This window comes from Agrococcus sp. AC640b (genome assembly GCF_979255995.1).
In genome coordinates, this window is the sequence record NZ_CEEDMM010000044.1 from 168,722 (window position 1) to 213,890 (window position 45,169).

At 72.8% G+C, this 45,169-nt stretch carries 44 protein-coding genes and 1 pseudogene (1 of these 45 only partly in view); 32 read left to right on the top strand and 13 right to left on the bottom strand.

The features are described from left to right. The 4 genes from ACZ6H8_RS15945 to ACZ6H8_RS15960 all read right to left on the bottom strand — a co-directional run. On the bottom strand, positions 1-1,939 hold the 5' portion of the coding sequence (locus ACZ6H8_RS15945) for a prolyl oligopeptidase family serine peptidase (RefSeq protein ID WP_464147927.1). Its footprint begins 128 nt before the window's first position; 1,939 of the gene's 2,067 nt are visible here — the first part of the coding sequence; the start codon lies at positions 1,937-1,939; its stop codon lies off the left edge, out of view. 87 nt (positions 1,940-2,026) lie between these two features. After that, complete coding sequence (locus tag ACZ6H8_RS15950; RefSeq protein WP_464147929.1) at positions 2,027-3,430, bottom strand: class II fumarate hydratase; 1,404 nt, start codon at positions 3,428-3,430, stop codon at positions 2,027-2,029. Positions 3,431-3,497: 67 nt separating this feature from the next. Continuing rightward, positions 3,498-4,127, bottom strand: coding sequence for a DUF4245 domain-containing protein (locus tag ACZ6H8_RS15955; RefSeq protein ID WP_464147930.1), 630 nt, complete (start codon positions 4,125-4,127; stop codon positions 3,498-3,500). Beyond that, a complete protein-coding gene (locus ACZ6H8_RS15960) occupies positions 4,124-4,360 on the bottom strand; it encodes an exodeoxyribonuclease VII small subunit (protein ID WP_464147931.1) in 237 nt (78 codons plus the stop codon). The genes ACZ6H8_RS15955 and ACZ6H8_RS15960 overlap by 4 nt, the downstream gene beginning before the upstream one ends. Before the next feature lie 113 nt (positions 4,361-4,473). Here ACZ6H8_RS15960 and argE point away from each other — a divergent pair, with 113 nt between their 5' ends. Together argE and ACZ6H8_RS15970 are read left to right on the top strand one after the other, a co-directional pair. Then, positions 4,474-5,646, top strand: a complete 1,173-nt coding sequence (argE, locus tag ACZ6H8_RS15965; RefSeq protein WP_464147932.1) for an acetylornithine deacetylase — start codon at positions 4,474-4,476, stop codon at positions 5,644-5,646. Between the two features lie 32 nt (positions 5,647-5,678). Next, the gene (locus ACZ6H8_RS15970) at positions 5,679-6,968 is read left to right on the top strand and encodes an MFS transporter (protein ID WP_464147934.1); all 1,290 of its coding nucleotides are present in this window, start codon (positions 5,679-5,681) and stop codon (positions 6,966-6,968) included. A gap of 100 nt (positions 6,969-7,068) precedes the next feature. Here the strand turns inward: ACZ6H8_RS15970 and xseA are convergent. After that, positions 7,069-8,332 (bottom strand): annotated as a pseudogene (xseA, locus tag ACZ6H8_RS15975) (exodeoxyribonuclease VII large subunit); the annotation flags it as partial. 53 nt (positions 8,333-8,385) lie between these two features. Between xseA and ACZ6H8_RS15980 the strand changes: the two are divergent. The 3 genes from ACZ6H8_RS15980 to ACZ6H8_RS15990 all read left to right on the top strand — a co-directional run bounded on the left by ACZ6H8_RS15980 (position 8,386) and on the right by ACZ6H8_RS15990 (position 10,410). Continuing rightward, on the top strand, positions 8,386-9,384 hold the full coding sequence (locus ACZ6H8_RS15980; protein WP_464147979.1) for a 4-hydroxy-3-methylbut-2-enyl diphosphate reductase: 999 nt from the start codon (positions 8,386-8,388) through the stop codon (positions 9,382-9,384). Between the two features lie 117 nt (positions 9,385-9,501). Continuing rightward, positions 9,502-9,837 (top strand): hypothetical protein, encoded by a 336-nt coding sequence (locus tag ACZ6H8_RS15985; RefSeq protein WP_464147935.1) that lies wholly within the window; start codon positions 9,502-9,504, stop codon positions 9,835-9,837. Between the two features lie 48 nt (positions 9,838-9,885). Beyond that, entirely contained in the window at positions 9,886-10,410 is a 525-nt protein-coding gene (locus ACZ6H8_RS15990; protein WP_464147936.1) for a hypothetical protein, read from the top strand. A gap of 76 nt (positions 10,411-10,486) precedes the next feature. Here ACZ6H8_RS15990 and fbaA read toward each other — a convergent pair whose 3' ends face one another. After that, entirely contained in the window at positions 10,487-11,515 is a 1,029-nt protein-coding gene (gene fbaA, locus ACZ6H8_RS15995; protein ID WP_464147937.1) for a class II fructose-bisphosphate aldolase, read from the bottom strand. 127 nt (positions 11,516-11,642) lie between these two features. Here fbaA and ACZ6H8_RS16000 point away from each other — a divergent pair, with 127 nt between their 5' ends. From ACZ6H8_RS16000 to ACZ6H8_RS16075, 16 genes are all read left to right on the top strand, one after another. Continuing rightward, a complete protein-coding gene (locus tag ACZ6H8_RS16000; protein WP_464147938.1) occupies positions 11,643-13,376 on the top strand; it encodes a dihydroxyacetone kinase family protein in 1,734 nt (577 codons plus the stop codon). Further along, positions 13,373-13,831: a ribose-5-phosphate isomerase gene (locus ACZ6H8_RS16005; RefSeq protein WP_464147939.1), complete on the top strand. Its 459-nt coding sequence runs from the start codon at positions 13,373-13,375 to the stop codon at positions 13,829-13,831. Before ACZ6H8_RS16000 ends, ACZ6H8_RS16005 begins: the two co-directional genes overlap by 4 nt. 2 nt (positions 13,832-13,833) lie before the next feature. After that, the gene (locus ACZ6H8_RS16010) at positions 13,834-14,595 is read left to right on the top strand and encodes a triose-phosphate isomerase family protein (RefSeq protein WP_464147940.1); all 762 of its coding nucleotides are present in this window, start codon (positions 13,834-13,836) and stop codon (positions 14,593-14,595) included. Continuing rightward, on the top strand, positions 14,592-15,287 hold the full coding sequence (locus ACZ6H8_RS16015) for a GntR family transcriptional regulator (protein WP_464147941.1): 696 nt from the start codon (positions 14,592-14,594) through the stop codon (positions 15,285-15,287). The genes ACZ6H8_RS16010 and ACZ6H8_RS16015 overlap by 4 nt, the downstream gene beginning before the upstream one ends. A 146-nt stretch (positions 15,288-15,433) precedes the next feature. After that, the gene (locus ACZ6H8_RS16020; protein ID WP_464147943.1) at positions 15,434-16,378 is read left to right on the top strand and encodes a sugar phosphate isomerase/epimerase family protein; all 945 of its coding nucleotides are present in this window, start codon (positions 15,434-15,436) and stop codon (positions 16,376-16,378) included. Then, entirely contained in the window at positions 16,375-17,352 is a 978-nt protein-coding gene (locus ACZ6H8_RS16025; protein ID WP_464147944.1) for a 3-hydroxyacyl-CoA dehydrogenase family protein, read from the top strand. The genes ACZ6H8_RS16020 and ACZ6H8_RS16025 overlap by 4 nt, the downstream gene beginning before the upstream one ends. A 202-nt stretch (positions 17,353-17,554) precedes the next feature. Continuing rightward, a complete protein-coding gene (locus tag ACZ6H8_RS16030) occupies positions 17,555-18,919 on the top strand; it encodes an MFS transporter (protein WP_464147945.1) in 1,365 nt (454 codons plus the stop codon). A gap of 128 nt (positions 18,920-19,047) precedes the next feature. Next, complete coding sequence (gene glpX / locus ACZ6H8_RS16035; protein ID WP_464147946.1) at positions 19,048-20,046, top strand: class II fructose-bisphosphatase; 999 nt, start codon at positions 19,048-19,050, stop codon at positions 20,044-20,046. A 252-nt stretch (positions 20,047-20,298) separates the two neighbouring features. Next, positions 20,299-20,967, top strand: coding sequence for a SipW-dependent-type signal peptide-containing protein (locus ACZ6H8_RS16040; protein WP_464147947.1), 669 nt, complete (start codon positions 20,299-20,301; stop codon positions 20,965-20,967). 4 nt (positions 20,968-20,971) lie between these two features. After that, positions 20,972-21,634 (top strand): SipW-dependent-type signal peptide-containing protein, encoded by a 663-nt coding sequence (locus ACZ6H8_RS16045; protein WP_464147948.1) that lies wholly within the window; start codon positions 20,972-20,974, stop codon positions 21,632-21,634. Further along, on the top strand, positions 21,631-22,284 hold the full coding sequence (locus ACZ6H8_RS16050) for a hypothetical protein (protein WP_464147949.1): 654 nt from the start codon (positions 21,631-21,633) through the stop codon (positions 22,282-22,284). The genes ACZ6H8_RS16045 and ACZ6H8_RS16050 overlap by 4 nt, the downstream gene beginning before the upstream one ends. Before the next feature lie 40 nt (positions 22,285-22,324). Next, entirely contained in the window at positions 22,325-22,876 is a 552-nt protein-coding gene (locus ACZ6H8_RS16055) for a signal peptidase I (protein WP_464147950.1), read from the top strand. Next, on the top strand, positions 22,863-23,345 hold the full coding sequence (locus ACZ6H8_RS16060; RefSeq protein ID WP_464147951.1) for a hypothetical protein: 483 nt from the start codon (positions 22,863-22,865) through the stop codon (positions 23,343-23,345). Before ACZ6H8_RS16055 ends, ACZ6H8_RS16060 begins: the two co-directional genes overlap by 14 nt. 240 nt (positions 23,346-23,585) lie before the next feature. Further along, a complete protein-coding gene (locus ACZ6H8_RS16065; RefSeq protein WP_464147952.1) occupies positions 23,586-24,332 on the top strand; it encodes a 3-hydroxybutyrate dehydrogenase in 747 nt (248 codons plus the stop codon). A 91-nt stretch (positions 24,333-24,423) separates the two neighbouring features. Further along, positions 24,424-25,194 carry a CoA transferase subunit A gene (locus ACZ6H8_RS16070; protein WP_464147953.1) on the top strand — a complete coding sequence of 257 codons (771 nt, stop codon included), beginning with the start codon at positions 24,424-24,426 and terminating at the stop codon, positions 25,192-25,194. A 1-nt stretch (position 25,195) separates the two neighbouring features. Next, positions 25,196-25,825 (top strand): CoA transferase subunit B, encoded by a 630-nt coding sequence (locus ACZ6H8_RS16075; protein WP_464147954.1) that lies wholly within the window; start codon positions 25,196-25,198, stop codon positions 25,823-25,825. Between the two features lie 60 nt (positions 25,826-25,885). Here the strand turns inward: ACZ6H8_RS16075 and ACZ6H8_RS16080 are convergent, their stop codons facing one another. The 3 genes from ACZ6H8_RS16080 to ACZ6H8_RS16090 form a co-directional block, all read right to left on the bottom strand. Then, a complete protein-coding gene (locus tag ACZ6H8_RS16080; protein WP_464147955.1) occupies positions 25,886-27,394 on the bottom strand; it encodes a DNA recombination protein RmuC in 1,509 nt (502 codons plus the stop codon). A 166-nt stretch (positions 27,395-27,560) separates the two neighbouring features. Then, complete coding sequence (locus ACZ6H8_RS16085) at positions 27,561-28,184, bottom strand: exonuclease domain-containing protein (RefSeq protein WP_464147957.1); 624 nt, start codon at positions 28,182-28,184, stop codon at positions 27,561-27,563. A gap of 81 nt (positions 28,185-28,265) precedes the next feature. Continuing rightward, positions 28,266-28,751: a DUF3515 family protein gene (locus tag ACZ6H8_RS16090; RefSeq protein ID WP_464147958.1), complete on the bottom strand. Its 486-nt coding sequence runs from the start codon at positions 28,749-28,751 to the stop codon at positions 28,266-28,268. Positions 28,752-28,774: 23 nt separating this feature from the next. Between ACZ6H8_RS16090 and thiL the strand changes: the two genes are divergently transcribed. Beyond that, positions 28,775-29,803, top strand: a complete 1,029-nt coding sequence (thiL, locus tag ACZ6H8_RS16095; protein WP_464147959.1) for a thiamine-phosphate kinase — start codon at positions 28,775-28,777, stop codon at positions 29,801-29,803. A 159-nt stretch (positions 29,804-29,962) separates the two neighbouring features. Beyond that, on the top strand, positions 29,963-30,667 hold the full coding sequence (locus ACZ6H8_RS16100) for a hypothetical protein (protein ID WP_464147960.1): 705 nt from the start codon (positions 29,963-29,965) through the stop codon (positions 30,665-30,667). Here ACZ6H8_RS16100 and rsmD read toward each other — a convergent pair. Beyond that, complete coding sequence (gene rsmD / locus ACZ6H8_RS16105) at positions 30,664-31,272, bottom strand: 16S rRNA (guanine(966)-N(2))-methyltransferase RsmD (protein ID WP_464147961.1); 609 nt, start codon at positions 31,270-31,272, stop codon at positions 30,664-30,666. The genes ACZ6H8_RS16100 and rsmD overlap by 4 nt on opposite strands. A gap of 65 nt (positions 31,273-31,337) precedes the next feature. Between rsmD and ACZ6H8_RS16110 the strand changes: the two genes are divergently transcribed. The 6 genes from ACZ6H8_RS16110 to ACZ6H8_RS16135 all read left to right on the top strand — a co-directional run bounded on the left by ACZ6H8_RS16110 (position 31,338) and on the right by ACZ6H8_RS16135 (position 39,309). Beyond that, positions 31,338-33,530: an ATP-dependent DNA helicase RecG gene (locus tag ACZ6H8_RS16110; protein WP_464147962.1), complete on the top strand. Its 2,193-nt coding sequence runs from the start codon at positions 31,338-31,340 to the stop codon at positions 33,528-33,530. A gap of 129 nt (positions 33,531-33,659) precedes the next feature. Further along, on the top strand, positions 33,660-34,142 hold the full coding sequence (coaD, locus tag ACZ6H8_RS16115; protein ID WP_464147963.1) for a pantetheine-phosphate adenylyltransferase: 483 nt from the start codon (positions 33,660-33,662) through the stop codon (positions 34,140-34,142). 31 nt (positions 34,143-34,173) lie between these two features. Next, on the top strand, positions 34,174-34,998 hold the full coding sequence (cofE, locus tag ACZ6H8_RS16120; RefSeq protein ID WP_464147964.1) for a coenzyme F420-0:L-glutamate ligase: 825 nt from the start codon (positions 34,174-34,176) through the stop codon (positions 34,996-34,998). A 17-nt stretch (positions 34,999-35,015) separates the two neighbouring features. Beyond that, a complete protein-coding gene (locus tag ACZ6H8_RS16125; protein WP_464147965.1) occupies positions 35,016-35,945 on the top strand; it encodes an AAA family ATPase in 930 nt (309 codons plus the stop codon). Next, positions 35,945-37,018 carry a DUF58 domain-containing protein gene (locus ACZ6H8_RS16130; RefSeq protein ID WP_464147966.1) on the top strand — a complete coding sequence of 358 codons (1,074 nt, stop codon included), beginning with the start codon at positions 35,945-35,947 and terminating at the stop codon, positions 37,016-37,018. Before ACZ6H8_RS16125 ends, ACZ6H8_RS16130 begins: the two co-directional genes overlap by 1 nt. After that, entirely contained in the window at positions 37,015-39,309 is a 2,295-nt protein-coding gene (locus ACZ6H8_RS16135; RefSeq protein WP_464147967.1) for a DUF4129 domain-containing transglutaminase family protein, read from the top strand. Before ACZ6H8_RS16130 ends, ACZ6H8_RS16135 begins: the two co-directional genes overlap by 4 nt. 109 nt (positions 39,310-39,418) lie before the next feature. On the opposite strand, the gene ACZ6H8_RS16140 is transcribed toward ACZ6H8_RS16135, so the two are convergent. The 3 genes from ACZ6H8_RS16140 to ACZ6H8_RS16150 are packed head-to-tail and all read right to left on the bottom strand — an operon-like array spanning position 39,419 to position 42,215. Further along, a complete protein-coding gene (locus tag ACZ6H8_RS16140; RefSeq protein WP_464147968.1) occupies positions 39,419-40,189 on the bottom strand; it encodes an ABC transporter ATP-binding protein in 771 nt (256 codons plus the stop codon). Next, positions 40,186-41,211 carry a putative F420-0 ABC transporter permease subunit gene (locus ACZ6H8_RS16145; RefSeq protein ID WP_464147969.1) on the bottom strand — a complete coding sequence of 342 codons (1,026 nt, stop codon included), beginning with the start codon at positions 41,209-41,211 and terminating at the stop codon, positions 40,186-40,188. The genes ACZ6H8_RS16140 and ACZ6H8_RS16145 overlap by 4 nt, the downstream gene beginning before the upstream one ends. A 32-nt stretch (positions 41,212-41,243) precedes the next feature. Beyond that, complete coding sequence (locus ACZ6H8_RS16150; RefSeq protein ID WP_464147970.1) at positions 41,244-42,215, bottom strand: ABC transporter substrate-binding protein; 972 nt, start codon at positions 42,213-42,215, stop codon at positions 41,244-41,246. Between the two features lie 197 nt (positions 42,216-42,412). Between ACZ6H8_RS16150 and ACZ6H8_RS16155 the strand changes: the two genes are divergently transcribed. The 3 genes from ACZ6H8_RS16155 to ACZ6H8_RS16165 form a co-directional block, all read left to right on the top strand. Beyond that, positions 42,413-43,315, top strand: a complete 903-nt coding sequence (locus tag ACZ6H8_RS16155) for an ABC transporter ATP-binding protein (protein WP_464147971.1) — start codon at positions 42,413-42,415, stop codon at positions 43,313-43,315. Between the two features lie 51 nt (positions 43,316-43,366). After that, complete coding sequence (locus tag ACZ6H8_RS16160) at positions 43,367-44,167, top strand: ABC transporter permease (protein ID WP_464147973.1); 801 nt, start codon at positions 43,367-43,369, stop codon at positions 44,165-44,167. A gap of 5 nt (positions 44,168-44,172) precedes the next feature. Continuing rightward, positions 44,173-45,169: sensor histidine kinase (locus tag ACZ6H8_RS16165; protein WP_464147974.1), on the top strand; the 997-nt coding region annotated here is incomplete at its 3' end.

The following is a 45,169-nucleotide window of genomic DNA, read 5'->3' on the forward strand; positions in this document are numbered from 1 at the left end:
CGAGCACGATCGGCGCATCCGAGCCGTTCGCCGCCTGCGCCCGCTGCAGCTCGGCGGCGAACTTGAACGAGTGCGCGGGCACGACGCGGTCGTCGTGGTCGCCGGTCGTGACGAGCGTGGGCGGATAGGCGACGTCGTCGCGGATCGCGTGCAGCGGCGAGTAGGCGTGCAGGGCCGCGAAGTCCTCGGGCTCGTCGGGGTCGCCGTAGTCGCTCGTCCACGCCCAGCCGATCGTGAAGCGATGGAAGCGCAGCATGTCGAGCACGCCGACGCCCGGCAGCACCGCCGCCCACAGGTCGGGGCGCTGCGTCAGCGCAGCGCCGGCCAGCAGCCCGCCGTTGGAGCGGCCGTGCAGCGCGAGCCGGTCGCGCGTCGTCACGCCCGACGCGACGAGGTGCTCGGCGACGGCGAACAGGTCGTCGAACACCTGCTGCTTCGTGGCCTTCGTGCCCTGCTTGTGCCAGTCGGAGCCGAACTCGCCACCGCCGCGCAGGTTCGGCACCACGAGCACGCCCCCTGCATCGACCCACGCGGCGAGCACGGCGCGGAAGCCGGGGTTCATCGGGATGTTGAAGCCGCCGTAGGCCCAGATGAGCGTCGGGCGCGGCTGGGAGCCGTCGTCGCCCTCGGGGCGCACGAGGAACGCGGGCACCTCGGCGCCGTCGGTGCTCGTCGTGCGGATGCGGCTCGTCGTCGCAGCGGGGGCTGCGGGCCCGGGCGTCGGGAGCGTGCGGTGCGTGACGAGGCTCGCGCCGTGCGTCTCGACCACGTGGCGCGTGCCACGGTCGACGAACGACGACGTCGTGACGAAGACGGTCGACGACGTCGCACGCGCCGACAGCCCCGTGAGGCTCACGCCGTCGCCGATCGGCACGGCGTCGCCGAGATCGCCGGCGTCGGTGGCGAGCTGCAGGCGGTGCGATGCGTCGTGCGAGTACTCGAGCACGAGGCCGTGCTCGGTGAGCGATGCGCCCAGGAGCACGTCGGCGTCGTGCTCGGGCACGATCTCGCGCTCGAGCCCCGTCTCGAGGTCGAACGCCGCCAGCCGGTACCGCGGTGCCCCCTCGTCGGTGACGACGAAGAGCGTGTCGTCGCGGATGCCGACGGCACCCCACTCGTGCTCGTGCCCCTCGACGAGGTGTCGCAGGGTCTCCTCGTCGTGCCGTCGCACCGCGAGGTCGTTGCCGCTCGAGGATCCCGTGTCGGTCGACAGCACGAACCATCGATCGTCGCGCGGCCAGTGGCGTGCGAACGTGCGCGGCTCCTCGGGCCTCGTCCACACGAGGGCGTCCGCCTCGGCGGGCTCCCCGACGACGTGCGCCATGAGCCTGCCCGCGCCCATCTCGTCGGTGAGGCCGTTGCCGGCGGGTGCGTCGTAGCGCCAGTAGGTGAACGACCGGTCGCCTGGCAGCCAGACGGGCGAGTTCCACTTCGTCCACGGGATCTCGTCGGCGAGGTCGGCGCCCGTCACGACGTCGCGGATGCGCAGGGTGCGCCAGTCGGAGCCGCCGTCGGCGACGCCGTAGACGAGCAGGTGGCCGTCGGGGCTGACGGAGGCGGTCGTGACCGAGACGGTGCCGTCGTCCGACAGCGCGTTCGCGTCGAGCAGCACTCGGCCGTCCTCGAGCTCGTCGACCGAGTCGGCGACGACGAGCACGTCCTGGTTCTGCCCGTCGTTCCGCCACGCGAACACCCGTCCGCCGCGCTCGAAGGGGCAGCCGCGCGTCGGCGCCGTCAGCAGCGACGTGACGCGCCGGCGGAACGCCTCGCGTGCGGGCAGCGCGGCGAGGATCGGCCCCGCGAACGCGTTCTGCGCCGCGACGAACGCGGCGGTCTCGGCGGAGTCGCCATCCTCGAGCCAGCGATACGGGTCGGCGACCCGGACCCCGTGCAGCTCGTCGACCGTCGCATCTCGCCTGACCTCGGGGTACGCACGCATGCCTCCACCCTTCCAGAACTGCAGTGAGGTTTTCGGCCGGTTCTGTCATCAGAACCGGCCGAAAACCTCACATCCTCGGGGGTGGGGCTACTTCGCGACGCCCGGGTGCGTCATCGAGAGCAGGTCGAGCGCCTGGTCGAGATCCTGCTCCGTCAGCTCGCCTCGCTCGACGTAGCCGAGGTCGACGACGGCCTCGCGCACCGTGATGCCGGCCTTGACCGAGTGCTTCGCGATCTTCGCGGCCGCCTCGTAGCCGATGAGGCGGTTGAGGGGCGTCACGATCGACGGGCTCATGCCCGCGAGCGCCGCCGCTCGCTCGACGTTCGCCTCGAGGCCGTCGATCGTCTTGTCGGCGAGCACGCGCGACGCGTTCGAGAGCAGACGGATCGACTCGAGCAGCGCAGTGCCCATGACGGGGATCTGCACGTTGAGCTCGAACGAGCCCGACGCACCCGACCATGCGACCGTCGCGTCGTTGCCGACGACGCGCGAGCACACCATGAGCACGGCCTCGGGCACGACGGGGTTCACCTTGCCCGGCATGATCGACGAGCCAGGCTGCAGGTCGGGGATCGCGAGCTCGCCGATGCCCGTGTTGGGGCCCGAGCCCATCCAGCGCAGGTCGTTGCAGATCTTCGTGAGCGACACCGCGATCGTGCGCAGCGCGCCCGACGCCTCGACGAGACCATCGCGGTTCGCCTGCGCCTCGAAGTGGTCGCGCGCCTCAGTGATCGGCAGGCCCGACGATGCCGCGAGCTCGGCGATGACCTGCTCGGGGAAGCCGACGGGGGTGTTGATGCCGGTGCCGACGGCCGTGCCGCCCTGCGGCACCTCTGCGACGCGGGGGAGCGCTGCCTGGATGCGCTCGATGCCGTAGCGCACCTGCGCGGCGTAGCCGCCGAACTCCTGGCCGAGCGTGACGGGCGTCGCATCCATCAGGTGCGTGCGGCCCGGCTTCACGGCGTCCTTCCACAGCGTCGCCTTCGCCTCGAGGGCGGCGGCGAGGTGCTCGAGCGCGGGGATCGCCTGCTCGATCAGCGCACCCGTGACGGCGACGTGCACCGACGTGGGGAAGACGTCGTTCGACGACTGCGACGCGTTGACGTGGTCGTTGGGGTGCACGGGCTCGCCGCGGTGCCTCGTGGCGAGCGTCGCGAGCACCTCGTTCATGTTCATGTTCGACGACGTGCCCGAGCCGGTCTGGTAGGTGTCGACGGGGAACTGGTCGTGGTGGTCGCCGGCGATGATCTCGTCTGCGGCGGCCACGATCGCATCGGCGACGTCGGCCTCGAGGATGCCGAGGCTCCTGTTCGCCAGCGCCGCTGCGCGCTTGATGCGCGCGAGGGCGACGATCTGCGCGGGCTCGAGGCCGGAGCCCGAGATGGGGAAGTTCTCGACGGCGCGCTGCGTCTGCGCTGCGTACAGCGCGTCGACGGGCACGCGCACCTCGCCCATCGTGTCGTGCTCGATCCGGTACTCGGTCATGCTCATCGGCCTCTCTGCTCGGTGCTGGGTCATGCTCGCTGGGAGCTGGTGGTTCGGTGCGTCGGGCGCGCGGTCACTCGAGCTCGGCCGTGACGGCCTCGACGAGCGCCAGCATCTCGGCGTCGTCCGCCGTGCCGGCGACGACGATCGTCGAGTCGTCGGTCTGGGTCCATGCGACGTACTCGAGGTTGCCGGCGTCGTCGCGGTCGCGCTGGTCGGCGACGGTCCACTCGACGTCGCCCACGGTCACGGCGCCCGTCTCGGGCGCCTCGCGCGTCGTCGCCGCGAGCCACGTGCCGTCGGCGCCGACGCCCTGCGTGACCGACGCGAACTCGCCGTCGGCCGTGACCCATCCGACGTACCACTGCGCGATGCCTGCCGGGCCGTCGCGCAGCTCGGCCGCGTTCGGCTCCCAGCCCTCAGGCACCTCGGGCGCGACGACGGGCACGCCGAGCACCGCAGCGGCCTCGGCGGCAGGCGTCGCGACGTCGATGGGCTCGGGCGCAGGCGGATCGGGGCGCATGACGAACACGACGATGATCACGACGAGCGCGACGGATGCGAGCAGCGACAGGCCGAGGTTGACGGCGGTCTGGTTCGCGTAGTGCCGCGCGCGCGACGCCGCCTTGCGCTCGATCGTCTCCTCTGGCGTCTCCGGCCGCCCGAGCTCGGCGACGATGCGCTGCTGCTGCCGCCTGCTCACGAGGCGTCCGTCTCCGTGCCTCTGGCGGCGTCGAGGCGGGCGCGAGCGCCCTGCAGCCACTGCTCGCAGCGCTCGGCGAGCGCGTTGCCCCGCTCCCACAGCGCGAGCGACTGCTCGAGCGTGGAGTCGCCGGACTCGAGGGCCTGCACGACTCGCACGAGCTCGTCGCGTGCGGCCTCGTAGCCGAGGTCGTCGGCGGGCGTCTGCCCGAGGGGCGCAGCGGTGTCGCTCACGGCTCCCGATCCTACCGTCGCCCCACCGACGCCGTCGCCGGGTGCGCGCGCCGACAGCCTGCCGCGGTGCCAGGATGGACGGATCCCGCGAACCGCCACCGAGAGGATCCGCCGTGCCAGCTGCACCCGCCGACGCCACGATGGAGGAGATCCGCACCCTCGTCGCGTTCGACACGACGAGCCGCGACTCGAACCTCGAGCTCATCGCCCACGTCGAGGCCCGTCTCGAGTCGCTCGGCATCGCATCGACGCGCATCCCGAACGCCGAGGGCACGAAGGCCAACCTGCTCGCCACGATCACCGCCGCCGACGGCTCGACCGAGGGCGGCATCGTACTGTCGGCCCACACCGACGTCGTCCCCGTCGACGGGCAGTCGTGGTCGAGCGAGCCCTTCGCCCCCGAGGTGCGCGACGGACGCCTCTACGCGCGCGGCAGCGCCGACATGAAGTCGTTCCTCGGCGTCGTGCTCGTCAAGGCCGCCGACATGGTCGCGCAGCCGCTCGCCGAGCCCATCCACCTCGCGCTGTCGTACGACGAGGAGGTCGGATGCGTCGGCGCCGTCGACCTCGTCGCCGAGCTCGCAGGCCGCGGCGCGCTGCCGCGCGGCTGCGTCGTGGGCGAGCCCACGAGCATGCGCATCGTGCGCGGCCACAAGTCGATGAACGTGTTCCGCGTCGACGTGCGCGGCGTCGCCGCCCACTCGTCGCTCACGCCGCAGGGCGAGAACGCCATCGTCGCCGCCGCCGAGCTCGTGCGGTTCGTGCAGGGCGTCGCCGACGAGATGCGCGAGCAGGGCCCGTTCGACGACGGCTACGTCGTGCCCTACACGTCGGTGAGCGTCAACCGCATCGACGGCGGCATCGCCGTGAACACCATCCCCGCCGAGTGCTCGATCCACTTCGAGTTCCGCGCGCTCACGACCGTCGACCACGAGGCGCTCGTGGAACGGTTCCGCGCCGAGTGCGCACGCATCGAGGCCGACATGCGCTCGCGGTTCCCCGAGGCGTCCGTCGAGCTCGTGACGACCGCTGCGGCCCCCGGGGTCGACACGCCCGCCGACGCCGCGATCGTCGACCTCGCGGCGCAGTGGGGCGCGGTCGCGAGCGACGACAAGGTCACCTACGGCACCGAGGCCGGCCTCTTCGCGAACGCGGGCATCCCGACGATCGTGTGCGGCCCCGGCGACATCGCGCAGGCGCACGCGCCGGACGAGTTCATCGAGCTCGACCAGATCGCCGCGTGCGAGGCGTTCGTCGACTCGCTCGTCGCCGCCCTGCGCGCCTGACGCGCCCCAGCATCCCCATCCCAGGAGCAGCCATGACCACGACCATGCCCCAGCCCCCCGCCCGGGAGGTGTCGCCCGAGCGACTCGCCGCGGCCCGCAAGGCCGTCGTCTCGTCGTCGATCGGTGCCGCCCTCGAGTGGTTCGACATCATCGTCTACGCGTCGTTCGCCGTCGTCATCACGCGCGTCTTCTTCCCCGACGCCGGCGAGTACGGCCTGCTGTACACGTTCGCGACGTTCGCGACGACGTACCTCATCCGTCCGCTGGGCGGCTGGCTGCTGGGCTCCTACGCCGACCGCAAGGGCCGCAAGCACGCGCTGACCCTCACCCTCCTGCTCATGATGGTCGGCACGCTGCTGATGGCCGTCGCACCGACGTACGCCGCCGTGGGGGTGTGGGGCGGGGCGGTCATCCTGCTGTCGCGGCTCATCCAGGGCTTCTCGGCGGGCGGCGAGTTCGGCACGGCGACGACGTTCCTCATCGAGACCGCGCCGCATCGCAAGATGTTCTACGCGTCGTGGCAGATCGCGGCGCAGGGCGCGTCGATGCTGCTCGCGTCGGCGTTCGGCTTCGCGCTGAACACGTACCTCACGGATGCGCAGCTCGACGCGTGGGGCTGGCGCGTGCCGTTCTTCGTCGGCCTGCTCATCGGCCCCGTCGGCCTGTACATCCGCGCTCGCCTCGCCGAGCCCGACGAGCTCGGCGCCGCCGACCGCACGAAGTCGCCGATGGGTACGCTGCTCACGCAGCACCTCGGACGGATGCTGGCGGGCTCCGCCGTCATCGGCGTCGCGACGATCTCGGTCTACATGATCCTGTACATGCCGACCTTCGCCGTCGCGAACCTCGACGTGCCGCCAGCGGCCGCGTACCTCGGCGGCGTCGTCGCCGGAGCCATCGCGCTGCTCGGCTCGCCGCTCGTGGGACGCCTCGCCGACCGCGTCGGCCCGGCTCGCGTCATGACGTGGGCGGCGATCGCGGCGCTCGTGCTCGCGTGGCCCATCTTCCAGGTGATCGTCACGCTGCGCAGCGTGCCCGCGCTCATCATCTCCATCGCGATGCTCGGCCTCATCATGGCGTTCTACTTCGCGCCGCTGCCCGGCCTGCTGTCGTCGATGTTCCCCGCCGAGATCCGCGGCACGGGCCTGTCGATCACCTACAACGTGGGGGTGACGCTGCTGGGCGGCATCGCGCCGCTCGTGCTGACGTGGCTCATCCAGACCACGGGGTCGCTCAACGCGCCGAGCTTCTACTACATGGCGATCGCCGCGCTGTCGCTCGTCGGGCTCTTCTTCGTGCGGCGCACCTTCGGCCAGCGCTGACCCGAGCCGCGCAGCCCGGAGGAGACGCGTTTCGCAGGCGATCAGGGTGGTCGAAGGGGTATCTTCCCTCCAACCCCCACGATCGCCTGCGAAACGCAATCGCACGGGGTGCGGGTGCGGGTGCGGGCGCGGTGCGGTGCGGGTGCGAGTCAGTCGGCCCGGCGCGCCTCGCGCACCTCGGCGGTGATCGCGCCCGAGGCGAGGGTGACGAGCACGTCGTCGCCCGCCGCGGCGTCGGCCGCGTCGCGCAGCACCGCGCCCGACGCCGTCTGCACGACGGCGTAGCCGCGGTCGAGCGTCGCCTGCGGGCTCAGGGCGCGCAGCCGGTCGGCGAGGCGGTGGATGCCGTGCTCGGCGCGCTCGACGGCGCGACCGGCGAGGTCGTCGGCGCGCACGGCGAGCTGCCGCACCTCCGAGGTGTGCGCGTCGAGCATCGACTCGGGCCGCGCGAGCGACGGCCGCGACCGCAGCGCGACGAGCCGTTCGACCTCGTGCGCCACGCGCTGCGTCACGCGCGTGCGCATGCGCGAGCGGGCCTGCGCCACGCGGTCGAGCTCCTCGGCGACGTCGGGCACGACGCGCTTGGCGGCGTCGGTGGGCGTCGAGGCGCGCAGGTCGGCGACGAGGTCGAGCAGCGGGCGGTCGGCCTCGTGGCCGATCGCAGAGACGATGGGCGTCGAGGCGGCGGCGGCGGCGCGCAGCACGCGCTCGTCGCTGAAGGCGAGCAGCGACTGGAAGTCGCCGCCGCCGCGTGCGACGACGATGACGTCGACGTCGGGGTGCGCGTCGAGGGTCTCGATCGCATGCACGACCTCGCGAGGCGCGGCGTCGCCCTGCACGGCGGCGTGCACGACCTCGAACCGCACGCCGGGCCATCGCAGCATCGCGTTGCGCAGCACGTCCTGCTCGGCGTCGGAGTCCCTGCCGGTGACGAGCCCCACGCAGTGGGGGAGGAACGGCAGGCGGCGCTTGCGAGCGGGATCGAACAGGCCCTCGGCGGCGAGGCGCTGCCGCAGCTCCTCGAGTCGCGCGAGCAGCTCGCCGATGCCGACGTGCCGCAGCTGCCGCACCTGCATCGACAGCGTGCCGCCCTTCGCCCAGTACTCGGGCTGCACGAGGGCGACGACGCGGTCGCCCTGCGAGAACGGCTCGCGCAGCGACGACGTGAACGCCTTCGCGTCGATCGTGAAGTCGCCCTCGACGTCCTTGATCTTGCCGAACACCATGCCGCGCCGCACGTTCCACTGGGTCAGCTCGCCCTCGACCCACACGGCGCCCAGGCGTGCGACGTACGACTGCAGCTCGCCCGCGAGGCGCGCGACGGTCCACGGCTCCTCCGGCGTGCCGGTGACACGCTCGCCCATGCGGCCTCCGAACGTAGGATCGACACGTGACGATCTCGAATGGCCGGGTCCCCCTGGCCGCGCCACGCGCGCCGATCGTCCGGAACAGGCTAGTCGACCCCGGCGACACCGGTGCGAGGCGCGTGCTGCTCGCGAGTCCGCGCGGCTACTGCGCAGGCGTCGACCGTGCGGTGATCACCGTGGAGCAGGCGCTCGCCAAGCACGGGGCGCCCGTGTACGTGCGCAAGCAGATCGTGCACAACGGGCACGTCGTCGCCGAGCTCGAGCGTCGCGGCGCCGTGTTCGTCGACGAGGTGGACGCCGTGCCGCCGGGCGCGCTCGTCGTGTTCAGCGCGCACGGCGTGAGCCCCGCGGTCGTCGCCGAGGCGGCCGAGCGCGGGCTGCAGGCCATCGACGCGACGTGCCCCCTCGTGACGAAGGTGCATCGCGAGGCGCAGCGGTTCGCGCGCGACGACGCCCACATGCTGCTCATCGGACACGCGGGCCACGAGGAGGTCGAGGGCACGATGGGGGAGGCGCCTGGGCGCATGACGCTCGTGCAGTCTCCTGAGGACGCCGACGCGATCGACGAGCCCCCGGCTGGCAGGCTCGTGTGGCTGAGCCAGACGACGCTGTCGGTCGACGAGACGATGGAGACCGTGCGCAGGCTGCGCGTGCGCTTCCCGCGTCTCGAGGATCCGCCCAGCGACGACATCTGCTACGCGACCCAGAACCGGCAGGTGGCGATGAAGAAGGTCGCGCCCGAGTGCGACCTCGTGATCGTCGTCGGCAGCGCGAACTCGTCGAACACGGTGCGGCTCGTCGACGTCGCCCTCGAGGCGGGCGCGAGCGCCGCGTACCGCGTCGACGCGTCGCGCGAGATCCGGCAGGAGTGGCTCGCCGGGGTCGCGACGATCGGCGTCTCGAGCGGCGCGAGCGTGCCCGAGGTGCTCGTCGACGAGGTGCTCGCCGAGCTCGCCGACGCCGGGTACGGACGCGTCGACGAGGTGCGCACTGCCGAGGAGGACCTCGTGTTCTCGCTGCCGAAGGAGCTGCGGCCCTCGCGACGCTGACGGCCGCGGACCCTACCCCTCGCAGCGCGCGGGCGCACGCCGCTGCGTCAGCCAGCCGGTCGGGTGCAGGCTGGAGGGAGACCGCCGGATGGCGGCGTCAGAGACCCGGGAGTGACCATGAGCGACGAGACCGTGCAGGACCCAGGAGCCGAGGGCGCCGACGGCTGGAGCGAGCAGGTCGCCGAGGACGTCGACTACGACGAGACGCTCGGCGAGGTCGTGGAGGACCCCGCGCCCGCGGGCGTCGACGACACCGACTCGATCACGGTGCAGGACGTGCCGGACGGCTACGAGGATCGCGACGAGGAGGTCGCCGACGACGACCCCGCCGACGTGCCGGACGAGCACGGCGGCGCGCAGCACGCGATCGACACCGACGGCAACGGCATCGACGACACCGTGCTGCCGGAGGGCACCGACTCGATCGTCGACGAGAACGCCGACTGGGCGTAGCCGGCACGTCGAAGCAGGCATCCAGGCTGGCGGGTGGAGGATGACGGCATGCGCCGCAGCAACCGCCCTCTGCTCGTCAGCCTCGCCATCGCGTGCTTCGTGATCGGTGCGATCGCGCTCGTCAACAACCTGCGCTCGACCTTCAACACGCTCGAGATCTACCCGAACGCGTCGTTCTGGAACGTGTTCCTGTCGACGCAGGGCGCGACGGGCGCCGACCCGATCCTCGTCTTCTTCGTCTGGGGCCCGTTCGTGCTCGGCGCACTCGGCATCGCGCTGCTCGTGGCGCACTTCGTGCTGCGTGCCGTGCGCGCAGGTGCCGTCGTGGCCGTGGGCGCGGGCGCGGCTGCTGGCACGCAGGGCTGGCAGCAGCCGCAGCAGGCGGGGTCGCAGCCCACGCAGCAGCAGGCTGGATGGCAGCAGCAGCAGGCGTCGCTGCCGCAGCAGCAGGGTGGCTGGCAGCCCGAGCAGCACGCGTGGCAGCAGCCGACCGAGCCGCAGCAGGCATCGCCTGCGCCGCAGCCGGGCACGCAGCCTCCGCCGCCGAGCGCGGGGGATCGCATCCAGCCCTGACGGCCGGGCGCTCGCGACCCGCATGACGAAGGCCCCCTGCCGGCAGGCAGGGGGCCCTCGTCGCGTCAGCGTGTGGTCAGCGACCCGACCAGCCGGCGGAGCCGAGCTGCTTCGTGGCCTCGACGACGCGAGCGGCCATGGCGGTCTCGGCCGCCTTGCCCCATGCGCGCGGGTCGTAGACCTTCTTGTTGCCGACCTCGCCGTCGACCTTGAGGAAGCCGTCCCAGTTCGAGAGCACCGAGCCTGCGACCGAGCGCGAGTACGCGTACTGCGTGTCGGTGTCGATGTTCATCTTGATGACGCCGTTGCGCACGGCCTCCGAGATCTCGGCGTCGGTCGAGCCCGAGCCACCGTGGAAGACGAGGTCGAGCGGCTTCGCTGCCGTGCCGTGCTTCGCCTGGATGCCTGCCTGGATCTCGCCGAGCAGCTCGGGACGCAGCTTGACGTTGCCCGGCTTGTAGACGCCGTGGACGTTGCCGAACGTGAGCGCGGCGATGTAGCGGCCCTGCTCGCCGAGGCCGAGGGCCTCGACGGCCTGCTCGACGTCGCCGAGCGTCGTGTAGAGCGCCTCGTTGGAGCCCTCGTGCTGCACGCCGTCCTCCTCGCCGCCGACGACGCCGATCTCGACCTCGAGGATGATGTCGAGCGCCTTGAGGCGGGGCAGGAGCTCCTTCGCGATCTCGAGGTTCTCGGCCAGCGGCACGGCCGACCCGTCCCACATGTGCGACTGGAACAGCGCGGGGCGACCTGCGGCGACCTCGTCCTCGCTCGCCGCGACGAGCGGGAGCAGGAAGTCGTCGAGCGCGTTCTTCGGGCAGTGGTCGGTGTGCAGCGCGACCGTGATCGGGTACGCCTTCGCGACCTCGGTGACGTAGCGCGCGAACGCGATGGCACCGCCTGCGCGGTTCTTCACGGTCTGGCCGGCGAAGAAGTCGGCGCCGCCGGTCGTGACCTGGATGATGCCGTCGGAGCCCGCCTCCGACAGGCCCTGCAGGACCGCGTTGATCGTCGACGACGACGAGACGTTGATCGCGGGGTAGGCGAAGGCGTTCGACTTCGCCGTGTCGAGCATCTGGGCGTACTGGTCTGGCGTTGCGACGGGCATGGGCATCTCCTTCGAGCGGACGGCGTCGCGACCGAGTCTACGAGCGCCGATGCGTCCACGGCACAGGCAGGTTGCACGGACATGTCCTATAGGGTTGCCGCGTCGCATCGAACCGAGGGAGCACGCGATGACGCGTCTGTTCAATGAGCCGTCGGCGTTCGCCGACGAGATGATCGAGGGCTTCGCAGCCGCATCGGCACGGTGGGTCACCGCCGTCCCTGGCGGCGTGGTCCGTTCCACGAAGGCCGCCGAGGATACGGTGGCACTCGTGATCGGCGGTGGCAGCGGCCACTATCCGACGTTCGGAGGCCTCGTCGGCCCCGGCATCGCGCACGGCGCGGCGATGGGCAACCTCTTCGCCTCGCCCTCGTCGCAGCAGGTGTACTCCGTCGCGAAGACGGCCGACCAGGGCAAGGGCGTCCTGCTGTCGTACGGCAACTACGCCGGCGACGTGCTGAACTTCACCGAGGCGCAGGAGCGGCTCAAGGCAGAGGGCCACGACGTGCGCACGGTGCTCGGCACCGACGACATCTGGAGCGCGCCGGCGGATCGCACCGAGGAGCGTCGCGGCATCGCGGGCATGCTCGCGATGTTCAAGGTCGCGGGAGCAGCCGCCGAGCGAGGCGACTCGCTCGACGACGTCGAGCGCATCGCCAAGCTCGCGCGCGATCGCACGCGCTCGTTCGGCGTCGCCTTCGCAGGCTGCACGCTGCCGGGGGCGGACGCGCCGCTGTTCACCGTGCCCGAGGGCAAGATGGCCGTGGGCCTCGGCATCCACGGCGAGCCGGGCATCGACGAGGTCGACGTGCCCACGGCCGACGGGCTCGCGGAGCTGTTCGTCTCGCGCCTGCTCGAGGAGGTGCCTCCGGGCGTCGATCTCGATGGCGCACGCGTCGTGCCCATCCTCAACGGCCTCGGCGCCGTGAAGTACGAGGAGCTCTTCGTCGTCTACCGCGCCGTGAGCCGCCTGCTGCAGGAGCGCGGCCTCACGATCGTCGACCCCGACGTGGGCGAGATGACGACGTCGTTCGACATGGCGGGGTGCTCGCTCACGCTGCTCTGGCTCGACGCCGAGCTCGAGGACCTCTGGAAGGCGTCGGCAGACACCCCCGCGTACCGCAAGGGCTCGGTCGCGCAGCAGGAGCACGTCGACGTCGAGGTCGCCGCGGTCGTGGCCGAGGAGATCGGCGAGGCGTCCGACGCCTCGCGCGCCGCGGGCAAGACGATCGCCGCCGCGTTCGGCGAGATCGCCGACGCGATCGACCAGGCCTCCGACGAGCTCGGCAGGCTCGACGCCGTCGCAGGCGATGGCGACCACGGCATCGGCATGCGCCGGGGCGCGCACGCGGGCCGCGACGCCGCGCAGGCCGCCGCAGAGGGTGGCGCGGGTGCCGAGACCACCCTGCGTCGCGCCGCCGACGCCTGGGGCGACAAGGGCGGTGGCACCTCGGGCGTCATCTGGGCGACGATCCTGCGCTCGCTCGCGGGGCCGCTCGGCGACTCCGCCGACGTCACCCGCGACTCGGTCGTCGCCGGCGTCGATGCGGCGCGCGACGCCGTCGCGTCGTTCGGCAAGGCCAAGGTCGGCGACAAGACCATGATCGACGCGATCGTGCCGTTCGCCGACGAGCTGCGGGAGCGCGTCGCCGCCGGCGACTCGCTCGTCGAGGCGTGGTCGCACGCCTCCGGCGTCGCGGAGGAGGCGGCGCAGGAGACCGCGGCCCTGAAGGCGACGCTCGGCCGCGCGAAGTCGCACGGCGAGAAGTCGATCGGCACGCCCGACCCGGGCGCGGTCTCGTTCGCGCTCATCTGCACGACCGTCTCGGACGTGCTGTCGCAGCACCTGGAGGAGGACAAGTGACGCTTCGGCTCATCATCGGCTCGGACAAGGCCGGATTCGACTACAAGGAGATCGTGAAGGCCGACCTGGAGGCCAACGATCTCGTCGGCAGCGTCGTCGACGTCGGCGTCGCCTCCGACGCCGAGGGCACGAGCTACCCGAACGTGGCGATCGAGGCCGCGACGCGCATCGCCGCCGGCGAGGCCGACCGGGCGATCCTGTTCTGCGGCACGGGACTCGGCGTCGCGATCTCGGCGAACAAGGTCGCGGGCATCCGTGCCGTGACGGCGCACGACTCGTTCTCGGTGGAGCGCTCGATCCTGTCGAACGACGCGCAGGTGCTGTGCATGGGCCAGCGCGTCGTCGGCATCGAGCTCGCGCGCCGACTCGCCAAGGAGTGGCTCACGTACACGTTCGACCCGTCGAGCCACTCGCAGGCGAACATCGACGACCTCGTCGCGTACGAAGCACGCTGAGCATGGCGAGGTTCGTGATCGGCTCGAGCCTCAAGATGTACTTCGGCAAGGCGGCGACGGAGCGCTGGACGCGCGACGTCGCCGCCCTCTGCCGCGTGCATGAGGCCGTGACCTCCGGGCTCGTCGAGCCGTTCGTCATCCCCACGTTCCCGTCGATCCCCGCGGTCGTCGAGATCGCGGGTCCGGCGGGCATGACGGTGGGTGCGCAGGACGTGCACTGGGAGCCCTCCGGCGCGTTCACGGGCGAGGTCGGCGCGCCCGAGCTCGTCGAGCACGGCGTGGCGATGGTCGAGATCGGCCACGCCGAGCGCCGTGCGATGTTCGGCGAGACCGACGAGACCGTGGCGCGCAAGGTCGTCGCGTCGCTCGATGCGGGCCTCGCGCCCGTGCTGTGCATCGGCGAGCCCGTGCAGGGTGACCCGTCGACGGCGGCTGCCGCGTGCATCCAGCAGCTCGAGGCGTCGCTGCGCCTCGCGCGCGAGCGCGGCGTCGGCGGCCGGCTCGTCGTCGCCTACGAGCCCGTGTGGGCGATCGGTGCACCCGAGCCGGCGGGGGAGGCGCACATCCGCGGCGTCACGAGCGTGCTGCGCGACCACCTCGCGGGCGACGCCCTGCTGCCTGGCGCGCAGGTGATCTACGGCGGCTCGGCCGGCCCCGGCCTGCTGCCGCGCATCGCCCCCGACGTCGACGGCATGTTCCTCGGGCGCTTCGCGCACGACCCCGTCGCGTTCGGCCGCATCCTCGACGAGGCGCTCGCGGCATGAGCGGAGCCGGTCGGCAGCTGGACGTGCAGCGCCGTGCGCTGCGCGACCAGGTGCACGACCGCATCCTCGCCGACCTGCTCGACGGCACGGTGCAGGCCGGCGAGCGGCTGTCGATCGACACGCTCGCTCGCGACCTCGCCGTGTCGCCCACGCCCGTGCGCGAGGCGCTCGTGCAGCTCGAGCGCACGGGGCTCGTCACCCGGGAGGCGCTGAAGGGGTACCGCGTCGCGCCGCCGCTCGACCGCGAGCAGCTCGCGGAGCTCTTCGAGGCCCGCCTCATGCTCGAGGAGCGCGCTGCGCGCCTCGCGTCGCCGCACGCTGCCGCGCTGCTGCCCGCTCTGCGCGCTGCACACGAGGTGCATGAGGCCGCGAGCCACGACGTCGTGCACGCGCACGCCGTCGGCGAGGTGCCGCTCGAGGTCACGCAGCGCTACTTCGAGGCCGACGGCGCCTTCCACGCCGTGATCCTCGCGCACGCCGGCAACCGCTACGTGCAGGAGATGCACGCCTCGCTCGGCGCCCTCACGCACCGCCTGCGGCAGGCGGCGCTGCGCGGCCCGAGCGACGTGATCGAGGCGCTCGCCGAGCATCGCGCGATCCTCGAGGCGTTCGCGGGCGATCCGGCCGAGGCGAGCGCGCGGATGCGCGACCACATCGCGAACGTCCGCGACCGGTCGCTCTCGGGCCGCTGACGCCCGGCCGTCGACGCGAGCGCATGCTCGCGTCGCCTCGTGCTGTCCGGGGGGCCACGACCTCTGCGCTCATCGCCAACCCTTGACGTGGTTCGTAGATCCTATAGGATTTCTCGCAGCCCGACCCCGAGCGATGGAGCGAAGCGGTGCCGACGACGACGTCCCCCTACACGGCCGAGACCTGGCCGATCGCCACGTGCCTCCACGGCATCCCGCCCGTCGGCCACGACGGCGTCGCACTGCACGACGCCGCACCCGAGGTCTGGGACGACATGCTCGCGCAGGTGCAGGACGTCGGGTTCTCGATGATCGAGCTCGCCGACAGCCACATCCGCCCCGCCGACCTCGAGCGCGGCAGGCGCGACGAGCTGCTCGCGATCGCCCGCGCACGCGGCATCGCCATCCCCAGCGTCCACCTGCAGCGGCAGAGCGTCATCATGCCCGGCCATGAGGAGCGCAACCTCGCCTACGCGCACCGCACGATCGATGCCGCCGCCGAATGGGGCATGCAGGTGTTCTCCACCGGGCTGCACCAGCCCTTCAGCGACGCGCAGCGTCAGGCCCTCTGGTTCTGGACGGCCGAGGGTCCCAAGGACCCCGACGACCCCGAGGTGTGGGCCGCCGCCGTCTCGCGGCTGCGCGAGCTCGGGCAGCACGCCGCCGACGTCGGCCTGCGGATGTCGCTCGAGATGTACGAGGACACCTACCTCGGCACCGCCGACTCCGCCGTGCGCCTCGTCGAGGAGATCGGCCTCGACAACGTCGGCCTCAACCCCGACGTCGCGAACCTCATCCGCCTCCACCGCCCCATCGAGGACTGGCGCGAGGTGCATGCGAAGACCCTGCCGTACGCCAACTACTGGCACGTGAAGAACTACACGCGCGACGAGGCGGCAGACGGCTCGTGGGCCACGAGCGCCCCCAGCTCGATGGAGGGCGGCCTCATCAACTACCGCCAGGTCGTGCGCGACGCGCTCGAGCTCGGGTTCGACGGCATCTTCCTCATGGAGCACTACGGCGGCGACAGCCTCGGCAACTGCTCCACGAACCAGCGCTACCTGCGCACGCTCCTCCCGAAGGGACACGCATGACCACGCACACCATCGCCGTCGTCGGCTCCGGCTACATGGGCGGCGGCATCGCACAGGTGCTCGCCCTCGCCGGCCACGACGTGCGCCTGGCCGACATCTCCGCCGAGATCGCGCACGCGAACCTCGAACGCCTCATCGGCGAGGCCGAGCAGTTCGTCGCAGACGGGCTCTTCCCCGCCGACGCCGTCGAGCGCATCCGCGCGCACCTCACGGCGTCGACGTCGATCGAGGAGGCCGTCGCCGATGCGACGTTCGTCGAGGAGGCGGTGCCCGAGCGCATCGAGATCAAGCACGAGACGCTGCGCCGCATCTCGGCCGCGGCACCTGCCGACGCCATCATCGGCTCGAACACCTCGACGATCCTCATCGGCTCGCTCGCCGAGGCCGTCGAGCACCCGGGTCGCTTCCTCGGCGTGCACTTCTCGAACCCCGCCCCCTTCATCCCCGGCGTCGAGCTCATCTCGCACGACGCGACCGACCCGGCCGCCGTCGCCGTCGTCGAGGCGATCGTCGCCTCCACCGGCAAGCAGTCGGCGCGCGTCGGCGACGCGACGGGCTTCGTGCTCAACCGACTGCAGTACGCCCTGTTCCACGAGGCGACGCAGCTCGTCGACGAGGGCGTCGCGACGCCAGAGGACATCGACACGATCGTGCGCACGACGTTCGGCTTCCGCCTGCCGTTCTTCGGGCCGTTCGCGATCGCCGACATGGCGGGGCTCGACGTGTACGCCTTCTGCTACGCCTCGCTGCAGACGCGCTGGCCCGAGCGCTTCGCGACGCCCGCCTCGCTCGCCGCGCACGTCGAGGCTGGCCGCTTCGGCACGAAGAGCGGCGCCGGCTACCTCGACGTGCCCGCCGAGCGCACGGCCGAGCTCGTCGCCTACCGCAACCGGGCGTACGTCGCGACGCAGCGCCTGCTCGACGAGCTCGGTCCCGCGCCGATCGCGCGCGAGCAGCGGGAGGCGGGCGCATGACCGCGGTCCTCGCCGAGCGCGGCTGGCACGTCGGCATCTCCAGGCACTAGGAGCATCCATGGCCACCTGGTCGAAGTCCCGCATCGCCTTCCTGCTGCTCGGCGTCGCCCTCGTGGCGCTCGGCTGCTGGTTCCTCATCTCGTCCCTCTGACCCGACACCCCGGTCCGCGGCCTCGCCGCCGAGAGCGCAAAGGAGCGCACCATGTCCGACCTCGCGAAGGCGATCGACTCGACGGCCGACGCGCCGGCGCTGGCGTCCGCCATCAAGAAGGCCGCTCGGCACCTCATGCCGATGCTGATCATCCTGTACTTCGTCGCCTTCCTCGACCGCACGAACGTCGGCTTCGCCGAGGAGGCGCTCGAGATGGATCGCGGCATCTCCGCGGCCGCCTTCGCGTTCGGCGCGGGCGTGTTCTTCATCGGCTACGCGATCTTCGAGATCCCCTCCAACCTGCTGCTCAAGCGGTTCGGCGCCAGGTTCTGGCTCGCACGCATCGCCGTGACCTGGGGCATCGTCGCCTCTGCGTTCGCGTTCACGACGAACGACACCATGTTCATCGTGCTGCGCTTCCTGCTCGGCGTGACCGAGGCTGGGCTGTTCCCCGGCGTCATCATGTTCCTGTCGGAGTGGTTCCCCAACAAGGTGCGCGTGCAGATGTTCGCGCTGTTCTACCTCGCGCAGCCGTTCTCGCAGATGCTCGGCGCACCGCTGTCCGGCGGCCTCATCTCGTTCGGCGACCAGGTCACGCCGTGGCACGGCTGGCAGGTGATGTTCTTCGTCGAGGGGCTCATGGCCGTCGCGGCGGGCATCGCGGCGCTCTTCTTCCTCACGAACTCCCCGCAGCAGGCCAAGTGGCTCACCGATGGCGAGAAGAGCGCGCTCACCTCGGCGATGGCGGCCGAGGATGCGGTGCGGCAGCAGGACGGCCCGACCGGCATCTGGAAGGCGATGGCCAGCTGGAAGGTCTGGTACTTCACGATCATCTACTTCTGCCTGCAGATCGCCGTCTACGGCACGACCTTCTACCTGCCGCAGCAGGTCGCCGGGCTGCTGGGGCAGTCGGTGGGCTGGCAGGTGGGGCTCGTGTCGGCGATCCCGTGGCTCGTGGGCCTGTTCGCCTGCTACCTCTTCGGCAAGCGCGCCACGACCGTCGGGCGACGGCGGCGGTGGGGGACGACCTTCTACCTGCTCACGGGCGTGTTCATCCTCGGCTCGGCGCTCGCCGGTGCGATGCAGCAGCCGGTGATCGGCATCCTCTGCATCACGATCGCCGTGGCGAGCTTCCTGTCGGTCGGCCCCATCACGTGGTCGTTCCCGACGGCGTTCCTCACGGGCTCCGCGGCGGCAGCCGGCATCGGCCTCATCAACTCGCTCGGCAACCTCGGCGGCTTCGTCGCGCCCATCATGCGCACCGCCGTCAACGAGTCCGTGCCGACCGACAGCGGCGCGTGGGGCGTGGTCTCGCTCGGGGTGTTCGCGTTCGTCGCGGCCGGGATGTTCGCCGCGACCCGCTTCTTCCGTGCGAGGTCCGACGCCCTGCTCGACGAGGGCGCGCCGCAGCACTGACCACCGAACCCTCGATGCCGGGCGGGTCCAGCGACACCCCGCCCGGCATCGAGCACCCAGGGCGCACGTGCTCGGCACTAGCCTGGAGGCAGCTGGCCCCTGACCACCCCTGCCGAAGGAGCCACACCATGGCCGAGACCGTCTTCCAGCATCCCGATCGCAACCTCGCGATGGAGCTCGTGCGTGCCACGGAGGCCGCCGCCATCCGAGCGGTGCCCTTCATCGGACGAGGCGACAAGAACGCCGCAGACAAGGCCGCCGTCGACGCGATGCGCACCTTCCTCGGCACCGTCGCCTTCGACGGCGTCGTCGTGATCGGCGAGGGCGAGAAGGACGAGGCGCCCATGCTGTTCAACGGCGAGCACGTCGGCAACGGCCGCGGCCCGTCGTGCGACATCGCCGTCGACCCCATCGACGGCACGTCGCTCACGGCCGCCGGGCGTCAGAACGCGCTGAGCGTCATCGCCGTCGCCGACCGCGGCACGATGTACGACCCGGTCGACGCGTTCTACATGGACAAGCTCGTCTGCGGTCCCGAGGGTCGCGGCGTCGTCTCGCTCGGCCAGTCGATCGGCGACAACATCCGCGAGCTCGCGAAGGCGAAGGGCAAGGACGTGGCCGACATCGTCGTGGCCGTGCTCGACCGCCCCCGCCACGCTGCGCTCATCGACGACATCCGTGCCGCGGGCGCAGGCACGCGCCTCATGCTCGACGGCGACGTCGCAGGCGGCATCAACGCCGCGCGCTGGGAGTCGCGGATCGACATGTGCGTCGGCGTCGGCGGCACGCCGGAGGGCGTCATCACCGCGTGCGCCATCAAGGCGCTCGGCGGCTTCATCGAGGGTCGCCTCAACCCGCAGTCGGCCGACGAGCACGCGAACGTCGTCGCCGCGGGCCACGACCTCGATCGCATCCTCGCGGTCGACGACCTCGTCACGAGCGACAACACGTACTTCGTCGCGACGGGCGTCACCGATGGCGGCCTGCTCGACGGCGTGCGTCGCAAGGGGCCGCTGATCCGCACGGAGTCGCTCGTGCTGCGCTCGAAGACCGGCACGGCGCGTCGCGTGATCGCAGAGCACCTCGCCTCGAAGTGGCTCGATCGCGACGCCGAGCTGGCTGGCTGACCGCCGCCTCGACCGACAGCAGGGCCCGACGCGTTCGCGTGTCGGGCCCTTCGTCGTGCGCGCTCGATGCTCGCGCGGCTCCCGGCCTCGCTCGCGTCGGGGACCCCCGCTCGAACGGCGTTCGCGTGCATGCGAGTGCTGCTCGCGCGTGCTTCGTGCGTCGTCGGCGCGCCGTGTCCACATCCATGCTTGACGGATGGGGGACAGAGCCTGACACTTGAAGTGTCCTCATCTATACCCCTGGAGTCCCCCATGTCTGACACCGTCGAGGCCGTCGCCTCTCCCACCAGCCGCGGACGCGGCCGCAAGGTCCGTGCGATGCTCGCGGGAGGCCTCGTCCTCGGCGTCGGCGCCGCGATCACCCTCGCCGCCTGGACCGACAGCGAGTTCGCCACCGGCACGTTCACGGCCGGCTCCTTCAACCTCGAGGGCTCGACGACGGCGGCCGCCGGACCGTACGCCGACCACAACACCGCGGACGGCGACGCTGCCGCGGTGCTCGAGTTCACGCTCGACCTCAACGAGAACCTCACGCCCGACGACGTGACCTACGCGCCGTTCTGGGTGCGCCTCGCCGCTGGCACGACGACCGCGGCGACGCTCGACCTCACCGAGATCGTCGCCGTCGACGGCGATCCCGTCGGCAACGCGGAGAACCTCTCGTGGACCGTCGTGGCCCTCACCGGTCCGGCGACGTGCGACGCGGCCGGCGTGGCCGGCGGCACCGTGCTCGGCTCCGGCGACACCCTCGAGACCGACGCTGCCGTCGCAGGCGACGACACCCAGCCGCTCGCGATCGGCGCTCCCACGACCGACGCCGGTGCGCCCGTGCCGCTCTGCTTCGCCGTGACCGCAGGTCCGGACCTCGAGCAGACCGGCTCCGCGACGGCGACCTGGCAGCTGCTGGCCACCTCGATCTGATCCGATGGGACTGCACCGCGCTCCGCGCGATCGCAGGCGCCTCGGCCTGAAGATCCGCGCCGTCCTCACCGGGGGCCTCGCCCTCGGCGTGGGCGCCACGGTCACGCTCGCAGCCTGGAACGACTCCGAGTACGCCACGACCACGGTCACGGCGAGCACGTTCAACATCGTCGGGAACATGTCGGGCCAGACGGGCGGCACCGCCTTCACCGAGCACGACACCACGGGCACTGCCGGCACGGTGACGTACTCGCCCGCCGTGACCGCCATGTCGCCGGGCACCGTCTCGTACGGCACGGTCGCGATCCGGACGACGGCCGCCACCAACGTCTCGGGCTCGGTCATCGCGCAGCAGACCGGCACCGCGCCCTCGACGGCGCTCGCCGCCGCGCTGCGGTACGCGATCCGCGTCGCCCCGACCCAGGCGGCCTGCGCAGAGACGCTCTTCACCGCGACGGCTCCGGCCGGCACGGTCATCGTGCCGAATGCGACGCCCTTCTCGACGGGCATCGTGGCCGCGGGTCAGACGGCACAGCCGCTCAGCGCCGCTGCGGGGAGCACGGTGCTCTACTGCGTCCGCATCGAGCTGCCGTCGGGTGCGGCGTCGACCCTGCAGGGCGGCACGGCCACGGCGACCTGGCAGTTCCTGGCGACCTCGTCGTCATGAGGCGCGCCGCCGCGTCGATCGGGGTGGCGGCGCTGCTGCTGACCTGGTCGGCGTCGGCGGCGTCCGCCGCACCCGAGGAGACCATCATCGAAGGAGAGGTGCTGCGACTCGTGTCGGTCCAGGACGCTCAGGCGATGGCGACGATGCTGCCAGGTGCCCCCGTGGCGTGGGACGTCGCGGTGTCGTCTGGCGAGCCAGACGGCTCGATCGACGTCGGGCTCGACGTCGTCGCGGCCTCGCCGGACGCGTACGCCGCCACGGTGCGCGCGTGCGACGAGCGCTGGACCGATGCGGGATGCGCGAGCGGTGCGACCTCGCTGCTCGACGCTCCGCTCGTGACGGGCGCCACGACGCTGCTCGCCGAGCAGGACGCCTCCGTCGCAGCCTGGTACCGCATCGAGGTCGAGCTGCTCGAGCCGCGCGGCAACGCGCGCGTCGACCTGCGCTTCACCGCAGACGGCTTCGGCGAGGTGCTGAGCGACGATGGCGAGACGGGGCAGCCAGGCGTCCAGCCGCCTGCGGCCTCCATCCCGGGTCTTCCGCAGACCGGTGGTCGCGTCGCCTGGTACGGCCTGCTCGCGCTGCTCGCGATCGGCACGGGCGTGCTGGTCGCGCGCCTCCCGCAGCGCACGAGAGCGCAGCGACGATGACCGCGCGGATCCTTCAGGCGACCCACGGGGGAGGGAGGCGATGAGCCGCGGCATCGCTCGTCGCTCGCGGGGCATCGCCGCGAGCATCCTGCTCGACGTGCTCGCGCTCGGCGGACTCGTGTGCATCCTGCTCGTCATCGCCTCGTTCGCCCTCAAGATCACCATCGTGATGTTCGCCACGGGGTCCATGACGCCGACGATCCCCGCGGGCTCGATCGCGCTCGTGCGCGAGATCCCCGCGACCGACATCGAGGTCGGCGACGTCGTGACCGTCGATCGCGCGCCGGAGCTGCCCGTCACCCACCGCGTCCTCGAGATCCAGGGCGTGGACGGCGACCAGGTCACGTTCACGATGCAGGGCGACGACAACGTCGATCCCGACCCGTTCCCGTACGTCGAGACGACGGTGCGCGAGGTGCTGTGGTCGGCGCCGGGACTCGCCACCGTCGTCGTGCAGCTCCAGAACCCGCTCGTGCTCGGCGGCATCACGCTCGGCGCGACGGTGCTCGTGACGTGGGCCTTCTGGCCGCGTCGGCTCGACGTCGAGCCGGATGCGTCGTCGGAGGAGGTGCTCTCGCATGAGCGGCGATGACGCCGACGTCGATGCGCTGCGCTGCCGACGGTCGCAGCGGCTGCGCGCGGCGGCGCTCGGGCTCGGACTCCTCGCGGTCGTCACCGGCGTCACGAGCGTGCAGCCGACCGAGGCGGCGTGGACGAACGCCGAGCACGCCACGACCACCGTCACCGCCACCACGCTCACGACGCCGACCGTCGTCTCGTGCAGCTACACGGCGACGCTCTTCGACTTCACGGCGACCTACACGCTGAGCCTGCCGTCGACCGGCGTCGTCACCGCGCAGCTGCAGCAGCGGGCACTGCTCGGCAGCACCTGGTCGAACGTCGGACCGGTCCGGACGCCCACGGGCAACCAGGTGGCCATGCAGCACGGAGCACTCGTCGGCGTGTTCCGCACCGTCTTCACCGTGAGCCTCGGCGGTTGGACGCGGTCGTTCACGTCGAACGAGTTCACCGTCGTCGCCAACGCCGTCGGCAGCTGCTGAGCGGAGGGGCTTCGGCAGGACCGACCGCAGCGTCCGACCGGCAGCGTCCTCCGACGCACCGGTTGCACTCCTCTGCCACGACCGGCACGCTGAGGGTGCACGGGGCTGCCGCACGGATGACGTCCGACGGTCTCATGTCCCACTTCCGCTCGACGTCGAGAGGCGACCCATGCGCACCCCTGCCTTCGCGAGATCCCCACGACGGCCGTCGCATCGCGAGCCGCAGCGGAGGGCTTCGGCATGACCGGCCTCGCAGGGCGCAGAGCGCTCGTCACCGGCGGCGCGAGCGGCATCGGCGCCGCGATCGCCCGCGCCTTCGCCGAGCAGGGGGCGCACGTGATCGTCGCCGACCTCGACGCCGACGCCGCCACCGCGCTCGCGACCGAGATCGGCGGCGAGCCCTGGCACGTCGACCTCCTGGACGTCGCAGCGCTCGAGACGACCCGACTCGACGCCGACATCCTCGTGAACAACGCCGGCATCCAACGCGTCAGCCCCATCGTCGACCTCGACCCCGCCGACTTCCGCCGCATCCTGCAGCTCATGCTCGAGGCGCCGTTCCTGCTCGTGCGCGCCACGATGCCCGGCATGGTCGAGCGCGGCTTCGGCCGCGTCATCAACCTCTCGAGCGTGCACGGACTGCGCGCCTCCGCGTTCAAGTCGGCCTACGTCGCCGCGAAGCACGGTCTCGAGGGCCTGTCGAAGGTGACGGCGCTCGAAGGCGCACCCCACGGCATCACGAGCAACTGCATCGACCCCGGCTACGTGCGCACCGCGCTCGTCGAACGGCAGATCGCCGACCAGGCCGCGACGCACGGCATCCCCGAGTCGGAGGTCGTCGAGCGCATCATGCTCACCGAGATGGCCATCAAGCGCCTCGTCGAGCCCGACGAGGTCGCATCGCTCGCGACATGGCTCGCCGGGTCGAGCGCAGGCATGGTGACGGGTGCGTCGTACACGATGGACGGTGGATGGAGCGCGCGATGACGCGCGCCGAGCACGGACACGGCGACGGCATCGACGCCGTCGTACGAGGCGACGAGGACGCGGCCCACGAGGCTGCAAGAGAGGAGAGGCCATGAGCTTCGACAAGACGGTCGCGACGGCGGCGGAGGCGGTCGCCGACATCGGCGACGGCGCGACGCTCGCCGTCGGAGGGTTCGGGCTGTGCGGCAACCCCATGGGGCTCATCGAAGCCCTCGTGGAGCGCGGGGTGACGGGTCTGCAGGTCGCGTCGAACAACTGCGGCGTCGACGACTGGGGGCTCGGGCTGCTGCTCGCGAACGGGCAGATCGACAAGATGACCTCGTCCTACGTGGGCGAGAACAAGGAGTTCGCACGCCGGTACCTCTCCGGCGAGCTCGAGCTCGAGCTCACGCCGCAGGGCACGCTCGCCGAGCGGCTGCGAGCCGGCGGCAGCGGCATCGCGGCGTTCTTCACGCAGACGGGCGTCGGCACGCAGGTCGCCGACGGTGGTCTGCCGCAGGTGTACGCCGCCGACGGCTCGATCGCCGTCGCGTCGAGACCGAAGCAGGTGCAGCAGTTCGAGGTCGACGGCGAGCTGCGCGACTTCGTGCTCGAGGAGGCGATCCGCACCGACTTCGCGCTCGTGCACGCCGCCGTCGGCGACCGGCACGGCAACCTCATCTTCAACAAGTCGGCTCGCAACTTCTCGCCGCTGGCCGCCATGGCCGGTCGGGTGTGCATCGCGCAGGTCGAGCGGCTCGTCGAGCCTGGCGAGCTCGACCCCGACCAGATCCACCTGCCCGGCGTGTTCGTGCACCGCGTGCTCGAGGTGGGCACCGACATCGAGAAGCGCGTCGAGCGACGCACCATCCAGGAGGCATGACATGGCGCTCACCCGGAACGAGATGGCAGCACGCGCAGCGCAGGAGCTCGACGACGGCGCCTACGTCAACCTCGGCATCGGGCTGCCGACGCTCGTGCCGAACTACGTGCCCGAGGGGCGCACCGTCGTGCTGCAGAGCGAGAACGGCATCCTCGGCGTCGGCCCGTACCCGACGGAGGACGCCCTCGACCCCGACCTCATCAACGCGGGCAAGGAGACCGTCACGACCCTGCCGGGCACGTCGTTCTTCGACTCGGCGACGTCGTTCGGCATGATCCGCGGCGGCAAGATCGACGCGGCGATCCTCGGGGCCATGCAGGTGTCGGCAGGAGGCGACCTGGCGAACTGGATGATCCCCGGCAAGATGGTGAAGGGGCCAGGCGGCGCCATGGACCTCGTGCACGGGGCGAAGCGCGTCATCGTGCTCATGGAGCACGTCGCGAAGGACGGCACCCCGAAGATCGTGACCGAGTGCTCGCTGCCGCTCACCGGCAGGGGCGTCGTCGATCGCATCATCACCGACCTCGCCGTGCTCGACGTCACCGACGAGGGGCTGCGGCTCGTGGAGCTCGCGCCCGGCGTGACCCTCGACGAGGTGCGGGCGGCGACGGAGCCGGACATCCTCGACTGACGGCGACGCACGACGCCCACCCCGGCAGCGGCTCGGGGTGGGCGTCGTGCGTGCGTCGCCTCAGCCGGCGCGCGTCGCCGACTCGTCGTCGCGCGCTGCCGTGCGCGTCGACTCGTCGCGCAGCAGCTCGTCGATCGCGAGGTCGGCGTGCGTGGGGCTCGCGGCGTCGGCCGACCGCGGCTCGGCGGCCGAGTCGTCGCCCTCGGATGCCGCCTCGGCATCGGCGTCGGCCGGCTCGATCGTCATGTCGGTGAACTCGGCCGCCGTGAGCGGCTTCGGCGAGTGCTCGATCTCGTTCGTCTCGACGATCTGCTTCGGCGCATCGAGGCGAGCGAGCTTGCGCGCCGACACGAGCACGCGCGACTCGAGCGACGACGAGAACGCGTTGAAGTGCTTCACCGACGACTCGAGCGACGAGCGCACCTTCTCGACGTGGCCCGCCATCGTCGCGATGCGGTCGTACAGCTCCTGGCTCAGGTCGTGCACGCGTGCAGCGTCCTCGGCGACGGCCGCCTGGCTCCACGTGATCGCGACCGACTTCAGCAGCGACCACAGCGAGACGGGGCTCGCGAGCGCGACGCGCTTGCCGAAGGCGTACTCCATGATCGACGGATCGGCCTCGAGCGCCGCCGAGACGAGCGACTCCGACGGGATGAAGGCGACGACGAACTCTGGGCTCGGGCCGATGCCCGCCCAGTACTGCTTGCTCGAGAGCTGGTCGACGTGGCTGCGGATGGCCTTCACGTGCTCCTGCATGAGCGACGCGCGACGCGCGAGCTCCTCGTCGGAGGCCGTGAGCGGGATGCGCGACGCCTCGAGGTAGGCGCGGAAGGGCACCTTCGCGTCGAGCGCGAGGTGCTTGCCGCCCGGCAGGTGCACGACCATGTCGGGGCGCAGGCGACGCTCGTCGGCGGTGAACGACGACTGCGTGTCGAAGTCGACGCGCTCGAGCAGACCGGCCGACTCCACGACGCGCCGCAGCTGCGTCTCGCCCCACACGCCGCGCGTGGAGTTCGACGAGAGGGCGCTCGCGAGCGACTCCGCGGTCTGGCGCAGCCGCTCCTCGGACTGCAGCGACTGGTGCAGCTGCTGCGCGATGGAGCCGTGCTGCTCGCTGCGCTGGCGCTCGAGCTCGACGAGCTGCGTCTGCAGCTTCGTCACCGCCTCCTTCATGGGAGCGATCTGCTCGGCGACGCGCGACTCGCGCCGCTCGCGCTCGGTCTGCTCGTCGGCCGTCGACTTCGCGACCTCGAGCCGGTCGCGCAGCGCCTCGACCGTGGCCGAGAGGCCTGCACGCTCGCGCTGCGCGGCGTCACGCGCCTCGATCGCGTCGCGGTGCTGCGACGCGAGCGACTCGTGGGCGGCCCGGAGCCCCGCGAGCTCGGCGTCGACGCGCTCGCGCTCGTGCAGCTCCTGCTGGCGGGCGAAGGCGCGCTCCTGCTCGGCCTGTTGCTCGGAGACGGCCGACTCGCTCGCCCTCGCGCGCGCCGCGAGCATGGACGCGAACCAGCCCGCCGCGGCTCCGACGAGGAGGGCGACGAGCAGTGCGAGAGCGAGGCCGAGGTCCATGCCTCCAGTGTGGCGACGACCGCCGACACGGGGTCGCTGCCGCGCCGCGCCGCGCCGCCGCGCCCCCGCGTGCACGCGTCGCGAGGTGCGGTTGCTGCACTCAGGTGCGGGTGCAACCGCACCTCAGCGCAGCAACCGCACCTCGGAAGCCGAGCGGAGGGCTCGGCTACGGACGCCACCACGCGTCGGCGGGCTCGCGCTCGAGCGTCTGCTGGTGCTCGAGGGGTCCGAGCCGCTCGATGCGCGTCGCGCAGATGCGCGCCAGGTGCTCGAGGTCGGTCGCGCCGTGGCGCGAGGCCGCGTGCGTCACGATCGTGGCGCACGCCTCGGCATCCGCAGCGGCGTCGTGGTGCGCGAAGTCCTCGAAGCCGGCCGCCATCGCCGCGACCGGCAGACGGTAGGAGTCGAGGTGGTAGGTCTTGCGCGCGATGCGCAGCGAGCACGTCCACCGCGTCTCGGGCACCTCGCGCCCGCTCGCGACCGACGCCGCCTTGAGCACGCCCTTGTCGAAGCCCACGTTGTGCGCCACGAGGATGTCGTCGCCGACGAAGCCCAGCAGGCGGTCGTGCTGGTCGACCCAGCGGGGCTCCGCCGCGACGTCGTGCGCCTGGATGCCGTGGATGCGCACGTTCCAGTGCGAGAACTCGTCGTGGCCGAGCGGGGGCCGGATGAGCCAGGAGGCGCGGTCGACGATGCGGCCGTCGCGCACCTTCACGAGCCCGACGGAGCACGCCGACGCCGGCGAGCCGTTCGCGGTCTCGAAGTCGATCGCGGTGAAGTCGATCGCCATGCCATCAGCCTCGCAGCGACCGCCGACAGCGGCGGCGCGGCTCGGCGGCGCGGCGGACGGCGACGGTGGGATGCACGCCGGTCACGGCGCGTCGGCGGGGGAGATGCACGAGCCGACCTCGTCGGTGACCGCGACCTGACGCGACAGCTCGCCCAGCACCGTGCCGCCGGAGATGATCTCGGGGTCGATGACGACCTCGACGGCGGGCTCGCGACCGTAGGTGACGTACGTCTGCGCCTCCGAGCCCTCCTCGGTGACGTCGATCCAGTCGACGTCCTCGATCGTGAGGCAGGTCGCCGTCGACGGTGCGGGCAGCGGCACGCCGCAGCGCAGCGTCACGGCCGTCGGCTCGCCCCACGCTGCCGTCGCCTGCGCGTCGACGGTGCGTTCGGGGAGGGGGCCGCCGACCTGCCCCTCTGCGAGCACGTCCGGCAGGGCGACGATGACGGAGGCGCACGCCGGATCCGTGGCGCCCTCGGCAGGCTCGAGCGAGACGGTGGGCGCGCATGCGGTGAGCGTCGCTGCCGCGAGCCCGGCGAGGGCGAGGGCGATCGGGGAGCGGCGCATCGCTCTCAGGCTATCGTCGTGGCGTGCCAGCGACCGACCAGCCGACGCCCGCAGACGCCGCCGACGAGCGGGCGTCGCACGGCGGGGACGCCGCTGCCGCGACGGTCGCCGAGGTGGGGGAGCGTGCGGCGCTCGCGCGCATCATCCCGAGGCTCCCGGCGGGCGACGACACCCTCGTGGGCCCTGGCGACGACGCAGCGGTCGTGCGCGCGGACGGCTCGTTCGTCGTCACGACCGACACGATGCTCGAGGGCCCCGACTTCCGCGCCGCATGGTCGACGTGGCGCGACCTCGGAGCGAAGGCTGCGGCGACGAACCTCGCCGACGTCGCGGCGATGGGGGCGCGCCCCACGGCGCTCGTCGTCGCGCTCGCGGTGCCGGGTGCGACGCTCGTGAGCGACCTGGAGGCGTTCGCGGACGGGCTCGCGGACGCCGTGGATGCGTTGGCGCCCGGCTGCGGCGTCGTGGGCGGCGACCTCACGACGTCGACGACCGCCGTGATCGCGGTGACGGCGTTCGGCTCGCTCGATGGACGCGCGCCCGTGCTGCGCTCGGGAGCACAGGTCGGCGACCGCGTCGTCGTCGCAGGCGACCTGGGCTCGGCGGGCGAGGGGGTCGCGCTGCTGTTCGCCCATGCGATCGTCGACGGCGTGGAGTCGGCGGAGGCTGCTGCGCGCCTCCGCGTCGAGCATCCGCGTGCGGTGAGGGCGCAGCTCGCACCCGCGCCGCCCATCGCGATGGGGCCCGTGCTGGCGGAGGCTGGGGCGACGGCGATGCTCGACGTCTCCGATGCGCTCGCGCTCGATGCCTCCCGCATCGCGGCGGCCTCCGGCGTGCGGATCGCGCTGCGCGGAGCGCCGCTCGCCGGGTTCGCGGCGCCGCTCGAGCACGTGCTGCACGGTGGCGAGGACCATGCGCTGCTCGCGACGCTGCCGGCGTCGGCGGTCGCGCCGACGGGCGTGCTCGAGATCGGCGTCGTGGAGGCGGGCGCAGGCGTCACGCTCGACGGCGAGCCGCTCGATCCTCGCGGCTGGGATCCGTTCGCCGGCTGACGAGCCCGCCGCCCGCGGTGCCGTTGCGAGGTGCGCTTCCCGGTGCGAGGTGCGTCTGTCCAGCTCAGGTGCGGGTCTCCGCGCACCTGAGCTGGCGAAGCGCACCCCGCGACGGCGAATCGCTGGCACACGGCGTCGCGTCTGTGGTCGACTGCAGGCATGACCGCATGGTTCGGCCCCGATGCTCCCGAGCGGGCGCGCCGTCGGCGTCGCACCGTCCTGGTGCTCGCCGCGGCCTCGACGCTCGCGGTCGCCGCGGTCGCGACGAGCGTCGTCCTCGCGCGGGAGGGCCTCGGCACCTGGCAGCTGCCGCTGCTCGCGGCGCAGCTCGCATGCATCGTCCCGGTCGTCCTGCTCGCCCTGCACGGGCGCGGTCGCCGACTGCGGCGGCTCCGCGACGTCGTCGCCGCGGCTGCGCCGCCGGAGTCGGTCGTCACGGTGCTGCGCCCCGATGCGCTGGGATCCAGCCGGTGGCTCGGCCCGCGGGCGCTCGTCTCGCCGATCCTCGTGCTCGTCGACGACGAGGAGGGCTTCGGGCTGTGGACGGCGCGCTCGGGCGAGGCGATCGGTCTCATGCGGCGTCCGTGGTCGTCGGTGCGCGAGATCGCCAGGCGCGACGACGGCTTCGGCGTGGAGCTGCGTCCGATCGACGACGGCGATGCCACGCTCGCGCTCCTGCCCATGGGGCTCGACGGCCCGATGGCGCAGCGGATGGAGCAGCCGGGCCGCATCCGCGCCCTCCTCGATCGCCTGCGCGCACGGCACCGCGTCGCGTGCCCACCCGTTCCGGGCAGCGAGGCGCCCCGCCGGGCTCACGACGTCGACTGGCTCGACCCGCCCGACGCCACGCGTCCCTCGCGCTAGCCGTCCTCGGTCGCGACGTCGGCGAGCGTCGCGTCGTCGCCGTCCGCCGGCGTGCGCCGCACGAGCCAGTGCACTGCCGTGTCGCCGTAGGTGCGCGTGCGATCGAGCACGAGGTCGCTCGGCAGCTCGGGGGAGCCGGCCCGCGTCGCCTGCTCGAGCACGACGAGCGCATCGTCGACGAGCGTGGGCACGAGCGCCTGCAGCACGGCAGCCACCTGCGCGGCCGGCAGGTCGTACGGCGGATCCACGAAGACGAGGTCGAAGGTGCGCGTCGTCTGCCCGAGATATGCGAGCGCCGGCTGCGCGACGACCTGCGCGCGCTCCGCCCCGGCCTTCGCCACGGCGTCCGCGTTGCGCTGCGCGACCTTCGCCGCCTGCCTTCCCGAGTCGACGAGCACGACGGATGCCGCGCCCCGGCTGGCGGCCTCGAGGCCGAGCGCACCCGAGCCTGCGAAGAGGTCGAGCACGTGCGCGCCATCGCAGAGGGCTCGGGCGTCGAGGGCGGAGAAGATCGACTCGCGCACCCGATCCGACGTGGGGCGCGTGCCGGCGTCCGGGACCTTGAGGGTCAACGATCCGGCGAGCCCTGCGATGATGCGCGTCACGCCCCCATCCTCGCGCACGCCGCCCCGCGCCCGGCGCGTCGCACGCGTCGCCTACGCTGGCTGCCGTGACCGAACGCCCAGCCGACGTGCCGAGCGCCGACGGCGCCGTGCCGGATGGGCTCGAGCGGTCGCTGCAGATCGCCGTGGGCAAGAAGACCGCCGACCGACTCAAGCGCGCCTTCGGGTACGAGCGCGTCGGCGACCTCGTCATGCACGTGCCGCGCCGCTACGTCACGCGCGGCGAGCTCACCGACCTGTCGCAGCTGCAGGTCGGCGACCATGTGACCGTCGTCGCCGAGGTGCGCTCGGTCGGCACGCGCGAGACCGGCAGGCGCGACCGCCGCGGGCGTCCGCTCGTCGTCACGACCGTCGACATCTCCGACGGATCCGACGTGCTGCAGCTCACGTTCTTCAACCAGCGCTGGGTCGAGGGGCAGCTGCAGCGCGGCGTGACCGCCATGTTCTCGGGCACCGTGAGCGTCTTCCGCGACCAGCGCCAGCTGACGCATCCCGAGTTCGAGCCGTTCGACGACGAGGGCGCGGATCCGACGGCGTGGGCGAGCGAGATCATCCCCGTGTACCCGGCGACCGCGACGCTGCCGTCGAAGGACCTGCGTGCCCTCATCGGCCAGGTGCTCGACGACCTCGGGCCCATCGCCGATCCCGTGCCGGATGCCGTGCGCGACGCCCACCGGCTGCTGCCGCTGCGCACGGCGCTCGAGCGCACCCATCGGCCCGAGAGCGAGGCGGCGGGCCATGCGGCGCTGCACACGCTGCGCTGGCAGGAGGCGTTCCTGCTCGAGACGTACCTGCTCGCGACGCGCGCGTGGATGCAGTCGCTGCCGTCGACGCCGCGGCCGGCCGGACGCCTGCTCGAGCGGCTCGACGCCTCCCTGCCGTACGAGCTCACGCCCGATCAGCGCACCGTGGGCGACGAGGTGCAGGCCGACCTCGCGCACCGGACGTCGATGCATCGACTCGTGCAGGGCGAGGTCGGCTCCGGCAAGACGCTCGTCGCCATCCGAGCGATGCTCGCCGTCGCCGAGTCGGGTGGGCAGTCGGCGCTGCTCGCGCCGACCGAGGTGCTCGCGAGCCAGCACCTGCGCTCGATCGTCGCGACGCTCGGGCCCGACCTCGCCGCGGAGCTGCATCCCGTGCTCCTCACGGGCCAGATGCCGGCTGCGGAGCAGCGGCGCGCGCTGCTGGCGATCGCAGCGGGGCAGTCGCGCATCGTCGTGGGCACGCACGCGCTGCTGTCGGATCGGGTGCAGTTCGTCGACCTCGGCCTCGTCGTCATCGACGAGCAGCACCGCTTCGGCGTCGAGCAGCGAGAGACGCTGCGGCAGAAGGGCGTCGCGCCGCACACGCTCGTGCTCACGGCGACGCCCATTCCGCGCACGATCGCGATGACGGCGTTCGGCGACCTCGACGTGTCGACGATCCGCACCCTGCCGCCCGGCCGCTCGCCCATCCAGACGCACGTCGTCGGCCCCGAGGCGCCGCGTGCCGTCGACCAGCGCGTCTGGCATCGGGTGGCCGAGGAGGTCGCAAAGGGACGGCAGGCGTTCGTCGTGTGCCCGGCGATCGCGCCAGGCGACGTCGAGCGGGGGATGCCGGAGGACGACGAGGGCGAGGGGCGTGCACCGCTCGCCGACGTCGAGACGTGGACGCGGCTGCTGCGCACGCATCCGGGGCTGCAGGGCACGCGCGTGGAGTCGCTGACCGGTGCGATGCCGTCGGACGAGAAGGATGCCGTCATGCGCGCGGTCGTCGCGGGCACGGTGGGCGTCGTCGTGGCGACGACGGTGATCGAGGTGGGCGTCGACGTGCCGAACGCGACGACGATGGTCGTGCTCGACGCCGACCGCTTCGGGGTCTCGCAGCTGCATCAGCTGCGAGGCCGCGTCGGCCGTGGCGCGCACGCGGGGCTGTGCCTGCTGCGCACGACGGCCGAGCTCGACACGCCGGCGCGAGAGCGCGTGGAGGCGGTGGCGGCGACGCTCGACGGGTTCGCGCTCGCCGAGATCGACCTCGAGCATCGTCGCGAGGGCGACGTGCTGGGCACGACGCAGTCGGGCGGGCGCTCGAGCCTGCGGCTGCTGCGCGTGACGCGCGACCGCGCGATCATCGAGGCTGCGCGCGACGCGGCGCTGGGCGTGCTCGCCGCAGATCCGCGGCTCGAGGGCCACGGTGCGCTGCGCCTCGCGGTGCACCGGCGCCTCGACCCCGACGCGCGTGCGGCGCTCACGTCGGCGTAGTCGCTCCTCCGCCCCACCCATCCGTCGCGAGGTGCGCGTGGTGCATCGGGGTGCGGTTGCAACAGCACCTGAGTGCAGCAACCGCACCTCGCAACATGTTCGACACACGAGTCTCGATAGGGTGGTGTCATGCCCCGCATCGCCGTCGTGCCCGGCTCCTACGACCCCGTGACCCTCGGTCACCTGGATGTCATCTCGCGCGCCGCGCGCATCTTCGACGAGGTGCATGTGCTCGTGGTGCACAATCCCGACAAGGATGCCTTCCTGCCCGCCCCGGATCGGCAGCTGCTCATCGAGCGTGCCATCGAGGAGTCGCGGCTGCAGGGGCAGTTCACCGTCGCCACGTGGTCGATGGGGCTGCTCGTCGACTACTGCCAGCAGGTGGGTGCGGAGGTGCTCGTCAAGGGCATCCGATCGCAGATCGACCTCGCGTACGAGATGCCGATGTCGATCGTGAACCGCGACCTCGCGGGCGTCGAGACCCTGTTCGTGCTGCCGAACCCGGAGAACGCGCACGTCTCGTCGAGCCTCGTGCGGCAGGTGGCTCGCCTGGGCGGCGACGTGAGCCCGTACGTGCCGCGGGCGGTGGCGACCTTCCTGCAGCGCACGTGACGCGCCCAGGCAGCGGGATGGGCTGGCGCCCGTGACGCGGCTCGAGGCGTGGTCGGTCGATGGCATCGGCGAGATCCAGCCCGGCGACGACCTCGCGCGCATCGTCGGCGACGCGATCGCGCCCCACGCGCCCGCCGACGGCGACGTCGTGGTGGTGACGAGCAAGGTCGTCTCGAAGGCGGAGGGCCGTGTGCGGCACGCGGCCGATCGCGAGCAGGCGATCACCGACGAGACGGTGCGGGTCGTCGCGAGCCGTGCGCACGCGGGCGGGGTGACGCGCATCGTGCAGGATCGCAACGGCTTCGTGATGGCGGCGGCGGGCGTCGATGCGTCGAACACGCCGGACGGCACCATCCTGCTGCTGCCGCTCGACCCCGACGCGTCGGCGCTCGCGATCGCCTCGGCGCTGCGCGAGCGGTTCGGCGTCGCGGTGGGGGTGATCGTGACCGACACGTTCGGCAGGCCGTGGCGCGCGGGGCAGACCGACGTCGCGATCGGCGCCGCGGGCGTGCGCGTCATCGAGCCGCTCGCCGGCAGCGTCGACACGCACGGGCGCCCGCTGGTCGTGAGCGCCGCTGCCGTCGCCGACGAGATCGCGTCGACCGCCGAGCTCGTCGCGGGCAAGACGAGCGGGCGTCCCGTCTCGATCGTGCGGGGCCTCGGCAGGCATGTGACGGGACTCGACGAGCCAGGCGCGAGGCGGCTCGTGCGCGATGCCGACAGCGACATGTTCCGACTCGGCTCGGCGGAGGCGCACGCCGAGGGCTTCGCAGCCGGCCTCGCCGCCCGCCATGGCGACGCGGGTCCGCACGTCGGGGAGAGCCCCGGGCGCGCACAGCCCGCCATGCCAGACTGAGCGGCCCAGGGGGTGTGATGACCGAGCTCGCAGAGGCCGTCGAGGGTGCCGTCGGCACCGTGATCGACGGCAAGCCCGACGAGATCCGCACCGTGCTGACGGTCCTGCTCTCGGAGGGGCACATCCTCCTCGAGGACGTCCCCGGCGTCGGCAAGACGCAGCTCGCGAGGGCGTTCGCCGCGGCGATCGGCGGCAGCGTGCACCGCATCCAGTTCACGCCCGACCTGCTGCCGAGCGACATCACGGGCGTGTCGATCTACGACCAGCGCGAGGGACGCTTCGAGTTCACGCCGGGCCCCGTGTTCTCGAACATCGTCATCGCCGACGAGATCAACCGTGCGAGCCCGAAGACGCAGTCGGCGCTGCTGGAGTGCATGGAGGAGGGGCAGGTGACCGTCGACGGCGTCACGCATCGCCTGCCTCGTCCGTTCATGGTCATCGCGACGCAGAACCCGATCGACATGGACGGCACCTACGCGCTGCCGGAGGCGCAGCGCGACCGCTTCATGGTGCGGCTGCAGCTCGGCTACCCGGACGCCGCAGCAGAGCTGCGCATGGTGCAGGCCCGCAAGACGCACACGCCGCTCACCGACCTGCGCACCGTCGTCTCTGCAGACGAGTTCCAGTGCGAGATCGACGCGGCGCACGCCGTGCGTGCGCATGAGCTCGTCGAGCAGTACGCCGTGCGCATCGTGCGCACGACGCGCGAGCAGCAGGTCGTGCGCATCGGCGCGAGCCCGCGGGCGACGCTGCAGCTGCTGCGCGCCGCGAAGTCGCGCGCGCACCTCGAGGGGCGCGACTGGCTGTCGCCTGACGACGTGAAGCTGCTCGCCCGCCGTGTGCTGCCGCACCGCATCCTGCTGCACGATCAGGCGGCCACGGTCGACGACGCACTGCAGGTCGTCGACCGCGTGCTCGACACGACGCCGGCTCCCCGGGCTCGGTGATGCGGCTGCGGCTCACGGTGCGCGGCCTCGCGCTCGTGTGCGCCGCTACCGTGCTCGGCGTCGTCGCCTACTGGTCGCTGCAGGCCGCGCTCATCGTGCCCGCGGTGCTCGCAGGCGGCGTCGTCGTGGCCGGTCTCGTGCTGCTCGTCGTCGCGCGCGCCGGCACCGAGGTGACGTGGTCGCCGCCTGCCGTGACGGTCGAGGGCGCCGACCTCGACGTGCCCGTGCGGCTGCCGGAGGCGTACGCGGACGGCTGGTGGCGGCCGCAGACGTCGCTGGATCCCGTGACGTTCTCCTGGGATCGGCTCGACGGCGCCGACGCGCACCTGCGCGTCTACGCGCCGCATCGCGGCGTGCACCGCCTCGGCCCCATCCGCGTGCGCCGGCGCGACCCGCTGGGTGCGTGGCTGTCGACGAGACGGCTCACGACGCTCGGCGAGCTCGTCGTCGGCCCTCGCACGACGCCGCTGCCCGCGGCCGCGGTGCTGGGCCACGGCATCGACGCGTCGTCGAGCAGGGTCGGGCAGGGCGACCTCGTCGACCAGATCGTGCGCGACTATCGCGCAGGCGACCCGATGCGGCGCATCCACTGGCGGCAGACCGCCAGGCACGGCAGCCTCATGGTGCGCCAGGAGCAGCCGCCCGCGACGCCGAGGGTCGTGATCGTGCTCGACACGCTCGCGACCGGCTGGCGCGACGACGACGAGTTCGACGAGGGCGTGCGCGCATTCGCCTCGCTGTGCCTCGCCGTCGCCGCGCAGGGGCTGCAGATCGAGGTGCTCGAGACGGGCGCCGCGCAGCTCGACGAGGATCGCATCCACGGCCGCACGACGCTGCTCGACGCGTGCGCGCGGCTCGAGACGACGCACCTCGTGGGCGCGCGCCGCATGGAGCGAGGCCCGGCGATCGTCGTCGCGGGCCTCGGCAGCCCGCAGCTGCAGCGGCTCGTGCCGGACCTCGCACCCGGCTCGACCGTCTGGTCGGTCACCGACGACGCACGCACCGTGCCGAGGCAGGTGCGCCACATGCGATGGTCGGCGGGGCACCCGTTCGAGGCGCGGAGGTCGCGATGACGCTCGCGCCGACGACGCATCCCACGATGGAGCCCGCCGTCGAGCCGCGCACCGAGCAGCCCGCGTCCGGGCGGCGCGCACGCTCGGCAGCGGTGTGGCTGCGCGGGCTCCTCGTGGCCGTCGCCGTGCCGGCGTCGCTCGTGCCGTGGACGTCGACGATCGACGGCGGATGGCCGGCGATCGCCGTCGCGTTCGCCGTCGTGCTCGCGCTCGTCACGGTGCTCGCTCGGCTGCTGGGCGCTCGGCTCGTCGCGACGCTGCCGGCGCTCGTCGTCGCCGTGCTGTGGCTCACGGCCGCGACGGCACCCGGTGAGGCCCTGCTGGGCGTCGTGCCCACGCGGGCGTCGATCGCCGAGTCGGGTGCCGTGCTGCTCGACGGCCTCATGCAGGTGCTGTACGCGCCGGCCGTGCCCTTCGAGGGGTCGCCGGAGGTCGTGGCGCTCATCCTCGTCGCCGTGCTGCTGCTCGTGCTGCTCGTCGACGCGCTGCTCGCGCTCGGCGCGCCCGCGCTCGCCGCGGCCCCGCTCATCGCCCCCGCGTTCCTGCCGATGGCGTTCCGCGTCGAGGTGCAGGTGTCGTCGCTGCTGCCCGTCGCCGCCGCGATGGTCGCGGTGCTCGTGCTGGGGCAGGCGGGTCGCATCCGGCGGCGCGCGGTCGTGGCGGGCGCCGTCGTGGGCGTCGCCGCGCTGCTGGCACCCGCCGTGCTGCCCGCGCCGCGCGACGTGGACATCGCGTGGCCGAGCTGGCTGCAGGGGACGGGGGGAGGGTCGGGCGCCGCGTCGGGGCCGCCGCAGCTGTCGACGGGCATCGACCTGGGGGCCGACCTGCAGCGCGGCGCACCCGTGCGCATCTTCGACTACGTGCCCAGCGACGGCCTGCCCACGCTCACGCGGCTCACGGCGCTGCAGGGCATCGGCGACGACGGGTTCGTCGAGACGCGCGGCGAGCTGACGCCGTCGTTCGGCGACCTCGGTGGCGTGGGGCCCGGGGAGCCCATCTCGACGCGGTTCACGCTCGGGCGCGCGTTCATCGGCAACGTGCCCATCCCGGTGCAGGCGACGTCGACGGGCGACTTCTCGGGCACGTGGCGCTGGGATCCCGCGTCGCAGTCGATCGGCTTCACCGACCCCGACCGCCTCGTGTCGCTCGCCGACCAGACGTACGAGGTCGCGAGCGTGCGACCGACGCCGATCCCCGACGGGGAGTCGCCGACGGCGACGGGTGCGCAGGATGCGCTCGAGGTGCCCGCCGACGCCGCCTACTTCGCCGATCTCGCCGCCGACGTCGTCGACGAGGATGCGCCGCCGCTCGAGCGTGCGCAGCAGCTGGCCGACTTCATGACCGACGACTCGTGGTCGTACTCCGAGCGGGTGCCGCTCGACGGGTTCGGCACGACGGAGGGCGGGCAGTGGGGAGCCCTGGAGTCGTTCATGGAGGCCCGCTCGGGCTACTGCGTGCACTACGCGTCGTCGATGGCGATCATGGCGCGCGCCGCCGACATCCCGGCGCGGGTGTCGATCGGCTTCCTGCCCGGCACCGACGACGACGCCGACGGCACGTACTCGGTGACGACGAACGACATGCACGCGTGGGCCGAGCTGTGGTTCGACGGCTACGGCTGGGTGCCGTTCGACACGACGCCGGGGATCGCGGCGGGCGGCACGGTCGCGTCGGCGGACGACGACGACGAGACGGGTGCGACGGAGCAGCCGGAGCTGCCGACGCCCACGCCTCCTGCGCCGAGCGCGCCGACGTCGGCTGCGCCGTCCGCGTCCCCGTCGGCCGACCCTGGCGCGGAGCCGACCCCGACGGTCGGGTCGGACTCGCTCGGCGAGCAGCAGGGCGACGGCGTGGGGGCGCTGCGGGTGCTGCTGCCTGCGCTGGCGCTGCTGCTGCTCGTGGTCGCGCCGGCGTCGGTGCGTGCCGTGCTGCGGCGCCGTCGCATCGCCGAGGGCGCGGGCGGTGCGCTGTGGGAGGTGCAGGCGACGCTCGCGGATGCCGGTCGTCGCGTGCCGACGTCGCGGACGCCCGGCGAGATCGCGGCGGCCGTCGCGGCGCTGCCGCTGCGCGAGCGCGAGCGTGCCGCGCTGCACCGACTGCGCGACGCTGCCGAGCGGGAGCGGTTCGCGGGCGAGGCGTCGACGACGCACGCGGACGATGCACGGGCGGTGATCGCGGGCATCCGCCGCACGATCCCGGCACGCGAGCTGCTGCTGCGCACGCTCGTGCCGCCGAGCCTGCTGCGCGTGTGGCGTGCGCCGAGCGTCGAGCACGAGGATGCCGTGCGCTGACGCCTCGACCAGAGCGGCCGGGGCGCCGACGCGTCGGGCACGATGTGACGCTGAGCGGCGGCTCGAGGGAGCATGTCCCTCGGCACCCCGCTGCGCGTCATCGCGTGCGTCAGGGCAGCGCGACCGTCACGGCCGGTCTGCCCGTGAGCGGGTCGGGCCCGACGTGCGCGCGCACGTCGTAGACGGCCGCGATCCGGTCGGCGGTCAGCACCTGCGTCACGGGCCCCGCCGCGGCGAGGCGCCCGTCGGCGAGCAGCGCGACGTGATCCGCCCACCCTGCGAGCGTGAGGTCGTGCAGCGCGGCGACGACCGTGACGCCGTCGTCGGCGAGCGCACGCAGCAGCGCGACCGTCTCGAGCGAGGCGCGCACGTCGAGGTGGTTCGTGGGCTCGTCGAGCACGAGGATGCGCGGCTGCTGCGCGAGCGCCGCCGCGAGTCGCACGCGTTGCCGCTCGCCGCCCGACAGCGACGCGAACGACCGCGCCGCCCACGCGGCCGCGCCCGCGCGCGCCAGCGCGTCCTCCGCCACGACGCGGTCCTCGCGGCTCGTCGCGCCCAGCAGCCCCTGATGCGGCATGCGGCCGAGCATCGCCACCTCGAGGCACGTGAGCGCGAGCTCGCTCGCCGCCTCCTGCTCGACGACGGCGATGCGGCGCGCGCGCTCGCGCCGACCGAGGGAGCGCAGGCTCGCGCCGTCGAGCAGCACGTCGCCGACCGTGGGGGTCTCGACGCCCGTCAGCTGCCGCAGGAGCGTGGACTTGCCCGAGCCGTTCGGGCCGACGAGGGCCGTGAGGCCCGTGGAGGGCACGACGAGGTCGATGCCGTGCAGGATGCGGGTGCCGTCGATGTCGACGACGAGCCCGCGCGTCTCGAGCGTCATGCCGACGACCGCCGCTGCCGCAGCAGGATCGCGGCGAACGCGGGGGCGCCGACGAGGGCCGTGACGATGCCGACGGGCAGCTCGCGCGGCTCGAACGCCGTGCGGGCGATCGTGTCGGCGACGAGCAGCACGATGCCACCGGCGAGCGCCGACAGCGGCAGCAGCGCCCGATGCCCCGGCCCCGTCAGCAGCCGCACCGCGTGGGGGACGATGAGCCCGACGAAGCCGATCGCGCCGGAGACCGACACGAGGATGCCCGTGAGCAGCGCCGTCGCCGCCAGCAGCAGCAGTCGCGTGCGGCCGGGGTGGATGCCGAGCGACGCGGCGTGCCGGTCGCCGAACGCGAACGCGTCGAGCCTGCGCGCCATGAGCACGATGGGGACGACGATCGCGACGAGCCCCGCCCACGTCAGCCACACCGCATCCCACCTGGCGGCGGCGAGGGTGCCCATGAGCCAGCCGAGGATCTCGCGGTAGGAGTCGCCCGTGACGACCCAGAAGATCACGAGGCTCGTCACGGCGCCGAGCATCGACGACACGGCCAGGCCGGCGAGCACCGTGCGCGTCGGCGTCACCTGGCCGATCGCGCTCGCGAGCCCGACGGTGAGGGCGAGGGCGAGCGCGGCGCCGCCGAACGCCGCGACGGGCAGCGGGATGGCGATGCCGAGCAGCAGCGCGCACACCGCCCCGAGCGACGCCCCGCTCGACAGACCCAGCAGGTACGGGTCGGCGAGCGGGTTGCGGGTCACCGACTGCATGACGGCGCCGCAGACCGCGAGCCCCGCCCCGACCGCGATCGCGACGAGCACACGTGGCACGCGCCGCTGCCACACGATGCCGTCCTCGATGGGGGAGAGCACGGGCTGGCCGATGCCGACGTGGGCGCCGATCGTCGCCCACACGTCGGCGAACGACAGGTCGGCCGCGCCGAGCACGACGGCGAGGGTCGCGAGGATGGGGGTGGCGACGGCGAGCGCGATCGCGCCGATCGCGACGCGCCTGCCCCTCGTGCTCGCCTCCACCTGCAGATCCCGCCGTCGTGCCCGCGCCCGGTCTACAGCGCGATCTCGGAGACCTGCAGCGCCACCGACTGGGCAGCCTCCGCCGTGCGCACGCCCGCCTCGGACGCCGCGAACGGCACGACGACGTAGCGGTGCTGCTGCACGGCCGTCAGCTGCGACAGCGTCGGGTCGGCCTCGAGGTACTCGATCTTGTGCGCTGCCGTGTTCCAGTCGCTGTCGACGATCACGAGCACGTCGGGGTCGGCGGCGAGCACCGACTCCCAGCCGTACGGCGACCACCCGCCCTCGAGGTCGCTCGCGATGTTCGTGAGTCCCGCGGTGTCGAGGATGAGCTCGGGCGCACCCTGGCCCGCGCCCACGTACGGCGTCTCGGTGCCCGACGACCACCACAGCGCCGTGAGGTCGCGGTCGTCGGCGCGGACGTCGTCGAGCATCGCCTGCTGGTCGGCGAGCACGCCCGAGGCGTCGACGTCGAAGATGTCGGCGAGCTGCTCGACCTCGTCGGCGATCGCGTCGAACGTGACCTCGGTGGGGGCGTCGGCGCTCATGCACGCGGTCGGCCACACGTACGTGTCGACGCCGAGCTCGGCGAGCTCGTCGCGCGTGCCGACCGCGTCGGCGGCGAAGGCCGACTCCCAGCCGGAGAAGATGAGGTCGGGCTCGAGGGCCAGCACCGACTCGGCACCCGGCATCCGCTCGTCGATGACGGGCAGCGGCTCGTCGACCTCGAGGCCTGCGGGCAGCGGGCCGTCCTGGAACGCCGTGCCGACGATGCGGTCGGCGAGCCCCAGGGCCACGAGGGCCTCGGTCGTCGACGACTTGATCGTCACGACCCGCTCGGGGACGGCGTCGAACGCGGCGTCGAAGCCGCAGTTCGACACCGAGACGCCGCTCGCGGCGTCGTCGGATGCCGACGGCGGGGGCGAGGATGCCGAGGTGCCAGACGTGGAGGCGCACCCCGCGAGGGCGAGGACGAGGACGACGGCGGTGAGGGAGCGGCGCATCGGGAGACCTTCCGGGCATGCTGGCGCGAACGTGGTGACGGGTTCGCGCGCGGTGATAGTGCCCGGCGCATCCTCAAGCCTAGCCGCGCATCCGCCGCCGTCCGACACCGGCGTGCACCGCGACCGTGACGTTCGTCACGGTGGGATCGTGACGGCGCGGCATCGTGCCCGACGGCGCCGGTGGCGAGGCTGGAGCCATGCACGAGACACCAGCACGCCAGCACCCCGCGGTGCGTCTGACGGGGGTCACCCGCCGCTTCGGCTCGACGACCGCCGTCGATGCCCTCGACCTCGAGATCGAGCAGGGCAGCGTCGTCGCGCTGCTGGGCCCCAACGGGGCTGGCAAGTCGACGACGACCGAGATGATGCTCGGTCTGCAGCAGCCCGACGCCGGCTCGGCGACGGTGCTCGGCCGCTCGCCGGTCGACGCCGTGCGCAGCGGACTCGTCGGCGCGATGCTGCAGTCGGGCGCGCTGCTCGACGACGTCGACGTGCGCACGCTGCTGCGACTCATGCGCGGCCTCCACGTGCATCCGCTCTCCATCGCCGCCGTCGTCGAGGCCGCCGACCTGTCGGACGTGCTGCGGTCGCCCGTCGCGAAGCTCTCCGGTGGCCAGGCGCAGCGCGTGCGGCTCGCGCTCGCGCTGCTGCCCGACCCGAGCCTGCTGCTGCTCGACGAGCCGACCGTGGGGCTCGACGTCGAGGCCCGGCGCGCGTTCTGGGCGACGATGCGCCGCCTGGCCGAGTCGGGTCGCACGATCGTCTTCGCCACCCACTACCTCGACGAGGCCGACGCGATCGCCGACCGCGTCGTCGTGCTCGCTGCCGGCCGCGTCGTCGCCGACGGCACGGGCGAGGAGATCCGCAGGTCGGCCGGCGGGCGATCCGTGACCTTCCGCCCCGCGACCGACGCGTGGCGCGCGCTGCCAGGCATCGCCGACGTCGTCGAGCGCGACGGCATCGTGACGCTGCGCGCTCGCGACTCGGACGCCGTGCTGCGGGCGCTGCTCGCCGATGGCGCGAGCGACGTGGAGGTCGCGAGCGCGCGCCTCGAGGACGTCTTCGTCGAGCTGACCTCCCGCGACGCCAGTCGGCGCTGAGCCGCGCATCGCATCCACCGCACGCACGCACATCACCGTCAGGAGCACCCCATGAGCGCCACCACCGCCACGACCCCGTCGTTCGCAGCCAGGCCCCCAGCGCCCGCCCGGCGCGACGTGACCGTCTTCTACGTCGGCCAGGCGACGCTGCAGCTGGCCCGCAACGTCTTCTTCCTCGTGTTCACGATCGCGTTCCCGCTCGTGATGTTCCTGCTGTTCTCGCAGCTGTTCGGGCAGCAGCGGGTCGGCGAGACGAACGTCGCCGCGCTCATGATGGTCGCGCTCGGCTCCTACGGCGCCTTCGGCGCCGCGATCAACGGCGGTGCGCTGCTGCAGGTCGAACGGCGCACCGGATGGTTCCGGCAGCTGCAGCTCACGGCGCTCACGCCAGCCGGGTTCGTCGTCGGCAAGGTCGTCGCGGCGATGCTCGCGGTGCTGCCCGCCCTCGCCGTCGTGTACGTCGCAGGCGCGCTCACGGGCGTCGTCGCCGACGCCGGCTCCCTGATCGCGTCCGCGGGGATCGTGTGGCTCGCGATGACCCCCATGGTGCTGCTGGGGGTCGCGGTCGCGCTGGGGGTGAGGATCGAGGCCGTGCAGGCGGTGCTCACCGTCGTCATGATGCTCCTCGCGCTCGCCGGCGGCATGATCTTCCCCTCGCAGCTGTTCCCCGAGTGGCTCGTCGCGATCGGCCAGTGGCTGCCGACGCACTGGATCGTGCAGCTGGGCCAGTGGCCCATCGTCGGCGGCGAGCTGCCGTGGGTCGGCGTCGCGGTGCTCGTCGGGTGCCTCGCTATCCTCGGGCTCGTGACGGTCCTCGGCTTCCGACGTGCGGTGCGCACGTCGCGCCGGTGAGCGCCGTGGCCGAGCAGCCCGCCGCACGCCGGTCGTCCGCGTCGGCGATCTGGCAGCGCATGGTCGCGGGTGGCGTCTACTACATGCTGCCGAACCTGTTCTTCCTGGCCTTCGCGTTCATGCCGTTCGTCGTCGGCGACGGCACGGCGGCCGGGCTCGCCGCGACCGCCGCGGCCGTCGCGCTGGTCGCGGTCGTCTACGTCGGCTCCTCGTACGCCGTCGCCTGGCCCGTGGCGGGTCGCGCCGCGTGGCTCGCGCTCGTCGCCGCGTCGCTGCTGACGCTCGTGCCGTCGCTCGGCATCGACGTGCTCAACTTCACGATCTACCCCGCGATGGCTGCGGCGGTGCTGCTGCCGGTGCGCGCCGCGATCCCCGTCGTCGTCGTCGGCGCGGGCGCCGCGGCGCTCGCCTCGGGCCTCGTCGGCGCGTTCACGCCGATGCTGCTGTCGCTGTTCGCGCTCGTCGGCGGCGTCGCGCTGTCGCTCGCCCTCGTGATCTTCGACCGCAGCGCGAGGCTGCGAGAGGCGGAGCAGCGGGTCGCGACGCTCGCGGTCGCCGCGGAGCGTGCGCGCATCGGCCGCGACCTGCACGACATCCTCGGGCATTCGCTCACGGCGATCGCCGTGAAGACCCAGCTGGCGGCGAGGCTCGTGGAGCGCGACCCCGCGAGGGTGCAGCAGGAGCTCGGCGAGGTCGAGGCCATCGCGCGTCAGGCGCTCGCCGACGTGCGCGCGACCTCGAGCGGCATGCAGGAGGTGCGGGTCGCGACCGAGGTCGCGAGCGCGCGCTCCGTGCTGCTCGCCGCCGGTGTGCAGCCGACGACGCCGAGCGCGATGCCGAGCGTCGACGACGCCACGGCGACGCTCTTCGGCTACGTCGTGCGCGAGGCGGTGACGAACGTCGTGCGGCATGCGCGCGCGTCGTCGTGCACGATCGTCGTCGACGAGGATGCCGTGACGGTCGCCGACGACGGCGTCGGCGGGGCGGAGCGCGGGGGAGGGT

Excerpts from the sequence above, each read along its gene's own strand:
- ACZ6H8_RS15950 (WP_464147929.1), bottom strand. The coding sequence starts at position 3,430 with ATGAGCATGACCGAGTACCGGATCGAGCACGACACGATGGGCGAGGTG.
- ACZ6H8_RS15970 (WP_464147934.1), top strand. The coding sequence starts at position 5,679 with ATGACCACGACCATGCCCCAGCCCCCCGCCCGGGAGGTGTCGCCCGAG.
- ACZ6H8_RS15985 (WP_464147935.1), top strand. The coding sequence starts at position 9,502 with ATGAGCGACGAGACCGTGCAGGACCCAGGAGCCGAGGGCGCCGACGGC.
- ACZ6H8_RS15990 (WP_464147936.1), top strand. The coding sequence starts at position 9,886 with ATGCGCCGCAGCAACCGCCCTCTGCTCGTCAGCCTCGCCATCGCGTGC.
- fbaA (WP_464147937.1), bottom strand. The coding sequence starts at position 11,515 with ATGCCCGTCGCAACGCCAGACCAGTACGCCCAGATGCTCGACACGGCG.
- ACZ6H8_RS16000 (WP_464147938.1), top strand. The coding sequence starts at position 11,643 with ATGACGCGTCTGTTCAATGAGCCGTCGGCGTTCGCCGACGAGATGATC.
- ACZ6H8_RS16010 (WP_464147940.1), top strand. The coding sequence starts at position 13,834 with ATGGCGAGGTTCGTGATCGGCTCGAGCCTCAAGATGTACTTCGGCAAG.
- ACZ6H8_RS16015 (WP_464147941.1), top strand. The coding sequence starts at position 14,592 with ATGAGCGGAGCCGGTCGGCAGCTGGACGTGCAGCGCCGTGCGCTGCGC.
- ACZ6H8_RS16025 (WP_464147944.1), top strand. The coding sequence starts at position 16,375 with ATGACCACGCACACCATCGCCGTCGTCGGCTCCGGCTACATGGGCGGC.
- ACZ6H8_RS16030 (WP_464147945.1), top strand. The coding sequence starts at position 17,555 with ATGTCCGACCTCGCGAAGGCGATCGACTCGACGGCCGACGCGCCGGCG.
- glpX (WP_464147946.1), top strand. The coding sequence starts at position 19,048 with ATGGCCGAGACCGTCTTCCAGCATCCCGATCGCAACCTCGCGATGGAG.
- ACZ6H8_RS16040 (WP_464147947.1), top strand. The coding sequence starts at position 20,299 with ATGTCTGACACCGTCGAGGCCGTCGCCTCTCCCACCAGCCGCGGACGC.
- ACZ6H8_RS16045 (WP_464147948.1), top strand. The coding sequence starts at position 20,972 with ATGGGACTGCACCGCGCTCCGCGCGATCGCAGGCGCCTCGGCCTGAAG.
- ACZ6H8_RS16050 (WP_464147949.1), top strand. The coding sequence starts at position 21,631 with ATGAGGCGCGCCGCCGCGTCGATCGGGGTGGCGGCGCTGCTGCTGACC.
- ACZ6H8_RS16055 (WP_464147950.1), top strand. The coding sequence starts at position 22,325 with ATGAGCCGCGGCATCGCTCGTCGCTCGCGGGGCATCGCCGCGAGCATC.
- ACZ6H8_RS16060 (WP_464147951.1), top strand. The coding sequence starts at position 22,863 with ATGAGCGGCGATGACGCCGACGTCGATGCGCTGCGCTGCCGACGGTCG.
- ACZ6H8_RS16065 (WP_464147952.1), top strand. The coding sequence starts at position 23,586 with ATGACCGGCCTCGCAGGGCGCAGAGCGCTCGTCACCGGCGGCGCGAGC.
- ACZ6H8_RS16070 (WP_464147953.1), top strand. The coding sequence starts at position 24,424 with ATGAGCTTCGACAAGACGGTCGCGACGGCGGCGGAGGCGGTCGCCGAC.
- ACZ6H8_RS16075 (WP_464147954.1), top strand. The coding sequence starts at position 25,196 with ATGGCGCTCACCCGGAACGAGATGGCAGCACGCGCAGCGCAGGAGCTC.
- ACZ6H8_RS16080 (WP_464147955.1), bottom strand. The coding sequence starts at position 27,394 with ATGGACCTCGGCCTCGCTCTCGCACTGCTCGTCGCCCTCCTCGTCGGA.
- ACZ6H8_RS16085 (WP_464147957.1), bottom strand. The coding sequence starts at position 28,184 with ATGGCGATCGACTTCACCGCGATCGACTTCGAGACCGCGAACGGCTCG.
- ACZ6H8_RS16090 (WP_464147958.1), bottom strand. The coding sequence starts at position 28,751 with ATGCGCCGCTCCCCGATCGCCCTCGCCCTCGCCGGGCTCGCGGCAGCG.
- ACZ6H8_RS16100 (WP_464147960.1), top strand. The coding sequence starts at position 29,963 with ATGACCGCATGGTTCGGCCCCGATGCTCCCGAGCGGGCGCGCCGTCGG.
- coaD (WP_464147963.1), top strand. The coding sequence starts at position 33,660 with ATGCCCCGCATCGCCGTCGTGCCCGGCTCCTACGACCCCGTGACCCTC.
- ACZ6H8_RS16125 (WP_464147965.1), top strand. The coding sequence starts at position 35,016 with ATGACCGAGCTCGCAGAGGCCGTCGAGGGTGCCGTCGGCACCGTGATC.
- ACZ6H8_RS16130 (WP_464147966.1), top strand. The coding sequence starts at position 35,945 with ATGCGGCTGCGGCTCACGGTGCGCGGCCTCGCGCTCGTGTGCGCCGCT.
- ACZ6H8_RS16135 (WP_464147967.1), top strand. The coding sequence starts at position 37,015 with ATGACGCTCGCGCCGACGACGCATCCCACGATGGAGCCCGCCGTCGAG.
- ACZ6H8_RS16140 (WP_464147968.1), bottom strand. The coding sequence starts at position 40,189 with ATGACGCTCGAGACGCGCGGGCTCGTCGTCGACATCGACGGCACCCGC.
- ACZ6H8_RS16150 (WP_464147970.1), bottom strand. The coding sequence starts at position 42,215 with ATGCGCCGCTCCCTCACCGCCGTCGTCCTCGTCCTCGCCCTCGCGGGG.
- ACZ6H8_RS16155 (WP_464147971.1), top strand. The coding sequence starts at position 42,413 with ATGCACGAGACACCAGCACGCCAGCACCCCGCGGTGCGTCTGACGGGG.
- ACZ6H8_RS16160 (WP_464147973.1), top strand. The coding sequence starts at position 43,367 with ATGAGCGCCACCACCGCCACGACCCCGTCGTTCGCAGCCAGGCCCCCA.